We start from the raw sequence: 57,671 nt of genomic DNA on the forward strand, positions 1-57,671 counted from the left end.
GGCGGGGGGCGGGCGGCCGGGGGTGGTGGACGACTGGGGGGTGGGGGCGTCGGGCGCCCGCGGCGACGAGGTCGTCGCCGCGGCCCGGGAGCACCGGCCGGACGTCGCCCTGCTGGACATCGAGATGCCCGGGCTCGACGGGCTCGCGGCCGCGGCGGTGCTCGCCGCGCAGGTCCCGGACTGCCGCGTCGTCATGCTCACGACGTTCGGGCGCGCCGGCTACCTGCGCCGCGCGATGGACGCGGGTGCGGCCGGGTTCGTGGTGAAGGACGCCCCCGCCGACGTGCTGGCCGACGCGATCCGCCGCGTGCGGACCGGGGAGCGCGTGGTGGATCCGGCGCTGGCGGTGGCCACGCTGGCCGCGGGCGAGTCACCCCTCACCGCGCGCGAACGGGACGTCCTGATCACCGCCCGGACCGGCGCGACGGTCGCCGAGATCGCGTCCCGGCTGTATCTGTCCGAAGGCACGGTCCGCAACTACGTCTCCGCGGCGATCACCAAGACCGGCGCGCGCAACCGCGTCGAGGCGGTGCGGATCGCGGACGAACGCGGCTGGCTCTAGGCGTTCACGTCGAACGGGATCCCGCCCGGCTTCGCCTTGCCGAGGTTGCCCGCGAACTGGTCGTCCTTGATGCCGAAGGTGGCGCTGCCGAAGTTCGCCGCCACGAGCTTGTCGCGGATCCCGGACGGGTAGCCGTCCCAGCCGACGAGGGTCGGGTACTGCCAGGTGCCCTTGTGGTTCTCCGGCGGGTCGTCGTTGCCGTTGGCGGCGCGGAAGCAGTGCGTCGAACCGCCGTCCTTGTGGTAGACGACCTTCGCGTGCGTGCCCTCGAAACGCATGCTCGCGCGGTCGTGGATCGCGAAGCCGCCGTGCTGGGACGTCGCGACGTACTCGACCTGGTTGTCCTTGACCCAGACGACGACGTGCTCCCAGTCGTGGCGGTGCCCGGCGCTGCCCGGGCCGAGGGAGGCCTGGTCTTTTTCGAAGTACAGGGTGAACATCACGGCGCACCAGCCGTTGTTGCACTTCTGCCGCGAGTACGAGTTCGTGTTGTCGAGGTCCCAGGAGTCCCGGCAGTGGCCGTTGGTGTCACCGCCGAGGGAGAGTCCGGGCGCGATCGTGCCGTCCGGGCCGATGGCCGGGGTCGGGTAGCAGCCGTCCTTGTCGTAGTCGAAGGCCGGCTGGAAGGTCTTCTCGAAGTCGGTCGCGTTGCCGGGCAGGGCGCTCGGCGGATCGGCGGCGGCTGTTCCCGGGAAGCTCAGGGCCAGCGCGCAGGCGGCCGCCGCGGCGATCAGAGTTCGGTGCGCCATCGCGGCACTCCCTCGGGTCGGGTCCGGGATCCGTGCTCAGGCTCGCCGCGGGCCGCTCGGGCCCGCAACCGTGCTGCCGGGAGTGTGCCCGGAAAGGGCCGGGATGAGGAGACTTCCGCGCAGGTCTGTCCGGTGACCGGCACAGCGGACAGAACGGTCAGGACCCGAGCCGGGCCTCGGCCGCGTCCCAGTCGCCGGCGCCCGAGGGCTCGTAGCGGCGGACTTCCTGCGTCTCGCGCACCAACGCCCGCATAGCCGCCAGATCCGGGAGGTCCTCCTCCCCCAACGCACGGGCCTGCACCAGCACGTTCCCCAGCGCCGCCGCCTCGACCGGGCCCGCCAGCACCGGCACCCCGCACGCGTCCGCCGTCAGCTGGCACAACAACGAGTTCCGCGCGCCGCCGCCGACGATGTGGACCACGTCGATCGTGCGGCCGGTCAGCGAGGCCGCCTGGCGGAGCGTGCGGCGGTACGCCAGCGCCAGGCTGTCCAAGATGCACCGGACCACCTCGGCCCGCGTGCCGGGTGGGCGCTGGCCGGTCGCCCCACAGGCCGCGGCGAGCCGCGCCGGCATGTCGCCCGGTGGCAGGAACCCGGGCGCGTCGATGTCCACCACCGCCGCCAACGCGGGCGAGGCGGCCGCCGCCGTGAGCAGGCCGGAAAGGTCCGAAGTGGACCACGTCCGCAGCGTCTCGGACAGCACCCAGAGGCCCATCACGTTGCGCAGGAAGCGAATGGTGCCGTCGACACCGCCTTCGTTGGTGAAGTTCGCGGCCAGCGCCGCGTCGCTCAACTCCGGCGCGGGCAGTTCCAGGCCCGCCAGTGACCACGTCCCCGAGGAGATGTAGGCGAAGTTCGTCCCCGGCGACGCGGGCACGGCGACCACCGCGGAGGCCGTGTCGTGCGAGCCGACGGCGACCACGGGTACGCCGGACAGTTCGCGGGCCTGGCCCACGACCGTGCCCGGGTCCCGCAACGGCGGGAGCAGCCGGGGCGGGATCCCGACCCGCGACGCCAGCGAAAGAGCCCAGGTCCGCGCGCGCACGTCGTAGAGCTGCGTGGTCGACGCGTTCGTCCGCTCAGCCCCGATCTCGCCCGTGAGCCAGTAGTTCAGCAGGTCCGGAATGAGCAGCATGGTCGCCGCCGCGTCGAGCCGGTCGCCTTCGGCCACCAGCTGGTACAGCGTGTTGAACGGCAGCTGCTGCAACCCGGTGACGTCGTAGAGCTCCCGGTCGGGCACCGGCACGGTGATCCCGTCGGTCCGCGAGTCGCGGTAGTGGACGGGGTTGCCGAGCAGCGCGCCCCGCTCGTCCAGGAGCCCGTAGTCGACCGCCCACGAGTCGATCCCGACGCCGTCCACGCGACCGGCTTCGCGGATCCCGGCGAGGGTCTCGCGGTAGAGACCCAGGATGTCCCAGTACAGCACCGGCCCCGCCCGGACCCCGCCGTTGGCGAACCTCCGTACTTCGGACACCTCCAAGACCGACGGCCCGACGGTCCCGGCCATCACCCGCCCGCTGGACGCGCCGAGGTCGACGGCCGCGACTCGCCTCACGGACGCACCACGGTCAGGTCCAGCCCGAGCAGGTCCGCGACGGCCGTCAGCTCGGCGACCCGGTGGCCGGTGCCGAGCGCCCAGTGGTGGGCGATGCCGCTGGCCGACCACGCGTCGGTCCACTCCCCCGGGTCACACCCGAAGTCGACGCGGGACGTGGTGTTCCCGATCCGCAGCAGCGGCCCGGGCACGACCGTGCCCTCGGACGCGATGAGCGTGAACGTCCCGTCGCGCGCCTGCCCGAGCCCGCAGAGCGTCACCGGCCCGGGCTTGACGTCGAACTCCACCGACACGCCCCAGCCCCGCTTGCCGTGGTAGACGCCGAGGCCGCGCAGCAGCGGCTTGCGCGCGCTGATGCCGAGGTGGGCCGGCCCGTCGTGGCCCATCTCGACGACGTTGTCGCGGAAGTTCAGCGCCTGCAGCTCGGTGAACGAGCCGCCCGCGCCGAGCCGGTCCATGATCAGCATGGCCAGGGACGTCCGCAGCTCGTACTCGCCGACCGCCGGGACGCCGCGGGCGGTGAGCAGCGACGCGCCGAGGATGAACCCGGCGCCGACGCGCTCGTGTGTCTCGCCGTCGAGACCCCGGTGGTAGTAGGCCAGCGAGTCGAGCGAGAAGTCCTCCACCAGCCGGTCGAGCGCCACCGAAACCCGCGCGCCCCAGGCGAAGTCTTCGTCCACCACGGACTCGTCCACCGTGAAAACGTCACAGGCCAGGGCGACCCGGGCAGCGGTCTCGTCGTCGGTGACCTTCTCGACGCGCACCCGCAGGTCGTCGACCTCCAGGATCTCGACGTGCCCGCCGAGCTGGCCCGAGACGAGCGTCGGGTCGGTCGAGACGTCCATCATGCCCGGGTAGAGGTGCCCGAGCAGACCGTGCCGCCCGTGCCGCAGCGCCGCGCGGACGCCCGCCGCCTTGATCCACCGCTCGATCCGCGTCCACGCCCGCGGGTCCTCGAGGTAGCCGGACACCGACCGGAACTCGACGCCGACGCGGCGGAACGTGTTGGCCATCTCCGGCAGCGGGCAGGCCCCGCAGTAGGCCAGCCACGCGCCGGTGTCGAAGGACTCGTGGTCCATCGCCTCGGTCGGCTGCAGGTTGAGCAGCAGTACCGGCGCGCCCGAACGCTGCGCGACCGGCGCCAGCATGCTGGACGTCAGGTACGTCGTGAGGAACCCGACGATCAGGTCGCACCCGGCCACCCGCAGCTTCTCCGCCGCGGCCGCACCTTCGGTCGCGTCGGAGACGAACCCGGCGTCGACGACCTCGCAGTCCATTTCGGACAGTCGGTCGGCGACGCGCCGGGCCGAAGCTTCCAGCTGCGGCAGCAGCGAAGGGAACTGCGGCCAGTACGCGCCGAGCCCGCCCGAGACGAGCCCGACGCGGGTCTTGCGCGGCGTGATGCGGTCGAGGGTCATCGGAACTCCTTCAGCGCAGGAACGCGGCGGCCACCCCGGCGTCCACCGGCACGTGCAGGCCGGTGGTGTGGGTGAGGTCGCCGCCGGTCAGGGCGAACACGGCGGCCGCGACGTGCTCGGGCAGCACCTCGCGCTTGAGGATGGTCCGCTGGGCGTAGAACTCACCGAGCTTCGCCTCCTCCACGCCGTAGACGGCGGCCCGCTGGGCGCCCCAGCCGCCGGCGAAGATGCCGGAGCCCTGGACGACGCCGTCGGGGTTGACGCCGTTGACGCGGATGCCGTGGGCGCCCAGTTCGGCGGCCAGCAGCCGGACCTGGTGGGCCTGGTCGGCCTTGGCCGCGCCGTAGGCGACGTTGTTCGGACCGGCGAACACCGAGTTCTTCGACGAGATGTACACGATGTCGCCGCCGATGCCTTGGTCGATCATCGCCTTCGCCGCGGCGCGCGCGACCAGGAACGAGCCCTTGGCCATCACGTCGTGCTGCAGGTCCCAGTCGCGTTCGGTCGTCTCCAGGAGCGGCTTCGAGATGGACAGCCCGGCGTTGTTGACGACCAGGTCGATCCCGCCGAAGGCGAGCACGGTGGCGTCCACCGCGGCCTGCACGGCGGCCGCGTCGGTGACGTCGGCGGTCACCGCGACACCGCCGATCTCCGCGGCGACTTCACCCGCGGCGTCGCCGTTCAGGTCGGCGATCGCGACGCAGGCACCCTCGGCGGCGAGCCGCACCGCGATGGCCTTGCCGATGCCCGACCCCGCCCCGGTCACCAGCGCGATCCGCCCGGCGAGGGGCTTCGGCTTCGGCATCCGCTGCAGCTTCGCCTCTTCCAGCGCCCAGTACTCGATCCGGAATTTTTCACTTTCCGGGATCGGCGCATAAGAAGACACCGCTTCGGCGCCCCGCATCACGTTGATGGCGTTGACGTAGAACTCTCCCGCCACGCGCGCGGTCTGCTTGTCCTTGCCGAAGGAGAACATCCCGACGCCGGGGACGAGCACGATCGCCGGGTCGGCACCGCGCATCGCGGGCGAATCCGGCGTCGCGTGCCGCTCGTAGTAGGCGCGGTACTCGTCGCGGTACTCGGCGTGCAGCTCCTTCAGCCGCGCGACGACGTCGTCCAGGGGCGCGGTCGCCGGGAGGTCCACGACCAGGGGCCGGACCTTGGTGCGCAGGAAGTGGTCCGGGCACGACGTCCCCAGCGCGGCCAGAGGCTGCAGCTTCTCCCGCGAGAGGAACTCCAGCACGACATCGCTGTCGGTGTAGTGGCCGACCTGACGCTGATCGGTCGAGGCCAGCCCGCGGATCACCGGCGCCAGGGCCGCCGCACGCGCGTGCCGCTCGCCGTCCGGGAGCGCTTCGAAGCCGGGGACGACCGGCCCGAACGGCTCGGCGGCCCCACGGTCGGCCAGGAACCGCTCGGCCGTGCGGATGATCTCCAGGGAGTTCCGCTCGCACTCTTCCGAGGTCGCGCCCCACGCCGTGATGCCGTGGCCGCCGAGGATCACGCCGATGGCCTGCGGGTTCGCGGCCTTGACCGCGGCGATGTCGAGGCCGAGCTGGAAGCCGGGCCGCCGCCAGTCCACCCAAGCGACGCGGTCGCCGAAGCACTCCTTCGTCAGCGCGGCACCGTCGGCCGCGGTGGCCAGGGCGATGCCGGAGTCCGGGTGCAGGTGGTCCACGTGCGGGGCCTCGACCAGGCCGTGCATGGCGGTGTCGATCGACGGCGCCGCGCCGCCGCGTCCGTGCAGGCAGTAGTCGAACGCCGCGACCATCTCGTCCTCGCGCTCGACACCCGGGTAGACGTCCACCAGCGAGCGCAGCCGGTCGAGCCGCAGCACGGCGAGCCCGGACTCCTTGAGCGTGCCGAGGTCGCCGCCGGATCCCTTGACCCACAGCACCTCCGTCGGCGCGCCGGTCACCGGGTCGGTCACCGAACCCTTGGCCGAGGTGTTGCCGCCGGCGTAGTTGGTGTTGCGCGGGTCGGCCCCGAGCGCGTTGCTGCGCGCGATGAGCTGCTCCGGCACCGTCATGCTCATGCTCCCCATCCGGCCTGCGTGCCGCCGGCGCGCTCGGCCACGATCTGCTCCTGGTACCCGCTGCGGTGGTATGCCGCGACGGGGTCCGGGTCGAGCCCGGAGTCCTCGCGCAGCTCGGCCAGCAGCGGCCGGACGTCGGTGTTGTAGGCGTCCATCAGCACGGCGTTGGCCGCGAGGACGTCACCCGCCTGCTGGGCGGTGCGCAGCGCCGGGCGGTCGACGAGCAGTGCCTTGGCCGTCGCCTCCTGGACGTTCATCACCGACCGGATGATCGCCGGGATCTTGGCCTCGATGTTGTGGCACTGGTCGAGCATGAACGCGATCCCGTACGCCGGGTCGAGGGCGCCGCCGCGGACGATCTCGTACATGATCCGGAACAGCTGGAACGGGTCCGCCGCCCCGACCATCAGGTCGTCGTCGGCGTAGAAGCGCGAGTTGAAGTCGAACGCGCCGAGCTTCCCCGCACGCAGCAGGAACGCCACGATGAACTCGATGTTCGTGCCGGGGGCGTGGTGGCCGGTGTCGATGCACACCGTCGCCTTCTCCCCCAGCTCGATGCAGTGCGCGTAGGACGTGCCCCAGTCCGGGACGTCGGTGGCGTAGAAGGCGGGCTCGAAGAGCTTGTACTCCAGCAGCATCCGCTGGTGGTCGCCCAGCCGGTCGTAGGTCTCCTTCAACGCCTCGGCCAGCCGGTCCTGCCGGTCGCGGATGTCGTCCTGGCCCGGGTAGTTGATGCCGTCGGAGAACCACAGCTTGAGGTCCCGCGAGCCCGTCGCGTCCATGATGGAGATGGCCTCGAGGAGGTGGTCGGTCGCCTTGCGGCGGATCCCGGCGTCAGGGTTGGTGACCGAGCCGAGCTTGTAGTCCTCGTCCTGGAAGACGTTGGTGTTGATCGCGCCGATCTCGACACCGGCGTCCCGCGCGTAGGCCGTCAGTGCGCCGTAGTCGTCGACGCGGTCCCACGGGATGTGCAGCGCGACGACCGGGGCGACCCCGGTGAACCGGTGCACGGTCGCGGCGTCGGCGATCTTCTCTTCGGGTGTCCGCGGGACACCGGGTTGCGGGAACACCTTGAACCGGGTGCCCGAGTTCGCGTACGCCCACGACGGCGTTTCGATGCGCTGGGCCCGCAGGGCCTGTTTCACGGCCGTCAAGTCGCCCACGGCGATCACTGTCCTTCCGCGACGGTGGGTGGTTCGAGGTGGAAGACCTCTTCGAGGAGCTGAAAGCCTTCGTCGGGCGGGCCGCCATCGAGGCCGGTGAAGAACTCCGCCATCTCCGCCTGCCAGCGGGTGTTGACCTCGGTCTTCGCCATCGCGGCCTGCGCGGCGTCGAGGTCGTCGGCTTCGACGTAGCCGATCAGCAGGCCGTCTTCGCGCAGGAAGAGCGAGTAGTTGCGCCAGCCGGTGTCGAGCAGGGCCTGCCGCATCTCGGGCCACACCGCCCGGTGCCGCTGCGCGTACTCGGCCTTCCGGTCCGGCTTCACCCGCAGGCAGAAGCAGTATCGGGGCACTGTCCGTCCTTAGTGGACTCCGTGGCCGGACCGGGGCGGCGATCCGGTCCGGCCGCGGAAAACCGTCAGAAGTTGAACTTGTCGATGTTGTTCGCGTCGAACGTCGTCGGCGGGCCGAGGACGATCTCACCGCTCGCGCCGATCTTGTAGTCGCCGAGCTTGCCCGCCTTGAACGTTTCACCTTCCTTGCCGCTGATCTGGCCCGACTTGAGGGCGACACCCGCGTAGGCGGCGAGGTAGCCGATGTCGGCCGGGTTCCACAGCGCGAACTGCTTGACGGTGCCGTCCTTGACGAAGGCGCGCATCTGGTTCGGCGTGCCGAGCCCGGTCACCGCGACCTTGCCCTTGTAGCTGGACGAGCTGACGTAGCGCGCCGCGGCCGCGATGCCCACCGTCGTCGGCGAGACGATCACCTTGAGGTTCGGGAACGACTGCAGCAGGCCCTGGGCCTCCTGGAACGACTTCTGGTCGTCGTCGTTGCCGTAGGCGACCTTGTCCAGCTTGATGTTCGCGTACTCCGGCTTGGCCAGTTCCTTCTTCAGAACCTCGATCCACGCGTTCTGGTTGGTCGCGTTCGGCGTCGCGGACAGGACCGCGATCTCGCCGGAGCCGCCGGAGAGGTCCTTGGCCTGCTTGGCCAGTGCCTCGCCGATGCCCTGGGTGGTGGCCTGGTTGATGAAGACGTCGCGGCAGTCCTTGGCGGCGTCGGAGTCGAACGCGACGACCTTGATGCCGGCGCTGCGGGCCTGGTTGAGCGACGGGCACACGGCGTTCGGGTCGTTCGCGGCGATGCCGATGACGTCCTGCTGCTGCTGGATCAGCGTGTTGATGTAGCTGACCTGCGACGACGCGCTCGCGTCGTTCGGCCCGACGAGCTTGTACTCGCCCTTCAGCTCACCGAGGGCCGCCTTGCCGCCGCTGACCTCGATGTCGCTGTAGGGGTTGTTGAGCTGCTTGGGCAGGAAGGCCATCTTGACGCCTTCCTTGGCCGCGGCGCCGGGGTTCGCCGTGGCCGTGGACTGCTGCGCGCCGGAGCCGCCGCTGTCGTCCTTGGTGGTGCCGCCGCAGGCGGCCAGCACGAGCACCAGCCCGGCCGACACTGCGCCGGTGAGGAACCGTCGGGACATCTTCGTCACCTTTCTGGGGATACCGGAGCAGTCGCTCGACTCCGGCGCCGGAGCGCCGTACGGGCCGAGGACACGATGTTGGGCAGCAGGACCGACACGATGAGGAGCACGCCGGTCACGATGTTGAGCGCCTCGTTCGAGACGTCCTGCAGGCGCAGGGCGTTCTGCAGGGACGCCAGCAGGACCACTCCGGCGAGCACGCCGGGCAGCGTGCCCTTGCCGCCGAAGATGGACACGCCGCCGAGCAGCACGGCGGCCACGACGGCCAGCTCGAGGCCGAAGCCGTTGTCGGCGCGGGCGCTGGAGTAGCGCAGGGTCCACAGGATCCCGGCGAGCCCGGCGACGGCGCCGCTCACGACGTACAGCCAGAACTTGAGCCGTCCGGTGCGGATCCCGGCGAACCGGGCCGCCTGCTCGCCCGCGCCGGCCGCGAAGACGCCGCGCCCGATCGGGGTCGCGTGCAGCACGACCCCGAAGATCAGGGCCACCACGAGCAGCGGGACGAGCACGTTCGGGATCGGGCCGTCGCCGATCGTGCCGGTGACCCAGCCGGTGTAGGCCCGCGGGAAGTCGGCGACCGCGCCGTCGCCGAGCACGACGAACGCGAGCCCGCGGTACAGCGCGAGCGTGCCGATCGTGACGGCCAGCGACGGCAGCTTCAACACGGTGACGAAGAAGCCGTTCAGCGCGCCGAGGACCGCGCCGAGCGCGATGCAGAGCGGGATGATCGTCTCGATCGAGAGGCCCGCGTCCCACAGCGAGCCCATCACCGCCGACGTCAGCCCGAGCGTGCTCGCCACCGACAGGTCGATTTCGCCGGTCACGATGATGAACGTCATCGGCAGCGCGACCAGGGCGATCGGCAGCAGGTCGAGCAGCAGGAACGTGAAGTTGCGGCTGGTGCCGAAGTTCTCGACGGCACCCGAGGCGACGATCAGCACGATGACCGTCACCAGGACGACGGCGGCGTCCCAGCTGAGCAGCCGGCCGAACCGGCTCCCTTGGTCAGACATGGGAATCCCTCTTCTTCAGTGCTTTCGCGACCCGGACCGCGACCAGCCGGTCGGCCCCGATGGCCAGCAGGATCAGCGCGCCGACGATCGCCTGCTGCCAGAACTGGTTGATGTCGAGCACGGCCAGTGCGCTGCCGATGACCGTCAGCAGCAAGGCGCCGAGGCCCGCGCCCCAGACCGAGCCGCTGCCGCCGAACACCGCGACGCCGCCGACGACGGCCGCGGCGACCACGTTCAGCTCGTAGCCGGTGCCGGCGGCCGCGTCCACGGTGCCGAACCGGGCGGCGAACAGGACCCCGGCCAGGCCGGCCAGCGCACCGCTGACCAGGAACGCCGCGGTGGTGTTGCGGCCGACCCGGATGCCGGCCAGCTGCGCCGCCTGCGGGCTCGACCCCATCGCGTACAGCTCGCGCCCGGCCGGGTAGCTCCGCAGCACGATCCCGGCGACGACCAGGACCAGCAGCGCGATGAGCACCAGCCACGGCACGCCGAGCACCGACGCGGTGCCGAAGTCCAGGAAGGACGCCGGCAGCTTGTCGGCATTGATCTGCTGGCCACCCGCCCAGAAGAAGCTGACGCCGCGGAAGGCGTAGAGCGTGCCCAACGTGACGACCAGCGCGGGCACCTGGCCGAAGCGCACCAGCGAGCCGTTCACCAGCCCGCAGACCGCGCCGACGCCGAGGCCGACCAGCAGCGCGACGATCACCGGCAGGCCCGGGTTGTCGCGCATCAGCGAGCCGACGGCGAAGGCGGAGAGGCCGAGCACCGAGCCGACGGAGAGGTCGATGTTGCGGGTGATCATCACGATCGCCTGCCCGACGGCGAGCACCGCCAGGATCGCGGTCCCCAGCAGGATGTCGCGGATGCTCTGCCCGGACAGGAACCGGGAGTTCTGCGTCGCGGTGAACGCCACCAGGACGATCAGGGCGAGGACGATGCCGGACTCGCGGGCCTTGAACGCGTTCGCGGCCCACGACTGTCGCGTGTGGACGGCCGGTTCCCCGGTCACGGGGGCCTCCTTGGTGACGGTCATGCGGCGGCTCCCTGGCCCATCGCGGCGAACATGACGGCGTCTTCGGTCGCGTCGGCGCGCGGGAGCTCGGCGACGAGCCGGCCCTCGCGCATCACGAGCACCCGGTCGGCCATGCCGAGCACCTCCGGCAGCTCGGAGGAGACCATGACGATCGCGACGCCTTCGGCCGCGAGCGCCGACATCAGCCGGTGCACCTCGGCCTTCGTGCCGACGTCGATCCCGCGCGTCGGCTCGTCCACGATCAGCACCTTCGGCGCCATCGCGAGCCACTTGGCCAGCACGACCTTCTGCTGGTTGCCGCCCGAGAGCGTGCCGACGGGATCGCCGAGCCGGCGGTACTTGGTGCGCAGGCGCTCGGTCCAGTGCCGGGCCTCCTGCCGCTCGCTCGCCCCGGTCAGGAAGCCGAGCTTGGACAGGGCGCGGGACCGCGGCAGCGTCACGTTGCGCTCGATCGAGAGGTCCATGATCAGGCCCTGCTGACGCCGGTCTTCGGGGACCAGCGCCATCCCGGCGGCCATCGCGGCCCGCGACGAGTGCGCCTTGAGCTTCTTGCCGCCGATCTTCACGACCCCGGCGTCCCGTTCGTCCACTCCGAACACGGCTTGGACCACTTCGGAACGTCCGGACCCGACGAGCCCGGCGAACGCGACGATCTCCCCCGCGCGCACCGAGAAGGAGATGTCGCGGAAGACGCCTTCGCGGGCCAGGCCCTCCACCTCGAGGACGACCGCGCCGGGCTCGACGTCCTGTTTGGGGAACAGCGCGTCGAGGTCGCGCCCGACCATGCGCTTGACCATGTCGTCGACCGTGACGTCTTCGACGAGGTCGGTGGAGACGTGCTTGCCGTCGCGCATGATCGTGACGCGCTGGCAGAGCTCGGTGATCTCCTCGAAGCGGTGCGAGATGAACATGATCGCCGCGCCTTCTTCGCGCAACGCCCGTGCGACGCCGAACAGCCGGTCGACCTCGACGCGGCTCAGCGCGGCGGTCGGCTCGTCCATCACCAGCACGCGGGCGTCGGCGCTGAGCGCCTTGGCGATCTCCACGATCTGCTGGTCGGCGATCGACAGCCCGCGGGCCGGGCGGGCCGGGTCGATCCGGACGCCGAGGCGGGCGAAGAGCCGCTCGGCCTCGGCGCGGATCGCGGCCCGGTCGATGCGGCCGAGTCCCTTGCGCGGGTGGCGGCCCATCACGATGTTCTCCGCGACCGAAAGGTCCGGGAACAGCGTCGGTTCCTGGTAGATCACCGCGATGCCGGCGGCCTTCGCGTCGGCCGGCGAGCCGAACTCGACCGGCCGCCCGTCGAGCAGCAGCGTGCCGTCGTCAGGCTTGTGGACCCCGGCGAGCATCTTCACGATCGTCGACTTGCCGGCGCCGTTCTCGCCGACGAGGGCGTGGGCTTCGCCGGGGTACAGGCCGAAGCTCACCCCGGCGACCGCCGCGACCGCGCCGAACGACTTCGTCACGCCGCGCACCTCCAGCAGAGGCGGTCGGTCCGAGTCCTGCCGCGTCATCGCGACCTCCGGATTGAAAGGTTTCACAAATCTGGTGCGGTGACGCTACTATGCGAGCGAAGACCAAGTCAATGAATCCACCGAACCGTGGCCGAACGTCGTCAAGGCCGGACTGGTGGTGGCGATGTTACGTTTCAATGAGGGGGTTCCATGACGGTCCAGGAGTCCGGTGCCGAGCCGAAGTCGGCGGGCATGAAGGACGTCGCCGCGGCCGCGGGCGTCTCCCTCGGCACGGTGTCCAACGTGCTCAACCGGCCCGACCGCGTCAGCCCCGCCACCCGCGCGAAGGTCGAGACCGCGATGGCCGAGCTGCGGTTCGTCCGCAACGAGTCCGCGCGGCAGCTGCGGGCCGGGCGCAGCCGCGTGCTGGCGTACGTGATGCTCGACGGCAGCAACCCGTTCTTCACCGACGTCGCGGCCGGCATGGAAGACGCCGCGGACGCGGGCGACCTCTCGCTGTTCCTCTGCAACAGCGCCCACCAGCCCGCGCGCGAAGCGGCCTACCTCGGCCGCCTCGAACAGCAGCGGGTGCAGGGCATCCTCATCACGCCGGTCGACCCGGACGCCCCGCTGCTCGGCGAGATCGCGCACCGCGGGACGCCGGTGGTGGTCGTCGACCGGACCCCGGGCGGCACGACGCACTGCTCGGTCGCGGTCGACGACGTCTACGGCGGCGAGATCGCCGTGCGGCACCTGATCGAGCAGGGCCACGACCGCATCGCGTTCATCGGCAACCACACGACGGTCGGCCAGGTCCGCGACCGCCGGCTGGGCGCGTTGAAGGCGCTGCACGAGGCCGGGCTCGGCCCGGACCACCTGGTCGACCTGACGACGACGGCCCTGACGGTGGCGGACGGCCGCGGTGCGGGCGAACGCCTGGCGGGCCTCCCGGCGTCGATCCGCCCGACGGCGGCGTTCTGCGCCAACGACCTGGTGGCCCTGGGCCTGTTGCAGACGTGCGCGAACCTCCGCATGCGCGTCCCGGAGGACATGGCGATCGTGGGGTACGACGACATCGAGTTCGCGGCGGCGGCCGCGGTCCCGCTGACCTCGGTCCGCCAGCCCCGGCGCCGGCTCGGCCGGACGGCGGCCGAGCTGCTGCTGGCGGAGTCCGAACCGGACCACGAGCACCGGCAGGTCGTGTTCACCCCGGAGCTGGTGGTGCGCGCCTCGACTCTGCGCTGAGAGCCAACCAGCGCAGGTCGCCGCGAAGAATCAGGGAGCCAACGACTCCCCCGCGCCGCGCAGGGCCTGTTCGGCGCGCGCGAGCGCGCTCTCCGCGTCACGCAATGCGTTCAGCACCGCCGCGCTGTCTTGGTCGAGCGTCGCGAGGACCTCCCGTTCGAAGCGCTCGGCGTGGGGGTCACGCCAGGTCGCCATGAGCGAGCGCGCCGAGGCCCGGAACGTCCGGTGGTCGCGTTCGACCGCCGTGATCACCGCGGCCAGGAAGTTCACGGTTCCTCCGCCACATCGGCGGGCAGGACGTCGAGTCCCGCCTGCTTGGCCAGCCAGATGCGGTGGTACCCGTTGCGGACGGTGTACCGCCCGTCCGCGCTCCGGGAGAGCTTCACCGACGTGTCGCCGAAGAACGCTTCGTACACCCGCACGTAGGACGCCGGCGCACCGCCGAGGCCGGTGCGCACGTCCCGTTCGCGCATCGCCTCGAGACCCTCCCCGCCCCGCACCGCCGGGATGATCTCGGTCTGGAGCCGCAGCAAGCCGTCGCGCATCACCCGCATGCTCACCTTCTGGAAGTCGGCCGCGCTCCGCACCGACGAGTCGGAGTCGTCGATCAGGTCGAGGGGGACGAGCACGTGCCCGCCCGGGCCGAGCGGCGGCAGTGTGGCCGTGCGAGGAGGGGCCACGCCCCGCATCGCCGGACCGGAAACCCCGCCGGCGGCGGCCGGCACGCCGATCGGAGCCGGTGTCCGGCCGAGACACCGCGACACCGCCGTGTCGAACGCGGAGACCGCCCGGTCGACGGCCTGCCAGAACACCAGCAGCCGCGATCGTCCCTGCTCGGTGGTGCGTACCGCCGCGAGCAACCGGGGACCGGACCGCGCGCGCAGGTCCGCGACCGTCTGCTCGATCCGGCGACGCTGCTCCAGGCCGGTGTCGCGGTTCGTGGTCGCCTCCTCGACCTCACGCTGGGCCGCCGCCAGGGCGGCACCGTCCTCGGGATCGACCGCGGCGAGCCGGGCCCGGGCCGCCCGCAGTTTCCCCTCGAGCCGCGACACCGCGGCGTCGGCCGCTCGCGAGAGGTCGGCGCAGGCACGGTCGACGGCGTTCCGGTTCCGACCCAGCTCGCCGCCGTAGCGAAGCAGCGCGGCGGCGACCGGCGGCAACTCATCGGGATCCCCTTCGAACCGCATGGTCACCGATTCAGCAGGCGAGCCTGCGCCGCGAGCGTCTTCAGCGCCTGCGCGAGCTGTTCCAGCTCACGAGCGTCCTGGTCCAGTCGTTTGGCGATCTGGTCCGCCGCCGCCCGCGCCTTGTCGGCGGCACTTCCGTGGAACCGGTTGATGTTCCGCAGGGAGCTTCGGACCCGGTTGGCCTCCTGCTGGACGTGCTCGCGCGACTGGCCGAGCAGGTGCGCCGCGCGGTCGACTTCGTCCGGGTCGAACCCCTGGTAGCTCATCGGGTCTCCGTCCGCGCGGCCGCGGCGTCGGCCGCCGCCGCACGCCAGGTCTCGTCGGGTCGCGGGAACAGCCGCAGCGTTTCGGTCCGGTCGTCGTCCGGCTCGTGCAGGATCACGTAGTGCTCGCCGAGCTTCCCGGCCGCTCCGGTGCCCACCAGCCGCTGGGACGCGTCGACCGAACACTGGCCGACGACCCGGGCGCCGAACTGGCCCAGCCCGGCGTGCCCCAGGCGCCGGTCGACCGCCTCCACCGACTCGGTCAGCACAACCGTGTGTATTCCGTAGTCCGGGCCCTCCGCGAGGATGGTCAGCAAGTTCTCGCGAGGCGAACCCTCTTCGCTGTAGGTGTTCTCGTCCCCGAGAACCCGCGCCCGCTGCAGCGCGTTGAGCACGACGATGGTCCGCTCACCGCTGCGCTCTTCCTCGAGCCGCCGCCGCACCTCGGCCGCCAGGTCGGCCAGCGCGCCGGCGATCTTCCCGTGGCCCACGCACGTCGCGTTGTCCCCGATCTCGAGCACGTGCCGCAGCTTCTCGTGCTCCTCGTCGTCCTGACCGAGGCTCTCCAACCCGACGATCCGCAACGGATCGGCGGTGGACAGTCGCGCGGTGGCCAGGGCCACGGCCAGCGCGCCGACCGCGTGGCCCGCGTCCCGGTGCACGATCAGCAGGTTCGCCCCGCCCGCACGTCGCAGCCCGACCCCACCCGACCCCTTGATCGCCACGGGGAGGCCGAGGTGCAGCCAGAGCCGCTTCCCGTCGACCCGCGCCGTGCCGTCGACCAAGCTCTTGACCTGCTCGTCCTGGCTCACCTCCACCGGCTTGGTGCCGTCGAAGACCCGGGGCGTCCTGGTGAAGCCGTCGCGGATCGCCGCCACCCGGGCCTCGGCGATGGCCGCATCCCGCGCCGCGTCCTCCGTGTGCGCGACCTGGAACTCGACGTTGCTCTCGGGCCGGCCGCCGCCGTCGTTGAAGATCGCCTGACCCGGCCGGGTCAGGCGCGCCCCGGCCGCGTTCTCGTCGCTGAGGAACAAGCGCGAGTCCGTCTCGCTGGTCTTGAGCACGATCCGGACGGCGATCTGGTCGAGGGTTCCGCGCAGCAAGCCCATCGCGCCGTGCCCGCGCAGGGTCTGCGTGCCCAGGACCGTGTGCACGCCGAACGCGCGTCCCTGCCGCACGACGTGGTCGAGCAGCTGCGCGCATTCGTGGGCGATCCGGTCGTCCTCGGCGAACAGCACCTGGAACTCGTCGACCACGACGACGATCCGCGGCAACGGCTTTCCCGTGCGTTCGCGGTATTCGGTGAGACCGTCGGAGCCGGCGCCCTGCGGGCCCCTCAGCAGTTCGGCGCGCCGATCGATCTCGGCGCGCAGGTCGCGCAGGACCGACAGGCCGAAGTCGCGCTCGCTCTGGACGGCGACGACGCGCGCGTGCGGTAGCGCACCGTCGGCGTAGGGCTGGAATTCGACACCCTGCTTGAAGTCCAGCAGGTACAACTCGAGCTCGCGCGGGTCGTACCGGCGGATCGCGTTGACGATCAGTGTGTGGAACAACGTCGACTTGCCCGACCCCGGCAGGCCGCCGACCAGCACGTTCTGGGAGAGCTTGTGGCCGAGCCGCAGGTCGAGGACCTCGCGGCGGCCCTGCAGGCCCAGCGGGATGTCGACGCTCTTGGTCGTCTCGGCGCCGGTGCCCGGCTCGACCAGCGTGGCCGCGTCGATCTTGACCTCGGCCGCCGATTCGGTGGCCGCCGCGTAGCCTGCGACGATAGCGTTGGCCGCCTCGGGCGTGAACGACAGGGGAACGCACGGCACGCAGCGCACCGTCTCCCCGAGTTCCAAGGTCGCGTGCATCCGTCCTTCACCGCCCAGGACGAAAGCGTGCGGCCGGAGGGGCTGTGCGTTCATCCACGGCGCCGACGCCGGCGCGCCGCCCCGGTTCATCATCACCGGGTAGTGCCCGGGACCGTTGTCGAGCCAATAGCTGCCGGACTGCGCCTCGTCGGTGACCACGAGCACGGCGATGCCGAGGCGGGCGCCGCCCTCCACGATCTGGCGCAGCCGCTGGGCGGAGTCCTCGGAGAACGCCTGCGGGTAACCGGTCACCACGACCACGTGGTTCGGTTCGGCCAGCTGACCCGCCGCGGCGTTGTAGGCGTCGAGATCGGGAAACGTGTCCTTGAGCGCCCGCTGTTCCAGCTGCGCCATCCGGTCGCTGACCCGGCGCAGCGCGGCGGCGATGTCATCCGGCTCGGACCAGACGGCGTCACCGATGAGCTGCTTGCCGGTCTCGAGCAGTGACAGCAACGGCCCGGCGCTCTGGCCGCGGCCACGCGGATCGATCCAGGTCAGTGTCAGCCGCCCCGGGAGCGCCCTCGACATCTGGTCGAGCACGATCCCCGTCACGGCGCGGCAGGCTTGCTCGTACGGCATGTCCTTCTGGTCCGCCAGGAACACGATGCTCTGGTACACGTGGTCGACGTACGGCAGCCGGGCCCAGGCCTCGTCCGGCAACGGGTCGAACGTCCAGAGGTGGTGCGGAACGCGACGATCACCCAGTTCGGCGGCCACGACCGGGTCCGTCCGCCGGTAGGTGTCGAACTGCCGGACCGCTTCGGGCCACAACGCCGAGTGCCGGGCGACCGGGGACGTGAACGGACGGGCGAGTGGCCGCAGGGCACCGACCTCGTCCGTCCGCACGCTTTTCGCACGCTCTACGGCGATTCGCGCCGCCTCGACGTGTTCGTCCCAATGCCTCACCAACGACTCGGCTTCCTCCGCGATCAGCGAGGCGGGGTTGCCGATGATGAGCTTCTTCCACAGTGGACTGCGATGGTAATCGTTCCGGATGAGGATCAGGCTCTGCATCCCCTCAGTGCTGATTCCCAGCGAGGACAGCAGGCCCCCACTGCGGCCGAGCGAACCCTGCGGGAGTTCTTCACGCAAGATCGCCGCCCCCTCGCGCAGCTGCCGGTGGTTCGTCTCGGCCCGGCTGACCGCCGCCGCGAGCTCGTCCTCGGTCTGCGCGATCGCCACGAGAACGGAGTTGGGATCGGCGCCGTTGATGTCGCGGCCACCTTGGCTGCCTGCCCGCTTCTCGAGCAGCGGCCACACCGCATCGGGCGCGTTCAGCGCGATCGCCGACAGCAGCAACGAAAGCAGGTCGCCCACGTAGGTCCCGGTTTCCCGAGCCTGGCCGAGTTCGACGACGAACGGGCCGAGCTGCTCCGACGCCTCCAGCACCGACGGGGCTACTTCACGAACCCCGACCTCGGCCAGTTCCCGGCGGAGTCCGTCCGTCGAATCCGCTTCCGGCGTCCCCCGCAGATGCGGACTCACCCTGATCAAAAAGCACAACGCGAGGAGCAGAAACGAATTCCGATCGTCAAGCAGACCCTCGGACGACGCCAAACGAAGACGGAACTGGCGCGAAAGTCGTTCTTCGTCGTTGTCGCCCACCGACCGCAGCCGAGTGATCGCTCCGGCCAGTTCGTCGAGGACGAGCTCGGTCGTTTCCTCGGGCAGGAACGGAGAAACCCCCTGAGGCACGGCTGGGTCGCCGGAGCCGGTTCCGACACGGGCGATCGTGCTGATTTCCACGGGCAGAACCCCTCGACGCTCGACGGTGAATCACTCTGCCCAGACTGTTCGCACGATCACCGACCGGTGTTACGGATTCACCCGGGATAGTTGTTTTCCACGAAACCGGGACCGAGGAAAACGACCAACCCCGGGGATTTGCTGCAACATTTCTCGCGACGGATCCGATAGTGACACCGCGCGACCGGGTCCGGTCGCCGTGAGGCGAGGTGTGCGATGCAGTTCTGTTCCCGTTGTCACCGCCGGACTTCCGGCGTCGCGTGTTCGTGTTCGGAATCGAACGTGGCGGGAACCGCTGTCACGCGAGTACGGCCGCGGACCTCGGATGTCGCGCAACGAGCCGCTGCGCGGCGGTCCAACCGGACCGTCGCGTTGGTGGGAGTCTCGGTCGCCGCGGTGGTCGGGCTCGTGATCGCCGTTTCGGTGTCGGCGAACCCCGGACGCGGCAGCTCCTCGTCCGGTTACAACGCGGCCAGCGCGGGCAGCGCCGGGCGCGCCGGCTCCGGCTCGGGCGGCTACCAGCCGACCTACCAGACCTACGCTGGCTCGCCGACCACGGAAACCTCAGTGGCTCCGACCTTCTCGGGCGACGCACTGGAGCAGCTCCGGCAGTATGCGAACGCGGACCTCTCGTCGGTCCGGGCCACGTTGGAGGACCACTGGGTCGCGCAGCTGAGCTCCAAGAAGGTCGGGATGCCGGCGGACGGGATCGTCTACGACGCGCCCGCGATCCTGCAGGATCACCTCACCCTCAGGAACCGCTACGCCTCGGTCCGGCTCATCTGGACCCAGGATTGGCGGAGCTTCAAATACCCGGACTTCTGGGTCACCGTGCAGGACCAGGCGTTCGCGACCGCCGACGACGCGAACGCGTGGTGTGACGGCCAGGGCCTGCCGAAGGACGATTGCTACGCGAAGCGGCTGCGGTCCACCGGCGGCTACGAGGGGAACACGAAGGTCCGATGACGCGGACCAGGCTCCTGCTCGCGGCCGCGGTCGTGGGCGGACTTTTCGCGGCCGCCATCTCCGACCCTGCGGCCGGTCCGGACTCCGGCGGCGGGGCCTCGGCGCCGGAAGCCGCCGGCGCGGGCAAGACCAGAACGTGCGAAGCGGTCGTGGCCGCACTCCCGGTGCGTCGTCTGCTCGCGCAGTTGCTTGTCGTCGGGGTGGACGCCGGCGATGTCGAGACCACCGCTCGGCTGGTGCGCACCGAGCAGGTCGGGGGGATCTTCCTCGGCGGCAACGCCACGGCGATGCTCCGCGACGACGCCGTGGCCCGGATCCAAGCCGGCGCGGAGCTGCCGGTCTCGGTCGCCGTCGACGACGAAGGGGGCCGCGTCCAGCGAATCGACGCGCTCGACGGCGAGCTGCCGAGTGCGCGAGCCGTCGCCGCGACCTCGACCCCGCGCCAGGTCCACGACCTCGGCGTCCGGCGGGCCCACGCGCTGCGGGCACGAGGTGTGACCGTCGACTACGCACCGGTGCTCGACGTCAGTGAACAACCGGATCACGCCGTCATCGGTGACCGGTCCTACAGCGCCGACCCGAGAACCGTTACCACCTACGCCTACGCGTTCGCGGCGGGCTTGCGCGAGGGTGGGGTGACGCCGGTCTTCAAGCACTTCCCGGGACACGGTCACGCTCGCGGCGATTCGCACCGGGTGCTGCCGGAGACCCCGCCGCTCGACCGGCTCACGACCACCGACCTGGTCCCCTACGACGGCCTCGCGGCGTTCGGCGCCGCCGGCGTCATGGTCGGTCACCTGTCGGTCCCGGGACTCACCGCCGGAAGACCCGCTTCGCTCAGCCCCGAGGCCTACCGGCTGCTCCGGACCACTTACCACTTCGCCGGTCCGGCGGTCACCGACGACCTCGGTGCCATGCGGGCGATCACCGTCGACCATCCCTTGCCCGAGGCGGCACTGCTGGCGCTCCAAGCGGGTGCCGACCAGGTCCTGTGGTCGTCCGGCGGGCACGTCGAGGACGTCCTGAACCGGCTGCGGGCCGCGCTGGGATCCGGTGAGCTGAGCGCCGGCCGCGTGCGGGAAGCCGCACTCCGGGTGCTTCCGGCCAAAGGGGCATGTCGAGCCTGACGCGGACCGCGAAACGCTCCCGGGTGGTGCGCGCCTCGACTCTGCGCTGAGAGCCAACCCTTTGATCGCTTGTGACGTCTAAGCCGTGAGAAGCGATTACCGAGGTGGGACACCGAGCACGGAGGTCGTCGATGGCCGAGGCCAAGCCGCGTCTGACGCGGCGCGGGTTCCTCGCCGCGGGCGGGGCCGCGCTGCTCGGGGTGGCCGCCGTCGGGACCGTGGCCGGGTCGGCCGGGCTCGGTGAGCCGGACCCGGATGCCGTGCGGCTGGGCGATTTCTGGTTGTTCGGGCGGTATGAGGACGGCTGCGCGGACCTCGAGTTCGACGAGATCGACCTCTCGCCGGTGCAGCTCCCCCACTGCGTGACGCCGCTTTCGTGGACCGGCTGGCAGCCGCCGTCGTGGCAGGACCGGTGGATCTACCGCAAGCACTTCACCGTGACCGCGGCGATGACCGCCGAACGCGTACGGGCCCGCTTCGACGGCGTCATGACGAACGCGGACGTTTACCTCAACGGCGGGCTCGTCGCGACCCACGAAGGCGGTTACCTGCCCTTCGAGGTCGAGCTGCCGCAGGTCATCGTGGGCGACAACGTCCTCGCCGTGGTCGTCGACGGGCGCTGGCAGCTCGACGTCCCGCCCAACCTGCCCGGCTCCGGCCCGTCGGCGATCGACTTCTACCAGCCGGCCGGCATCTACCGGCCCGCCTCGATCGGCACCGTGCCGCGGACGCGGCTGGCCGACGTCTTCGCCCGCCCGGTCGACGTCCTGGGTCCCGGCCGGTCCCTGCACCTGACGTGCGAACTGGACACGACGGTCGCGCTCGGCGAGCCGCTGCAGGTGACGGCGTCGGTGCGGCAGGCCGGCCGGGAGCTCGCCCGCGGCGGGACCACCGCCGCGCCGATGCCGGTCGGCACCAGGACCGTCGAGTTCGACGTCGGCGGCCTCGGCGCGGTCCGGCTGTGGGACGTCGAGGACCCGGCGCTCTGCGACGTCGTCGTCAGCGTCCGGTCCGGGCCGCGGGCGCTCGACCAGCAGGTCGTGCGGGTCGGGTTCCGCGAAGCGAAGTTCACCCCGGACGGCTTCTTCCTCAACGGGCGGCGGCTCAAGCTGGTCGGCCTCAACCGCCACCAGTGGTACCCCTTCGCGGGCGGGGCGATGCCGGACCGCGTCCAACGCCGGGACGCCGAGATCCTGCGTCGCGAGCTGAACTGCACGATGGTCCGCTGCTCGCACTACCCGCAGTCGAGCGCGTTCCTCGACGCGTGCGACGAGCTGGGCCTGCTGGTCTGGGAGGAGATCCCCGGCTGGGGCCGGATCGGGGACGCCGCCTGGCAGCAGCAGAACTTCCGGGACGTCTCGGGGATGATCATCCGGGACCGCAACCACCCGAGCATCATCGTGTGGGGCACCCGCGTGAACGAGGCCAACGGCACGACGGTGATGTACGACCGGACCGGGAAGCTCGCGCGGAAGCTCGACCCGTCGCGGCCCACGAGCGGCGCGCTGGCCACCACCACCGGCGCCCGGTACGCCGGCAGCGACGTCGAGATCCTGGCGTACAACGACTACACGGCTCGTCGCGGCGCGCCCTTTCAGCTGCGCCCGCCGCGCGCCGGGGTCCCGTACCTGGTCACGGAGACGATCGGCACCATCGCCGGGGTTCGCGCGTACCGCCGGATCGACCCGCCGGCGACCCAGCAGCTGCAGGCCGAGCTGCACGCGAAGGCCCACGACCTGGCCGCCGCCGACGACCGCTACTGCGGGCTGCTCGCGTGGTGCGCGTTCGACTACCCGTCGGGCTGGCAGCGCTCGGTCGGCGGATCGAAGTACGCCGGGGTGTCCGACTTCTTCCGGATCCCCAAGCCCGCGGCGGCGTTCTACGCGTCGCAGGGTGACCCGCGGGTGCGGGCCGTCGTCGAGCCGGGGTTCGCCTGGGACTTCACCGCGTCGCCGGCCGGACCGGGACGGGCCGTGACGATCTGGTCGAACTGCGACCGGCTCCTGCTGTTCCTCGACGATCAGCCCGCCGGTGAGGCGCGGAGCCGTCGCGCGGAGCTCCCGCACCTGAAGCACCCGCCGTTCGCCGTCGACCTGACGGTGCCGCGCGGGCGGCGACCCCAGCTGCGCATCGACGGTTACGTGGGCGACCGGCTGGTGGTGTCGCGCCGCTTCAGCGGCGACCGGACCCGCGACGTGCTGGGCTGCGTCCCGGACGACACCCAGCTGCGCGCCGACGGCGGCGACGCGACCCGGGTCGTGGTGTCCGCTTTGGACCGTTTCGGCACGCTGCGCGCGGGGGCGACCGGCAAGGTGACGCTGACGCTGACCGGCCCGGGCGAGCTGGTGGGCGACCCCACGTTGGACCTGGGAGCGACGGGCGGCGCGGCGGCGGTGTGGCTGCGCCCGTTCGCGGGCCCACCGGGAACGCTGACGCTGACCGCCCGCCACGACACGCTGGGCACGGCGACCGCGACGGTGACCACGACCGCCAGCGGCTCCGAAGGCGGCGCGCGGTCGTGACGGGCCATGTTCGCGGGGTGGTGGTTTCGATCTTCGCCAGCTCGCCGACCCCGCCCGCGACGTCACCCCTCGCCGGTGAGAACTTCCGCCAAGACGGCCGCCTGGCTGATCGCCGGGAACCCGCTCGCCGTCAGCAGCGTGACCGGTCCCCCGGCCGCCAGCTCGCGCAGCCGCGCCAGGGCCGCCGCGCGGTCGGGCTCGCGCAGCTCTGCCCGGTAGCGCTCGGCGAACTCCGCGAACCGCGAAGGATCGTGGCCGTACCACGTGCGCAGCTCGTCGGATGGCGCCAGGCCGCGGTACCAGCCGTCCAGGACCACGGCCGTGCGGGCGGTACCGCGCGGCCAGAGCCGCTCCACGAGCACGCGGACGCCGTCGGCGGGCCCGGCCGGGTCGGCCACGCGCGCCACCCGGACGACCGTCGGCTGCATGCGCGCATTCTGCGGTGCGTCCGCGCGGGCCGCCACTCCGGAAAGCGAGGCCGCCGGTGCGCAACCGCGTGACCCCCGCCGGCGACCTCGTCGACATCCCGCTGCGCGGCGCCTGGACCGGCAACCGGGGCGTCCTGCACCGCGGCCACGAGATCGTCCGCTTCCACGGCGGCGACCTGTGGATCACCTGCGCACTCACGTTCAAGAACCGGTGGCGCGAGCAGTGGCTCCCCCACCACTACACCCACCTGTACTTCCACGACGAGGCCGTCTCGTTCGCCGCCGGGCACCGGCCCTGCGGCGAGTGCCGCCGGCCCGCCTATGACGCTTACCGTGACGCCTGGCCCGGCACGCCTTCGGCGACCGCGATGAACCGGCGGCTGCACTCCGAGCGACTGGTCCGCGGCACCCACGCGAGACGCCTCCACGAACGGGACTGGGCCGATCTCCCGGACGGCGTCTTCGTGCTGCGCGGCGAGCACCCCGAACTCAAGGTCGACGGGCACCTCACCGCCTGGACGACGGCGGGTTACGGCCGGAAACAGCAGCTGCCCACGGCAGGAACCGTCCCGGTGCTGACCCCGCCCGCCACGATCGCCGTCCTGCGCGCCGGCTACCCCGTGCAGATCGACGACAGCGCCCGCTGAGCGGTCTGCCGTGGCTTGCGCACCGCCGTGGTGCGGCCGAGACTGCCGGGATGGATCAGCACCTCGTCGACCGCGCCCGGCAGCACTCGCTCGGCGATCTGCTTCGCCGGACCGCCTTGCGGCTGCCGGACAAGCTCGCCGTCGTCGACGGGAGCGCGAAGCTCACCTTCGCCGAGTTCGAGGCCGCCGCCAACCGCTGTGCCCACGCCCTCGCCGCCCGCGGCCTGCGCAAGGGTGACCGGCTCGCGCTGCTGAGCCACAACTGCTTCCAGTACGGCGTTCTCGCGTTCGCCACCGCCAAGCTCGGCGTCCTCCTCGTGCCGGTCAACTTCATGCTCGGCGCCGACGAGATCGCCTACATCCTCCGCCACGCCGAGGTCACGGCGTTCGTCGCCGAAGACGCTCTCGAACCGACCGCCGCCAAGGCCCTCGAGCTGGCGGACCTGGGCGACGTCGTCCGCGGCCGCATCCCGAAGAGCGGCGGCGGTGCGTGGGAGGACATCAGCCCCTGGCTGTCCGAAGGGGACGACACCGCACCTGACGTCCTCGTCGCCGACGACGACCCGCTGCGGATCATGTACACCTCGGGCACCGAGTCGCGGCCCAAGGGTGTGCTCCTGTCGAGCCGGTCGCTCATCGCGCAGTACGTCTCGTGCGTCATCGACGGCGGCATGAGCGCCGACGACGTCGAGGTGCACTCGCTGCCGCTCTACCACTGCGCCCAGCTGGACTGCTTCTTCTCCGTCGACGTCTACCTCGGCGCGACCAGCGTGATCCTGCCCGGTCCGGAGCCCGCCGCGCTGCTCGCCGCCGTCGAGCGCGAGCGCGCGACGAAGCTGTTCGCGCCGCCGACGGTGTGGATCTCCCTGCTGCGCCACGAAAACTTCGACCGCACCGACCTGTCCAGCCTGCGCAAGGGGTACTACGGCGCGTCCGCGATGCCGGTCGAGGTCCTGCGCGAGCTGCGCCGCCGCCTGCCCGGCGTCGAGCTGTGGAACTTCTACGGCCAGACGGAGATGGCGCCGCTGGCCACAATCCTGCGCCCGCACGAACAGCTCGACCGCGCCGGCTCGGCGGGACGGCCCTCGCTCAACGTCGAGACGCGCATCGTCGACGACGAGGACAACCCCGTGGCGCCGGGCGAGATCGGCGAGATCGTGCACCGCGGTCCGCACGCGACCCTCGGCTACTACCGCGACGACGCCAAGACAGCCGAGGCATTCCGCGCCGGCTGGTTCCACTCGGGCGACCTCGGCGTCGTCGACGACGACGGTTACCTGTCCGTCGTGGACCGCAAGAAGGACATGATCAAGACCGGAGGCGAGAACGTCGCGAGCCGCGAGGTCGAAGAAGCGTTGTACCTGCTCGACGGCGTCGCCGAGGTCGCCGTCTTCGGGATCGGCCATCCACACTGGATCGAAGCGGTGACGGCGGCCGTCGTGCCCCGCGAAGGCGTCGTTCTCGACGCTGCGCAAGTGATCGACCACGCAAAGGCACACCTCGCCGGTTACAAATGTCCCAAGTACGTCGTGTTCACGGACCGGCTTCCCAAGAATCCCAGCGGAAAGATCGTGAAGCGCGAATTGCGGGAACGACACAAAGGACTCGCGACCGAGGCCTGAGCCACCGAAAACTCCTTGCGTGGCACGGAGGACCACGGATACCGTCGGCTCACCGCCACCGCTTTCCGAGGAACGCGGGACGTGCGTCCCACCAGGGCCGACCGGCCCGGAAACGAGTTGGCCAAAAGCCATGGCGCGGCGCGTCCGTCGGGTCTAGTAATGAGGCCGTTCCTCGTTCCCGAACCCCGAAAGGATCCTCTCGTGTCCGTTTTCCTCGCCGTTCTGCTCGCCCTGGGCGCCGGGCTGTTCGTCGGCAGCCGCGTCCACAGCGCCCGCGAGGCCCGCGCCAACTACTCCGCCTACCGGGCCCGCACCGCCAAGGGGTTCGGGGAGATGATCCGGTCCGGGGTTTCGGCCCTGCTCGCGGTGGCCGGCGCGCTCGTGCTCCTCTTCATCCTCCTCAACGTGCTCCAGCAGGCCTGACGCGGAACCCGACTCATGGCGGGTTGTTGCCGCCCCGGTGGCGGCGGAAGCTTTCTCCTGGCCCCGACGGGCGGGGCCGGGAAAGGACTCCCCCCATGAGATCGAGGGTGCTTTCTGCTGCGCTCAGTGTGGCCGTGGGCCTGCTGGGCACAGTCGTCGCCGCCGCGCCGGCCGAGGCCGCCGCGGTCTGCGGTGACCAGGTCGTCGGCAACGGCGGGTTCGAGAGCGGTACCGCCCCGTGGACCCAGACCAGTGGCGTGATCTCCGCCGCCACCACGGCGGAGCCCGCGCACGGCGGGACGATGGACGCCTGGCTGGACGGCTACGGCAGCACGCACACCGACACCCTGTCCCAGGCGCTGGCCCTCCCGGCCGGCTGCGCTTCGGCGTCGCTGTCGTGGTGGGCGCACGTCGACACCAAGGAGACGACGACCTCCACCGCCTACGACAAGCTGACGGTGCAGGCGGGTTCCGACACCCTCGCGAGCTACTCGAACCTCGACAAGAACACCGGGTACGTCCAGCGCACCGTCGACGTGTCGCGCTACCTGGGCCAGACCGTCACCCTCAAGATCACCGGCGCCGAGGACTCGAGCCTCGCGACCAACTTCCTCCTCGACGACTTCTCGCTGACCACGACGGGCACGAGCAACCCGCAGTCGCCGGTCGTGACCTCGCCGGGCGCCCAGTCCAGCGCCGTCGGCCAGGCCGTGTCGGTGCAGGTCCAGGCCACCGACCCGCAGAACGACGCCCTGACCTACACCGCGACCGGGCTGCCCGCCGGGCTGGCGATCGGCGCGAGCACGGGCAAGATCACCGGCACCCCGACCACCGCCGGGACGTCGTCGGTGACCGTGACGGCCAAGGACCCGGCCGGCAACAGCGGCAGCGCCACGTTCGCCTGGACGATCACGACGGCGCCCGCGGACTCGACGCGCACGCCGATCAACCCCGCCTACACGGTGAACCTGACGTCGGACAGCGCCGGCACCACGTGGACCGGCCACCAGAGCGTGAGCTTCACCAACGGCTCGGCGTCCACGCTGCCCGAGGTCTACCTGCGGCTGTGGGACAACTACCACGGCAGCTGCCCGACGACGCCGATCACGGTCACGAACGTCACCGGCGGCACGGCGTCGGCGCTGAGCGTCAACTGCACCGCCATGAAGGTCACGCTGCCGAGCCCGCTGGCCCAGGGCCAGTCGGCGACCATCGGCTTCGACCTGAGCATCGTCGTGCCCAGCGGCGCCGACCGGTTCGGCCACGACGGCGCGTACAACATGATCGGCAACGCGCTGCCGGTGCTCGCGGTCCGCGACGGCGCGGGCTGGCACCTCGACCCCTACACCAACAACGGCGAGTCGTTCTACACCGTGATCGGCGACTTCGACGTCACGCTCGTGCACCCGACGTCGCTGCTGACCCCGGCCACCGGCTCGTCGACCGAGACGACCAGCGGCACCACGACCACCACGCACGCGACCGCGTCGAAGGTGCGTGACTTCGCGTGGGCTTCGGGGCCGTTCGCGAAGATCACCACGACGTCCGGCAAGGGCGTGCGGGTCAACGTGTACTCGGTCAGCGGGATCTCCACCAGCAGCGCCAACCAGATGCTGAGCCTGGCCGCCGACTCCATCGACGTCCACTCGGGCCGCTTCGGCGACTACCCGTACGGCGAGGTGGACGTGGTGCTGGACAACAACTTCTGGTTCGGCGGCATGGAGTACCCGGGCTTCGTGCTCGACCTCGTGTCGACCACGGCGCTCCCGCACGAGCTGGCGCACCAGTGGTTCTACGGGATCGTCGGCGACGACGAGTACAACTCACCGTGGCTCGACGAGAGCTTCACCGACTACGCCACCGACCTCTACCGCGGGATCACCGGCAGCGGCTGCGGCATCACCTGGCAGTCGAGCGCGGAGAAGCTGACCAACTCGATGGCCTACTGGGACGCGCATTCGTCCCGGTACTCGACGGTCGTCTACAACTACGGCAAGTGCACGCTGCACGACCTGCGGCGGACGATCGGCGACACGGCGATGGCGAACCTGCTGAAGTCGTACGCGCAGTCGCACTGGTACGGCGTGTCGACGACAGCCGAGTTCAAGGCGGCGGCGCAGGCGGCGGCCGGGTCGACCGACCTGACCTCGTTCTGGGCCTCGCACCGGGTCGAGGGCTAAACCGGTTGGTTCCCCGCCCCTGCGTCCGGCACGCTGGGCGCATGGGCGGGGAACGACTCTTCTGCGACATCGCGCTGGCCGCGCGGATCGAACGTGCCGAAGCGCGGCTGACGGCGGAAAGCAGCGACGCCGCGCGGAAGCGCCGCGGTGACACGGTGGGTTTCGCGCGGCCGCTCGCCGGGGGTGTCGCCAGCTTCGCCGAAGCAGACTCGCCGTTCAACAAGATCATCGGGCTCGGCTTCGACGGCCTGCCGGACGCACTCGACGAGGTCGAAGCCGCGTTCGCCGAGCTGGGCGCGCCGGTGCAGGTCGAGCTGTGCGAGCTGGCCGACTCCGCGCTGGGCGTGTTCTTCACCGAGCGCGGCTACCGGCTGGAGTCGTTCGAGAACGTGCTGGGCCGGCGGCCGGGCGGCTCCGACGTCCCCGGCGACGTCCGGCTCAGCCGCGACGACGAGCTGGAGCGGTGGCTGTCCGAGGTCGCCGACGCCGTCGCGGTGGCCGACACCGAAGGCCTGCCGTCGCACGAGGAGTTCCCGCGCGAGACCGTCGTCAACGCGATGCGGGACATGGCCGGGGTGACCCGGTACGCCGCGTGGCGCGGCGGCGAGTTCGCCGGCGGCGCGAGCTTCCGCGTCACCGACGGGATCGCGCAGTTCACCGGCGCGGCGACCGTGCCGGCCCACCGCCGTCGCGGGGTGCAGACGGCGCTCCTGCGCGCCCGGCTCGCGGCGGCGGCCGAGGCCGGCTGCGACGTCGCCGTCGTCACGACGCAACCGGGCTCGAAGTCGCACGAGAACGTGCAGCGGCAGGGCTTCGACCTGCTCTACGCGCGGGCGATCCTGGTGAAGGGGACCTCGGCGACCAGCTCCTCCGGGGCGGAGAGCCGCCAGGCCTCGTAGATCAGCTCGGCGACCTCGTCGGGCTCGACGCCGTCGAGGTACACGACGACCCAGCCGAAGCCGCCCGCGGTGAACTGCACCTCGAAGACGTCGGGGCGTTCGGAGACCAGGGCGAGCTGCTCGGAGATCGTCTGCTTCAGGCCGAGGGTCCGCGTCCGCGGCCAGTAGTACCCGAACCGCTTGCCGCGCACGCTGAACGACGAGTAGTCGCGGGCCTCGGACCGTTCGACGTCCGCCAGCTCGCCGAGCACCCGTTCGAAGTCCTGCACCGGCCCACCGTAGCGCGCCGGTAGCGTGCGGGACATGACCGTGCCCATGGCCCGCCTCACCGGGCACTCCGTCACCGAGTGGCGTCCGATGGCCGGAGATCTCCGCGAAGCCGTGCTCGACGACGGCCGCGTGGTCGTGGTCAAGCGCGGGCACGGACCGGGCGCGATCGCGGCCGAGGCGGCGGGCCTGCGCTGGCTGGCTTCGGCCAAGGCGGTTCCGGTGCCGTCGGTGGCCGGCCACGACGAGAACCTGCTGGTCGTCGAGCGCGTCACGGCGGGCCGGTCTTCGGCGCCGGCGGCCGAACGGCTCGGGCGCGGCTTGGCTCGGCTGCACGCGGCCGGGGCGCCGGCGTTCGGCGCCGCTCCCCCGGGCGGGCCCGCCGACGCGTGGATCGGCCGGGCGCCGATGGCGAACGTGCCCGGCGAGGACTGGGCGTCCTGGTACGCGGCGCACCGCGTGCTGCCCTACGTCCGGCGGGCGTTCGACGCGGGGACCTTCGACACGGACGACGTGACGCTGTTCGAGCGCGCGTGCGAGCGCATCCCGGCCTCGGCCGAGCCCCCGGCGCGGCTGCACGGCGACCTGTGGACCGGCAACGTCCTGTGGGACGGCCGCGAGGCGTGGCTGATCGACCCGGCCGCCCACGGCGGGCACCGCGAGACGGACCTGGCCATGCTGCACCTGTTCGGCTGCCCGCACCTCGGCAGCGTGCTGGGCGCGTACGAGGAGGTCACGCCCCTGGCCGACGGCTGGGCCGGGCGGATCGGGCTGCACCAGCTGTTCCCGCTGCTCGTGCACACCGTCCTGTTCGGACGGTCGTACGCCGGGCAGGCGGTGGCCGCGGCGAGCACGTTCTAGCAGTGCTGGAGCATGCTTTCCAGCGCCGTCTTCTCCGGGACGGTGATCGTGAGGCCGTAGTTGCTCTTGACCACGATCCAGTCGGTGGCGTAGGTGCACCAGTAGGAGACCAGCGGCGGCTTCCACTGGTCCGGGGCCTTGTCGCTCTTCTGCTCGTTGAGGTTGTCGGTGACCGCGTGCAGCTGCGGGCGGATCAGGTCGTTCGCGAACTGCTCGCGGCGCTCCTGGGTCCAGGACTTCGCGCCGCTCACCCAGGCCTGGCCGAGGGGCACCATGTGGTCGATGTCCACATCGGACGCCTTCGTCCAGGTCTCGCCGTCGTAGGCGCTGACCCAGGTCCCGGACTTGGCGGCGCACTGCGCGTCGGTCTTGACGTCCTTGCCGTCGCGCTTGAGGACCTGCTCGCGGGTGTCGCAGGCACCGTCGACCTTGTCCCAGTGCGGGAACTTCTCGCGGCTGTAGCCGTCCATGGTGCCGCGCACGGCGACCTTGAGCTGCCCCAGCTGCGTCCGCGCTTCGGCGGGCGCGATCGGCGGTGCGGCGGCGGTCCCGGTCCCGGCGGGCTGGGTGCCCGACGCCAGTCCGTCGGGCACCTTGCAGCCGGTGAGGGACGCGCCCGCGAGGACGGCCAGCAGGACGAGCGCTCGGGTGCGCGGCATCGTGAACCCCTTTCACGTCTGCCGGGAGGTGCCCAGGAGATGCGGCCGCGAAACGGTGCAGATGGCCTAGTTGGCGCGAAATTCACGAGCCATGGAAGACCTGCGCCACGAAAACGGCGGCGATCACGCCCACGGTGACGAGCAGGGTCAGCACGAAGACCAGGCCCCAGGGCACCTGCCGGATCGGTCGCTGACGCGGGAAGACGGAATGGCCACGCGGAGCGGGGATCCTCGGCCCGGCCTCATCCTCGACGACGGCCGGCGCCGGCTCGGGCGGCGGCGGCAGCGGCAGGACGGCGGGCAGCTGGGGCACTCGCTCCCGCGCCACGACGCGGGCGGGAAAGCCATCGGCGAGCAGCGCGGCCCGCGGCGGAGCGAGGTGGGCGAGGGAGAGGGCGTAGCAGGCGTCGAGGACGTCGTCGGCCGACCAGACGGTCCGCCACCGGTTGTGCTGGCCGATGATCCGCCGGAGGCCGCGAGGGTCGGCGAGGACGACGGCCACCCCGGGGACGGAGTCGGTGCCGAGCCAGGGTGGGGCCGGCGGGCCGGGGATCGGTTCGTGCCCGGCTCGACGCCGGTCGGGCCCGCTCGTGTTCGGCTCGTCCAGGTCACCCGGTTGCGCCCCACGCCAGTCCGCGTCTCCCTCCGGCAAACGCTGCTCCGGCACCGTGATCGCCCCCGGCCGCGACGAACCCTCCGCCGGATCATCCCCCGCCGGCTCCGCCAGCCGATCCCGCGTCTCCGCCACCGACGGCACCACCGCGACCAGCCCCGTCACATACCGCCCACCGTCGTGCGCGGCCAATGCTCCCTTCGCCGCCTCCACTCCGGCCCCCGCTCGCTCGCCGGGGTCCCAGGCGCTCTCCGCCCCCGGTGAGTGGGCCGCGATCACCACCACCCCCGTCCGGGTGAACACCAGCGCGTCCACGAAGCGGGGGCCCAGCCGGCTCGGGACGGTGATGCCGGTCAGTGCCAGACCCGTCAGGTGGTCCGGCCCCGGACCCCAGGAACGCAGCAGCCCCACGAGGTGCGTCGCCGCCGCGGGCAGGCGCCACTCCTCGCCGGTGCGCTGGAAAGCCACGAGCACCGCCGGTCACTCCTCCCACGAGTAGAGCTCCCTCGACGGTAGGAGCCGGACCGGCCGACCCCCAGCAGCCGAACGAGTGGTCGAACGCCACCCTGCGTAGCCGGGGCATGCTGGAGCGGCATCCACATCGCACGAGGGAGACCCCGATGCCCCCAGCCGCCTACCAGGGCCGCGCGCTCGACGTCGACCGGCCGTTCTACCGGCGCCTCGCCGAGGACGACGCCCGCGAGCTCGTCGACGCGTTCGAGGTCCCGATCCGCTCGGGCCGCGCCTGGCGGGTGCCGAAAGGCCACCTCTGCCGGCTCGTCACCGTCGAAGGCCCGCAGGTCGGCGACCTCAACCTGTGGAACGCCGCGGACCCCCGCGAACGCTTCTGGGCCGCGCGCACCCGGCAGCTCCAGCGCGCCCACGTCAGCACCTTCGACCGGCTCTGGTCGACGCTGCCCTTCCTCCGCCCGCTCGCGACGATCACCGCCGACACCCTCGAAGACCACGGCGAAGACGCGGACGGCGGCCGCGTGCACGACCTGCTCGGCACCCGCTGCGACCCGTACGTCAACCGGATGCTCACCGGCGACGACTTCGACTTCCACTGCCACTCGAACCTCGTGCGCGCGGTCGCGCCGTTCGGTCTCACCGAGTTCGACGTGCACGACGTCCTGAACGTCTTCCAGTGCACCGGGCTCAACGACGAGGACCGCTACTTCATGAAGACCTGTCCCGCGCGCCCGGGCGACCACTTCGAGTTCTTCGCCGAGCTGGACCTGCTGTGCGCACTGTCCACCTGCCCGGGCGGCGACCTCTCGATCCCGCTGTGGGGGCCGGGCGCCCGCGACCCGATCGACGTCTGCCACCCGATCGGCGTCGAGGTGTACAAACCCCGCTCCGAACTGCTGGAAGGCTGGCGCGAGCCGGAGCGCGCGGCCTACCGGGGCCTGCACGGCGCGCGGCTGCCGGAGTGGGCCGACCTACCCGATCGGACGGGTCGGACCGCCGGGACCGCGAGGTAGCCTGGCCGGAAGTCAACGCCGACGCGTCATCGGGAGTGCCCGTGGTCCTCACTCGCCGGCCCTCGCCCTCCCGGGTGGCCGACGACGGCGCCTGGCCGGACACCGGGCTGACCCAGCCGGCCGGGTGCTCCGACATCCCGCCCGCGGACCTCACCATCGCCAAGTTCCACGCACCGGAGATCATGTTCGGCGACGCGACGGAGTCCATCACGTTGTAGTCCTTGGGGTTGGACTCGACCTGGTCGTGGAGCACCGGGTCGAGGCCGTGGTACTTCAGCGACTCGAAGATGCGCGCCCGGGCCCGGCAGCGCCCGCGGCATCGGGTGGAACTCCTTGAGCGGGAACGGCTTGATCAGTTCGTCGACCTGCATGCGGTGTCCCTTCACGAACGGGCGAGGTGTGCGGCCGACGGTATTTCCCTTGTCACAAAAGCGAAACAGCTCACCTCGGAAACCGCCCGGACGGGCCGGGCGGCCACCTGCCCGATCGGAGAGGTTCTCCCCGCGCCCGGTCCGTGTGATGATGGAAGGCCGGGGACGCCGAGCGGCTCGACGAGGAGTGCGAGTGGACCTGCGGACCGAGATCGCGCAGTCGTGGCGGCGGGCGGAGCTTTCCGGGCTCTCGCCTGCCTCGTCCGTCGAGCGGCTGAACGTCGCCGACGTCGACCGCCGCAGCCGGCTGCTGCGGGCGGCGTCCCCGGTGCTCGACGAGCTGGCCCGGCAGCTGGCCGGCACCCGGTTCTGCGTCGTGCTCGCCGACGACGAGTGCCGGATCGTGGCCCGGCGGTTCTCCGAGCGGTCGGTCGAGCTGGCGCTGGAGAACATCAGTGCGGTCCCCGGCTGCCAGTTCCTGGAGGAGCGGACCGGGACGAACTCGCTCGCGACGCCCTTCGAGACCCGCCGCGGCGTCTCCGTCGACGGTGACGAGCACTTCCTCGAAGCCATGAAGCAGTTCACCTGCTACGGCCATCCGGTGGTGCACCCGACGACCCGGCGGATCGCCGGCGTCCTCGACATCACCGGGCCCGCCGGTGACGGCAACCCGTTGCTCGGGCCGTTCCTGCGCCGCGCGGTCGCCGACATCGAACGGCGGCTGCTCGACGGCGCGAAGCTCGCCGAGCAGCAGCTGCTGGCCGCGTTCCAGTCCGTGCAGCACCGGGCGTGCGCGGTGCTGGCGCTCGGCCAGGACGTCGTGCTCGCGAACACCGCGGCGACCGAGCTGGTCGACACCGCCGACCACCGGCTCCTGCGCGAGCTGGGCCGCACGCACCGCGGTCTCGGCCGTCTCCGGCTTTCGTCGGGCACGCCGGTCGAGGTGCGCGTCGAAGCGGTGTCGGCGAGCGCCGGGCTGCTGTTCGAGCTGGCGCCGGTGCGGACTTCGAGCCCGGTCGTGTCGCGGCCACCGGCCGAGCGCGGGCTCTTCCCCGCCCAGATCGACGAGCGGCTGCGCGGGGCGGGGCGGGCCCGGCGGCGGGTGCTGATCTCGGGCGAACCGGGGTCCGGCCGGACGACGGCGGCCCGCGTCGTGGCCGGCGACCAGCCGGTGCACGAGTTCGACGCGTCCGACGTCGTCGCCGGCGAAGCCGAGTGGTGCACGCGGGTGGCCGCGGCGGCTTCACGGCCCGGCCTGCTGGTGATCGACGGCATCCAGTTGCTGCCCCCGCTGGCGGCGGTCCGCCTGGCCCGGCTGCTGGACACGACGACGGCGTGGTTCGCGCTGCTCAGCGGCCCGCCGTCGGAGCTGCACGGCGAACAGGCGACCCTGGCGGCGCGCATGCACCGGCGGATCGAGCTGCCGCCGTTGCGCGAGCGCCGCGACGAGATCCCGGCGCTCGCCCGCACCCTCCTGCGCGGCTTCGGCGACTCGCTCCGGCTGACCCCGGGGGCGCTCGAGCTGCTGGGGTCCCAGCAGTGGCCGGGCAACCTGCGCGAGCTGGCCGGAGTCCTGGCCGGTGCGGCCGACCGCCGCTCGGCGGGCGACCTCACGGCCGAGGACGTGGCCCCGGGCTGCACGGAGACCGCCCCGGGCGCGGCGCTGAGCGGCTGGGAGCAGGCCGAGTACGACGTGATCGTCCGGACGCTGCGCGCATGCGAAGGCAACAAGGTGCGGGCGGCCAAGCAGCTCGGCATCAGCCGCTCGACGCTCTACAACCGGATGCGGGCGCTACGGGTCCGCTGACCCCGGTGTCCGGGATTTGGACACTCCACAGACGCCCGGTCTCCACACAATCGAGGCACGAAGGTGCACCGCCGCACGTGGAGGAGATGGCCGTGAAGACCAAGGCAGCCGTACTGTTCGATGCCGGGAAGCCGTTCGAGATCATGGAGCTGGACCTCGACGGCCCGGGCCCCGGCGAGGTGCTCATCAAGTACACCGCCGCCGGGTTGTGCCACTCGGACCTGCACCTCATCGACAACGACCTCGTGCCGCGCTTCCCGATCATCGGCGGCCACGAAGGCGCCGGAGTCATCGAGGACGTCGGCCCGGGCGTGACCAAGGTCCAGCCCGGTGACCACGTCGTCTGCAGCTTCATCCCCAACTGCGGTACCTGCCGCTACTGCTCCACCGGCCGCCAGAACCTCTGCGACATGGGTGCCACCATCCTCGACGGCCACATGCCGGACGGCACCTTCCGCTTCCACGGCGGCGGGCAGGACTTCGGCGCGATGTGCATGCTCGGCACGTTCTCCGAGCGCGCCACCATTTCGCAGCACTCGGTCGTCAAGGTCGACGACTGGCTGCCGCTGGAGACGGCCGTGCTCGTCGGCTGCGGCGTCCCGACCGGGTGGGCCACGGCCAACTACGCCGGCGGCGTCCGCGCCGGGGACACCACCGTCGTCTACGGCATCGGCGGCATCGGCATCAACGCCGTGCAGGGCGCCGCGCACGCCGGCGCGAAGTACGTCGTCGCCGTCGACCCCGTGGAGTTCAAGCGCGAGGCCGCGCTCAAGTTCGGGGCCACCCACGCCTTCGCCACCGCCGCCGAAGCCGCGGAGAAGGTCAACGAGCTGACCTGGGGCCAGCTGGCCGACCAGGCGCTGATCACCGTCGGCACCGTCGAAGAAGACGTCGTCAGCGAGGCGTTCAACGTCGTCGGCAAGGGCGGCACGGTCGTCATCACCGGCCTCGCCAACCCCGAGAAGCTCACCGTGCACGTCTCGGGCGGCGTGATGACGCTGTTCGAGAAGACGATCAAGGGCACGCTCTTCGGCTCGGCGAACCCGCAGTACGACATCGTCCGGCTGCTGCGGCTCTACGACGCCGGCAAGCTCAAGCTCGACGAGCTGGTGACGCGCAAGTACACCCTGGAGCAGGTCAACGAGGGGTACCAGGACCTGCGCGACGGCAAGAACATCCGCGGCGTCATCGTCCACGGGTGACCCCGGCACGGGCGTCCACAGTGGACCTCGACGCGCCGTACCGGCTCAACCCGCTGGTGCCGCTGCGGCTCGACGAGATCGCCCACCACTGCGAACGCCGGGAGACGTGTCTCCTCGGCTCCCCGGACGTCGTGCGGGTCGTGCGCACCCTGGCCATGCACGCCTCGGTCCGCGACGCGCTCGACGCCGCGGAGCTGAGCGAAACCTGCCGGGCGCGGATGGTGGCGGCGCTCGACCACCTGGCCGCCACCGGGGTCATCGTCGCCGACCCGTGACTCCGGCGGGTGGTCACCACAACGACGTGGTGACCACCCCCGGTCACGGCCGCGGCGCGTTGCGCAGGTTGGTGCGCGCCAGGTCGACCATCTTGCCGACACCGCCGTTCAGCACGGTCTTCGTGGCGCCCAGGGCGAAGCCGCGCACCATCTCACCGGTGATCCGCGGCGGGATCGACAGCGCGTTCGGGTCGGTCACCACCTCGACGACCGCCGGGCCCGCGTGGGCGAACGCCTTCTCCAGCGCGCCGCGGACGTCGGCCGGGTCCTCGACGCGCTCGGCGAAGATCCCGCACGCGGCCGCGATCGCGGCGAAGTTCACCGGCGCGTGGTCGGTGCCGAAAGCCGGCAGGCCGTCGACGAGCATCTCCAGCTTCACCATGCCGAGCGTGGCGTTGTTGAACACCACGACCTTCACCGGGACGTCGTAGGCGGGCAGCGTCAGCAGGTCGCCCATCAGCATCGCGAGCCCGCCGTCGCCCGAGAGCGACACGACCTGGCGGCCCGGCTGGGCGAGCTGCGCGCCGATCGCGTGCGGCAACGCGTTCGCCATGCTGCCGTGCCGGAACGAGCCGATGACCCGGCGGCGGCCGTTCGGCGTCAGGTACCGCGCGGCCCAGACGTTGCCCATGCCGGTGTCCACCGTGAACACCGCGTCGTCGGCGGCGACCTCGTCGAGCACCGAAGCGACGTACTCCGGGTGGATCGGCCGGCGCTGCTCGATCTTCCCCGTGTACGCGCCGACGACCTTCTCCAGCTTCCGCACGTGCTCGCGCAGCATCCGGTCGAGGAACACGCGCTCCGTGCGCGGCCGCAGCAACGGGAGCAACGCGCGCAGTGTCTCGCGCACGTCACCGTGCACCGCCAGCTCCAGCGGCGTCCGCCGGCCGAGGCGGGAAGCGTCGTGGTCCAGCTGGATCGTGCGGGCCTGCGGGAGGAACTTGTCGTACGGGAAGTCCGTGCCCAGCAACAGGATCCGGTCGGCCTCGTGCATCGCGTCGTAGCAGGCGCCGTAGCCGAGCAGGCCGCTCATGCCGACGTCGAACGGGTTGTCGTACTGGATCCACTCCTTGCCGCCGAGCGAGTGCCCGACCGGCGCGGCGAGCTTCTCCGCGACCGCCATGACCTCGTCGTGCGCGCCGCGCGTTCCCGCGCCGGCGAAGAGCATCACCTTCTCGCCGGAGTTCAGCAGGTCCGCCAGTTCCCGGACAGTCTCCGGGGCGGGCACCACGGGCGACGGCGTGACCAGCGGGAGGCGCTCGGACAGCGGGCCGGTGGCCTTGCGGTCGGCGAGGTCGCCCGGGATGGTCAGCACCGCCACGCCGCCCTTGCCGACGGCGGCCTGGGTGGCGATGCGCAGCAACCGCGGCAGCTGGGCCGGATCGGCCACGACCTCGCTGAAGTGGCTGCATTCGGCGAAGAGCCGGTCCGGGTGGGTCTCCTGGAAGAAGCCGGTGCCGATCTGGTTCGACGGGATGTGCGACGCGATCGCGAGCACCGGCGCGCCCGAGCGGTGCGCGTCGAACAGGCCGTTGATCAGGTGCAGGTTGCCGGGCCCGCAGCTGCCCGCGCACACCGCGAGCTTGCCGGTGACCTGCGCTTCGGCCGCCGCGGCGAAGGCCGCGGTCTCCTCGTGGCGGACGTGCACCCACTCGATGCCGTCGGTGCGGCGGACCGCGTCGACGATCGGGTTGAGACTGTCGCCGACGATGCCGTAGATGCGTTCGACGCCCGCGTCCCGCAGGGTCCTGACCAGCTGTTCTGCCACGGTTGCCATACCTCAAGGGTGGCCCGTCGCGACCGATGCGTCCAATGCCTGATTGGATGAAATTCCATACACTGACGGCATGGACGTCCAGACGCTGCGGCTCTTCCGCGAGGTCGCCGGCGGCGCGACCGTCACGGAGACCGCGGCCGGCGCGCACCTGACGCAGCCCGCGCTCTCCCGCGCCCTGCGCCGGCTGGAGCACGACGCCGGCGCCCAGCTGTTCCGCCGGTCCGGGCGCCTGCTGCGGCTCACCCCGGCCGGGCACGCGTTCAAGCGGCACGTCGACGCCGTGCTCGACCAGCTCGACCAGGGCCTGCGCGAGGTCGGCGAGATCGTCGCACCGGGCACCGGCGTCGTCCCGCTGGCCTTCCTCCACACGTTCGGCACGTGGCTGGTGCCGTCGGTGCTGAGCGGGTTCCTGCGCGAGCACCCCGGCGCCCGGTTCGCGCTGCGGCAGCACGGCGAGGCCGGGCTCGAGGCGGAGCTGCTCGAGGGCACCGCGGACCTCGTCCTCACCAGCGGCGACCGCGGGCACCCGCAGCTGCACTGGGAACGCCTGCTCGTCGAGCCGCTGCGGCTCGCGGTCCCGCCGCGCCACCGGCTCGCCGGGCGGCGGCGGGTCCGCCTCGCCGAGTTCGCGGACGAGACGTTCATCCTGCTGCGCCCGGGTTACGCGCTGCGCGAAACCACCGAGCGCCTGTGCGCCGAGGCCGGCTTCACGCCGCGGATCGGGTTCGAGGGCGACGAGGTCGAGACGCTGCGCGGGCTCGTCACCGCCGGGCTCGGCGTGTCCGTGCTGCCGTTGCCGCGCACGGCCACGTTTCCCGCGCCCCACCTCGAACTGACCGATGTGGACGCCGCGCGCGACATCGGCCTCGCGTGGGCGGCCGGGCGGACTCTCCCGCCGCTGAGCGAAACCTTCCGGCGGCACGTCCTCGCCGCCGGGCCCGCCGACCTCGACCGTCCACAAGGGACGATGTGAGAATCGCCGTACGACCACGCGGTGTGACCGCCGGTGTGACAGGGTGGAGGCATGGCCGCGCTGAGATCCTTCCTGACGTCCTGGACCTCCGTCACCCCCGTGCTCGGCCTGGTCGTGCTGGCGCTCGCGTGGGGCCGCGACCTCGGCCCGGTCTTCGTGGCGATTGTCGCGATCGCGCTGGGGGCGACCGTGCTGGCGGCGGTGCACCACGCGGAGGTCGTCGCGCACCGCGTCGGCGAGCCGTTCGGGTCGCTCGTGCTCGCGGTCGCGGTCACCGTCATCGAGGTCGCGCTGATCGTCACGATGATGGTCTCGGGCGGCCCGGAAGCCGGGTCGCTCGCGCGGGACACCGTGTTCGCCGCGGTGATGATCACGACCAACGGCATCGTCGGCATCTCGCTGCTCGTCGGTGCGCGCCGCTACGGCGTCACCTTGTTCAATTCGGAAGGCAGCGGCGCCGCGCTGGCCACGGTCGCGACCCTGGCCACGCTGAGCCTGGTGCTGCCGACGTTCACCTCGAGCACTCCCGGCCCGGCGTTTTCGACCGCGCAGCTGACCTTCGCCGCCGTCGCGTCGCTGGCCCTGTACGCGACGTTCGTGCTGACGCAGACCATGCGCCACCGCGACTTCTTCCTCCCGGTGGCGGCCGACGGCGAGGTCAAGGAGGACGACCACGCCGAACCGCCGACGAACCGGGCCGCGCTGGGCAGCCTCGCGCTCCTGCTGGTGGCGCTGGTCGCGGTGGTCGGGCTCGCGAAGGTGGAATCTCCGGCGATCGAGGCGGGCGTGCGCGCGGCCGGGTTCCCGCAGTCGTTCGTCGGCGTCGTGATCGCGCTGCTGGTGCTGCTGCCGGAGACCCTGGCGGCGACCCGCGCGGCCCAGCGCGACCGGATGCAGATCAGTCTCAACCTCGCCTACGGTTCGGCGATCGCGAGCATCGGCCTGACCATCCCGGCCATCGCGCTCGCGTCGATCTGGCTGCCCAGCGAACTCCTGCTCGGCCTCGGCTCGACGCAGATCGTGCTGCTGGCACTGACCGTGGTGGTGAGCGTCCTGACGGTGGTGCCCGGCCGGGCCACCCGCCTCCAGGGCGGCGTGCACCTGGTCCTGCTCGCCGGATTCCTGGTACTGGCCGTCAACCCCTGAGGCCGTGTCGACCCTTCAATCACGCGTGCTGACCCTCTGATCACGGCTGATGCCCGGTTCGGTCGGGCATTACCTGTGATTGGGGAGGCATCACGTGTGACTGAAGGGGCATCACGCGTGATTCAGGGGTCGACACGGCCGGGCGGTTACCGTGGGCCGATGCGGATCGTCTCCCTGCTGCCCGCGGCGACCGACCTGGTCGCGGTGCTGGGCGAGTTGCCCGGCCTCGTCGGCCGGACGCACGAGTGCGACTGGCCGCCGGGGCGCGTCGAGCACGTCCCGGTGGTCACGCGGGCGGAGTTCGATCCCGACGCGCTGTCCAGCCGGGAGATCTCCGCAGCCACCCATCGCGGGTCCGGGCTCTACACGCTCGACAGCGCGCGGCTCGCCGGCCTCGCTCCCGACGTCGTGTTCACCCAGGACCTGTGCGAGGTCTGCGCCGTGTCCTACCGCCAGGTGTCCGAAGCGGTGCGCACCCTCGACACCGGACCGCTGGTCGTGAGCCTGGAACCGGCCACCCTCGACGGTGTCCTCGACTGCCTCCGCCAGGTCGGCGACGTGCTCGGGGTGCCGGACCACGCGGCGGCCGAGATCGCCACCCTGCGCACGCGCCTGGACGCGCTGCCCCGCCCCGGCACGCGGCCGCGGGTCGTCGCACTGGAGTGGCTGGACCCGGTCTGGCCCGCCGGCCACTGGGTGCCCGAGCAGATCGCCTCGGCGGGCGGCGAACCGCTGCTGGCTTCGACCGGCGAGCACACCCGGCCGGTGCCGTGGGACGCCGTCGTCGAGGCCCGGCCCGACGTGCTCCTGCTCATGCCGTGCGGGTTCGCGCCCGGCCGCACGCTCGCCGAGGCGCCGTCGCTCGCGGACCGGCCCGGCTGGGCGGACCTGCCTGCCGTGCGCGCCGGGCAGGTCTGGGTGCTCGACGGCCCGGCGTACTTCAACCGCCCGGGCCCGCGGGTGGTGCGCGGTGCCGAGATCTTGGCGGAGATCTTCGGCGGCGGGAATCCGCCGCCGTCCGAAGCGCGGCGGTTCACCGTCCCCCGGTGACCTCGATCCCCACCACGCACGTGTCGTCGTCGGTGTCGGCCGTGCTGTACGTCAGCAGGGTGTCCAGCTGGTTCTCCAGCCCGCCGTCGTGGCCCTTCACCAACGTCACCAGGCGCGACACCGTCTCCTGGACCGGGCGGTCGCGGCGCTCGACCAGCCCGTCGGTGTAGATCAGCAGGATGTCGCCCTCGTCGAGCTGGAGCTCTTCTTCCTGGTACGTCACGTCCCGGACCGCGCCCAGCAGTGGACCGCGCAGCAGCGGCAACGTCGTCGCGTCGCCGCCGCGGTGGCGGACGATCGGCGGCAGGTGCCCCGCGCGCGCCCAGCGGAGCTTGCGGGTCGCCGGGTCGTAGACCGCCGCGACCGCCGTCGCCGTCACGTGGTCGGTCAGGTGGTAGGCCACCAGGTTCAGCCACGTGAGCAGCTGGGCCGGCCCGGCGCCGGTCGCCGCCAGGCCGCGCAGGGCGTTGCGCAGGCTGACCATCCCGGTGGCCGCGTCGATGCCGTGCCCGGCGACGTCGCCGACGCACAGCAGCACCTCGCCGGTCGGCAACGCGACCGCGTCGTACCAGTCGCCGCCGACCAGGTGCTCCTTCTCGGCCGGCCGGTAGCGGACCGCGGCGCGCAGGCCCGGCATGTCGATCGGGCCCTTGGCCGGCGGCATGATCGCGTGCTGCAGCTGCAGCGCGAGCCGGTTGCGCTCGATCGCCTCCTGCTCGGTCTCGGCCAGCCTGTCCCGCGTCGCGGCCAGCGCCACCTCGGTCCAGTGCTGCGACGACACGTCCTGGTAGGCCCCGCGGACCGCGACGAGCTCGCCCCGGGCGTCCACGACCGGCTCGGCGACCACCCGGATGTGCCGGGCGACGCCGTCGGAGCGCTGCAGGCGGAACGCCGTCGACGACGGGCGCCGGTGGTGCATCACCGCGCGCAGGAACCGGCCGATCGCCTGCGCGTCGTCGGAGTGGGCGTGCGCGGCCAGCTCGTTCAGCGACAGCGGCGTCGCGGTCGGCGGCAGGCCGTACAACGCGAACAGCTCGGTGTTCCAGGTGATCGCCCCGGTCACCACGTTCTCTTCGAAGCCGCCGATGCGGCCGAGCCGCTGGGCGTGCTGCAGCAGCACGGCGAGCTTCGCCGCGTCGTCCTGGATGCGCAGGATGAGCAGCACGTTGCCGGCGAACCGCGTCACGCTGATGTCGGTGAGGACGGTCAGCGGCACCTGGTCGACGAGCGTGGTCACCGCCATGCTGTCGGCGCGGAACGGCTCGCCGGTGGCGTAGACCCGCTGGATCTTGTCCAGCAGCCCGCTCTCCTCGGCGGCGAGCGGGTAGGTCTCCAGCAGCCGCGTCCCGACGAGCCGGCTGCGCGGCCGCCCGCCGGGGTCGGTGAACCGGACGTTGGCGTGGTGGATGCGGAAGTCGGTCAGCCGGCCGCCGTCGAGGCACGGCGACAGCAGCACGGCCGGGTCGTGCAGCCCGTCGACGAAGTCCACCAGCTCGCCGAGGAAGTCCCCCGAACCGTCGGCGGCCACCGGGGCGACCACGCCGTCCCAGGTGTCGAGGGTGTGCGCGCACAGCTCCGCCAGTGCCTCGAGCTGCTTGCGCTGGCGCCCGGGCTCGGCGGGCAGCGCGTCCGGCCAGCACATCTCGACGACGCCGATGATCCGGCCGCCGGTGCCGGTGGGCACCGCGACGCGGCCGCCCTCGGCCAGGGTGTGCTGCCCGATCGACGGCAGCCCGCCGCCGGACAGCGTCGGGTACCAGACCGTGTCGCGCCCGAGCAGCGCGTTGCGGGCCGGCGTCGCGACGCCCGGCGGGACGTAGCGCCAGCGCGCCGCCTCCTCGGCCGAGAACCCGGCCGACCCGGCGAGCGTCAGCGACCCGTCCGGACCGGCGAGCCACACCGCGACCGCCGTGGCGCCCAGCGGCCGCAGCGCGTGCTCCAGGATGGACTCCGCGACGCGCTGGGTGTCCCCGGCCGCGAGCACGCCGCTTTCGGCGGTGCGCAGGCGCACCGCGACCGACTCCTCGCCTTCGGCGCGGGCCAGGAACTCCTGCGTCACCTCGGTGATCCGGTCTTCGGCCGCTTCGCCGACGACGTCCGCGGCGAACTCCAGCGGCGTCAGCCCGGCTCGCTCCGCCAGCGTCTCCAGCTGCCGGGCGGCATCGGCGGGCGTGCAGTGCAGGCGTTCCATCAGGACGCCCTTGGCCAGCTCGATCAGCGCGCGGCCGTCGGCGACGGCGTGGGCGTGATCGACCTCGCCGCGCAGCCGGGCGACGGTGTCGGCGAGCCGGGCGAGGTTGGCGGACACCTGTGCGGCCGGCGCCGGGACGACCTGCTCGTCGACGAGCGGCCGTTCGTCTCCGATCACGCGGTCACGTGCCGCTTGATGCGGGCGACGAGGTCGTCCGCGTCCACCGGCTTGGTCACGTAGTCGGTGGCGCCCGAAGCGAGGCTCTTCTCGCGGTCGCCGGGCATCGCCTTCGCCGTCACGGCGATGATCGGGATACCGGCGTGCTCGGGCATCGCGCGGATCTTCGCCGTGGCGGTGTAGCCGTCCATCTCCGGCATCATCACGTCCATCAGGATCAGGTCGATGCCGGGGTGCGCGGCGACGGTCTCGACGCCCTTGCGGCCGTCCTCGGCGTGCAGCACCTGCATGCCGTGCAGCTCCAGGATCCCGGTCAGCGCGAAGACGTTGCGCGGGTCGTCGTCGACGATGAGCACGGTGCGCCCGGCCAGCGTCGTGTCGACGTCGGCCGCCGGCACCTGCGCGGCCGGCTCGTCCTGGCGGACCAGCGGCAGCACCGCACCGGGCTCCTCCGCCGACAGGTGCAGGGCGATCCGCTCGCGCAGCTCGTCGAGACCGGAGAGCACCTCCAGCGACTGGACGTCCGCGCGGGACTGGACCAGCTGCTCCAGCTCGCCGTCGAGCCGTCGGCTGTTGTGCGCGAGCACCGGCACCATCCGCAGCGCGCTGTCGCCCTGCATCGCGTCGAGGAACCCGAACGCGGTGCGCTCCGGCAGGTCCAGGTCCAGCACGACACAGTGGTAGGCGTCGGTGGCGAGCGCGGCCGCCGCCTCCTGCGTGCCGACCGCCGTCACGACCTCGACCTCGGCCGGCGAGATCCCGATGTCGCGGCTGTCGGCCAGGTCGGCCGCGGCGCTCTCGGCGACGAGCGTCAGCAGCCCGTGCTGACGCTCCTCCACGACCAGCAGCCGCCGGTGGGCGCGCGGCACCGAGGCCGTCAGCGCGGCACCGGCGTCGCCGATCGCGAGCGCCGTGCCGGGGTGCTCGCCCGCGGGCAGCGTCGCGAAGTCCGGCCGCGCGACCGGCAGGGAGAACGTGAACGAGCTGCCCTCGCCGAGCGTGCTCTCGGCGGTGATGAAGCCGCCGAGCAGCTGGGCGATCTCGCGGCTGATCGACAGCCCCAGCCCGGTGCCGCCGTACTTGCGGCTGGTGGTGCCGTCGGCCTGCTGGAACGCGCCGAAGATCGACTCCAGCTGGTGCTCGGCGATGCCGATGCCGGTGTCGGTGACCCGGAACGCCACGGCGGGGCCGTGCGCGCGCAGCGGCCGGGGCAGCTTGTCCGGCTCCACCGGCTCGATGTGCAGCTCGATCCCGCCGACCTCGGTGAACTTGACCGCGTTGGACAGCAGGTTGCGCAGCACCTGCCGCAGCCGGGAGTCGTCGGTGAGCAGCTCGACGGGCGAGCCGGGGGCGACGGTGATCCGGAACTCGAGGTTGCGCTGCGACGTCATCGGCCGGAACGTCGCTTCCACGTAGTCCAGCAGGCCGCGCAGCGACACCTGCTCCGGCGTGACGTCCATCTTCCCGGCTTCGACCTTCGACAGGTCGAGGATGTCGTTGATCAGCTGCAGCAGGTCCGAGCCCGCGGAGTGGATGATGCCCGCGTACTCGACCTGCTTCGCGGTGAGGTTGCGGGTCGGGTTCTGCGCGAGCAGCTGGGCGAGGATCAGCAGGCTGTTGAGCGGGGTCCGCAGCTCGTGGCTCATGTTGGCCAGGAACTCGGACTTGTACTTCGACGCGATCGTCAGCTGCTGGGCGCGCGCCTCCAGCTCCTGGCGCGCCTGCTCGATCTCGAGGTTCTTCGTCTCGATGTCGCGGTTCTGCGTGACGAGCAGGGCCGCCTTCTCCTCCAGCTCCGCGTTGGACGACTGGAGCTCCTCCTGGCGCGCCTGCAGCTCCTCGGACCGGGTCTGCAGCTCGGCGGTCAGCCGCTGCGACTCGCCGAGCAGCTCGTCGGTGCGGGCGTTGGCGACGATGCTGTTGACGTTGACGCCGATCTGCTCCATCAGCAGCTCGAGGAACGCCCGGTGCACCGCGGTGAAGCCGTGCACCGACGCCAGCTCCAGCACGCCGAGGACCTGGTCTTCGACGACGATCGGCAGCACGATCAGGCTGGCCGGCACGGTGCTGCCGAGCCCCGACGAGATCGTCGCGTAGCCGGGCGGGACGTCGTCGACCGCGATCGGACGGCGGCTGCGCGCGGCCTGCCCGACGAGGGACTGGCCGATCCGGAAGCGCACCACCGGGCCCTCGCCGTCGGGGTGGCCGTACGCGCCGACCAGCCGCAGCTCGGGGACCTCGGCGGTGTCGTCGGCCAGGTAGAACGCGCCGAACTGGGCGTTGACCAGCGGGACGAGCTCGTCCATCACCGCGGCCGCGACGACCGCGAGGTCGCGGCGGCCCTGCATCAGCCCGGTGATGGTGGCCAGGTTGGACTTGAGCCAGTCCTGCTCCTGGTTCGCCCGCGTGGTCTCGCGCAGCGACTCGACCATCGAGTTGATGTTGTCCTTCAGCTCGGCGACCTCGCCGGAGGCGTCCACGGTGATCGAGCGGGTCAGGTCGCCCTCGGCGACCGCGCTGGTGACCTCGGCGATCGCCCGGACCTGGCGGGTGAGGTTCCCGGCCAGCTCGTTGACGTTCTCGGTCAGCCGCTTCCAGGTGCCGGACACGCCCTCGACCTCGGCCTGGCCGCCGAGGCGGCCTTCGCTGCCGACTTCGCGCGCCACGCGCGTGACCTCCGCGGCGAACGCCGAGAGCTGGTCGACCATCGTGTTGATCGTCGTCTTGAGCTCCAGGATCTCGCCGCGCGCGTCGACGTCGATCTTGCGGGTCAGGTCGCCCTGCGCGACGGCGGTGGTCACCTGGGCGATGTTGCGGACCTGCCCGGTGAGGTTGTTCGCCATCGAGTTGACGTTGTCGGTGAGGTCCTTCCACGTGCCCGCGACGTTCGGCACGCGTGCCTGGCCGCCGAGCATGCCCTCGGTGCCCACCTCGCGCGCCACGCGGGTGACCTCGTCCGCGAACGCCGACAGCGTGTCGACCATCGTGTTGATGACGTCGGCGAGCGCCGCGACCTCGCCCTTGGCCTCGACGGTGATCTTGCCGGACAGGTCGCCGCGCGCGACCGCCGTGGCGACCTGCGCGATCGACCGGACCTGGCCGGTCAGGTTGGACGCCATGACGTTGACGTTGTCGGTGAGGTTCTTCCAGGTCCCGGACACGCCGCGGACGGTCGCCTGGCCGCCCAGGTTGCCCTCGGTGCCGACCTCGCGGGCCACGCGGGTGACCTCGTCCGCGAACGCGGACAGTTGGTCCACCATCGTGTTGATGGTGTCCTTCAGCTCGAGGATCTCGCCGCGGGCGTCGACCCGGATCTTCTGCGAGAGGTCACCGCGCGCGACGGCGGTGGTGACCTGGGCGATCGAGCGGACCTGCGCGGTGAGGTTGTCGGCCATGACGTTGACCGACTCGGTGAGGTCCTTCCACGTCCCGGAGACGCCCTTGACGTCGGCTTGGCCGCCGAGGCTGCCCTCAGTGCCGACCTCGCGGGCCACGCGGGTGACCTCATCCGCGAACGCGGACAGCTGGTCCACCATCGTGTTCAGCGTGTCCTTGAGCTCCAGGACCTCGCCGCGGGCGGTCACGTTGATCTTCTGCGACAGGTCGCCCTTGGCCACCGCGGTGGCGACCTGGGCGATGTTGCGGACCTGGTCGGTCAGGTTGCCCGCCATGAAGTTCACCGAGTCGGTGAGGTCGCGCCAGGTGCCGGAGACGCCCTTGACGTCGGCCTGCCCGCCGAGCCGGCCTTCCGTGCCGACCTCGCGCGCCACGCGGGTGACCTCGTCCGCGAACGACGACAGCTGGTCCACCATCGTGTTGATCGTGCTCTTGAGCTCCAGGATCTCGCCGCGGGCGTCGACGGTGATCTTCTGCGACAGGTCGCCCTTCGCGACCGCCGTCGTCACCTGGGCGACGTTGCGGACCTGGTCGGTCAGGTTCCCGGCCATGAAGTTCACCGAGTCGGTGAGGTCGCGCCACACGCCGCCGACGCCGGGTACCTGCGCCTGGCCGCCGAGCCGGCCTTCGCTGCCCACCTCGCGCGCCACCCGGGTGACCTCGTCCGCGAACGACGACAGCTGGTCCACCATCGTGTTGACGGTGTCCTTGAGTTCGAGGATTTCGCCGCGGGCGTCGACGTCGATCTTCTGCGACAGGTCGCCCTTCGCGACGGCCGTCGCCACCTGGGCGATGTCCCGGACCTGGGTGGTGAGGTTGCCGGCCATGGCGTTCACCGAGTCGGTGAGGTCCTTCCACGTGCCGGACACGCCGGGGACCTTCGCCTGCCCGCCGAGCTGCCCCTCGCTGCCGACCTCCCGCGCGACGCGGGTGACCTCGGAGGTGAACAGCGACAGCTGGTCGGCCATGCCGTTGAACACGGTGGCGATCTCGCCGAGCAGGCCGTCGGCCCCGCCGGGCAGCCGGATGCCGAAGTCGCCGTCGCGGACCGCGGTCAGGCCGGCCAGCAGGCGGCGCAGCTCCTGCTCGCCCGCTTCGCCCACGCCTGCGACTGCGCCTTTGGCACCCGGGCGCGTCCCCTCGACCATTGCCCCACCCATCCGCCACCCGTTCCTTCGCTTGTCGGCGCCCGGCGCCGTCCCGGTGTGCCCACCGGGATGGCTCAGCATAGTGCAGCTGCACTATGCTGAGCGGCAACGGTTGAGCAACCAGCCGCACCCGTGTCCGCGCGTGCTTTCCCAGGCGGTGCTCCCGAGCTTTCCTTTTCCCCCAGGCCATCCGGCCGCGTTGACCCGTTCGGCTGAACGCCGTCCCGGGGACCGGTGACGTGCGCTCCGGCGCGGCGCCGGAGCTTCGTCGTGCCCTTTTGAGGTCCACAGTGGACGCTCCACAGTGGACTGGGTGTGCCGTCGCGCCGGGCGGGTACCCACCCGGCATGAACCCCCACAGTCTCGTCGTCGTCGGCAGCGGACCGGCCGGCGTGTCGGCGGCTCGCGCCTACCGGGAAGCGGGCGGAGCGGGTCCCGTCCGCCTGCTCACCGCGGACACCGACCCGCCTTACGAACGCCCACCGCTGTCGAAGGAATTCTTGCGTGGCGAGGCCGATCTCCCGGTGCTGGACCACGACTTGCCGGCGACGCACGACATCGACGTCGCACTCGGCGATCCGGTCACCGAGCTGGGCGAGGGCCGGGTCCGCACCGCCTCCGGCACGGTCCACCGGTTCACCACCTGCGTACTCGCCACCGGCGCGGAGCCGGTCCGGCCGGGAATCCCCGGCGCCCGCCACCCGGACGTGCGGACCCTCCGGTCGGCCGCCGACTCCCGCGCGCTGCGCGCGGCCGCGTCCGGGGTGCGCAGCGCGATCGTCGCCGGCGCCGGGTTCATCGGCTGCGAAGCCGCGGTTTCCCTCTCCCGCCTCGGCCTCCAGGTGACCGTCGTCTGCCCCGACGACGTCCCGCAGGAGAAACGGCTCGGCCGGGAAGCCGGCGAATTCCTCCTGCACTGGCTCAAATCCGAAGGCGTGAGCGTGCTTCGCGGCACGAAGCTGCTGTCGATCGAGGGCGGCTACCGGGTCCGCACCGACCTGGTGCCGATCCTCGACACGGGCCTCGTCGTGCTCGCGACCGGCGTCCGGCCCCGGATCGAGCTGGCCGAAGCGGCCGGGCTCGCCATCGAACAAGGCCGGATCCGCACCGACGAGCACCTGCGCACGAGCGCGCCCGGCGTGCTCGCGGCGGGCGACGTCGCGCTCGCCCACAACCCGGCGGCCGGCCGCGCGCTGGCCGTCGAGCACTGGGGCGAGGGCCTGGCGATGGGCGAGGTGGCCGGGCGGACCGCGGCCGGCGAAGACGCCGCGTGGGACGAGGTGCCCGGGTTCTGGTCGGTGATCGGCGACCGGGTGCTGCAGTACGCCGCGTGGGGCGACGGCTTCGACCGCGCGTACCCGCGGCCGCACGACGACGGCGGGTTCACCGTCTGGTACGCAAAGGACGGCAAAACGGTCGGCGTCCTCACCCACGAAGCCGACGAGGACTACGAGCGAGGTCAGGAGCTGGTCCGGCGCGGCGCCCCGGTGCCGGGGTCATAGCCAGTCCCTCTTCTTGAAGAGCGCGTACAGCCCGATGGAAAGCACGACCATCACGACCGTCGAGACCCAGAACCCGGACGTCGTGCCGTTGCCCGGGTAGGCGACGTTCTGGCCGTAGAAGCCGGTCACCGCGGTGGGCACCGCGATCACCGCGGCCCACCCGGTGACCTTCTTCATGATCAGGTTCAGGCGGTCGCTCTGCAGGTTCAGCTGGGTCTCCCGGACCGTCGCGAGGCGTTCTCGCAACGCCTCGGTGTGCTCGGCGGCCTGCCGCGCGTGGTCGTGGACGTCCTCGAAGTACGGCCCCATCGTGTCGTCGGCCAGCCGCAGGTCCCGCCGCATCAACGAGCCCAGGACGTCGGGCACGGGTCCCACGACCCGCCGCACCACGGTCAGGTTCTTGCGCAGCTCGAACGACCGGCGTTGCAGCTCGGAGGTGTCCGGGCGGTCGTCGAACACCAGGTCCTCCAGCTCCTCGACCTGGTCGTCGAGCGCTTGGACGGCGTCGAAGTGGCCGTCGACGACGTGGTCGAGCAGGCCGTGCAGGAGGAACGGCACACCGGACTTCGCCAGGTCCGGCTCCAGGTCCCAGCGGCGCGTGACGGCGTCGACGTCGAAGCCGTCGTCCTTGCGGACGGTCACCAGTGCGCGCGGAGTGATGAACACGGCGAGCTCGTAGGTCGTCGTGCGGCCGCTCGCGGGGTCGAAACGGACGGCGTAGGCGGTCAGGAAGGCGTGCCCGTCGTAGCGGTCGAGCTTGGGCCGCTGGTGCTCCTGGACGGCGTCTTCCACGGCGAGCCGGTGCAGGCCCAGCTCGCCGGCGAGATCCGTCAGGTCCGCCTCGGACGGTTCGCAGAGGTCGACCCAGACGGCGGTGTCCGGTTCGGCGAGGAAGTCGGACACCTCCTCGACCGGGAAGCCGTCCTTGTACAGCACGCCGTCGCGGTACGCGCGGGTTCTGGTCATACCTTCGGGGGTGCCCGGCCGGGAGAGCCTTCACACACGCGTAACCCGGTGTGAAGCGGGTACCCGTCGATCTTGTGAACGTCTTGCTGGCGGAGACCCCGCCGAAACCCCTGCCGTCCCCGCGCACGAGCGCGTCGGTCGGCGCCGAGCTGCGCTCGCTGCACGCCGCGGGTGAGCTCGACCTGCCGCTGCCCGGGGGCGAGCGGACCGCGGCCCGGTGGGCGGCGCTGGCCGCGTTCGGCCGCCGCGACCTCGCGCTGGCCCGGCTCGCCGAGGGGCACGCCGACGCCGTCGCGATCCTCGCCGAGGCGGGCCGCTCCCCCGCCGCGGGGGCGCTCTACGGCGTGTGGGCCGCGAAGTCCGGCGGCACCGGTGCGGTCCTGGAGGACGGCGCGCTCACCGGGACGGTCCGGTTCTGCTCCGGGCTCTCCCTGCTGGAACGCGCGCTGGTCGCGGCGGGTGACCGGCTGGTCGAGGTGGACCTCGCCGATCCCCGCGTCCGGCGGCACCCGGACGCGTGGCAGGCCGTCGGGATGGACGCCTCCGACAGCGGTGACGTGGTCTTCGACCGCGTGCCCGGCACGCTCGTCGGGCCGCCCGGCTGGTACGTGGCCCGGCCCGGGTTCGCCCGGGGTGGGGCGGGCGTCGCGGCCGTCTGGCTGGGCGGCGCCGCCGGTGTCTTCGATGGTGTCCTCGCGTACCTGCGCGACCGGGGTACCGCGGACGAGCACCAGCTCGCCCACGTCGGCGCGATGCACACCGCGCTGAGCTGCGCGGAAGCCGTGCTCGCGGGCGCGGCCACCGAAGACGTGGACGCTCTCGTCGCGGGCACCTGCCGGGCGGCGGTGGAACGTACCGCCGTCGAGGTCCTCGAACGCGCGCTGAAGGTGACCGGGCCGACGCCGGCGTGCCGGGACCGGCGCTTCGCCCAGCGGGTCGCCGACCTGCCGGTCTACGTCCGGCAGCACCACGCGGAGCGCGATCTCGCCGCCCTCGGCCGGACCGTTCTGGGTGCGGCATGACCGCGAGTTCGCTGCCCGCCTGGCCGGAAGAACCGTTCGAACGTGCCCTCGTCGTCGCCGCGCACCCCGACGACGAGACGCTCGGGGCGAGCGGCCTCCTGCAGCGCCTGCACGCGGCCGGCACCGCGGTGACGCTCGTCGTGGCGACCGACGGCGAAGCGGCCTTTCCCGCCGCCGGCGCCGCGGAACGCCGGGAGCTGGCCCGGACCCGCCGGCGCGAGCTGGCGGATTCCCTGCGGGCGCAAGGGCTTTCCGCCGTCGAGCCGGTGTGGGCCGGGCTGCCGGACTCCGGGCTGGCCGCGCACGAGGACGAGCTGACCGAAGTCCTGCGCGGGCACGCCGACGGGCACGACCTGTGCCTGCTGCCCTGGCCGGACGACCCGCACCCCGACCACCGGGCGGCCGCCCGGGCCGCGCTCGCCGCGGCGCCGGTGCCCGCGCAGTGCTGGTCGTACCCGATCTGGCTCTGGCACCGGCTGCGTCCCGACGACCCGGCCATCCCGTGGTCCCGGGCGCGCGCACTGCGGCTCACGAGAGCCGAGCAGGACGCCAAGGCGGCCGCGATCGCCACGTTCACCTCGCAGCTCAAGCCCGGCCCGCGGGGCGAGGACCCGATCCTGCCGGACGAGGTCCTGGCGCACTTCGCCGGCGATGCGGAGGTGTTCTTCCGCGAACCGCCGCGGACGTCGGCGCCGGTGAGCCGGTTCGCCTCGCTCTACGCCGCCGCGGAAGACCCGTGGTCGGTGGGGACGAAGTGGTACGAGCGGCGGAAGCGGGCGATGGTGCTGGCCTGCCTGCCCGACGAGCACTACGGCACGGTCGTCGAGCCCGCGTGCGGCGTGGGCGCGCTGACCCGTGACCTCGCGGCACGCGCCGACCGGGTCATCGCGTTCGACCCGGTGCCCGCGGCGGTGGAGCGCACCCGCGCGGCCGTCGCGGATCTGTCCGATGTGGACGTCCACATCGGAGCGGTGCCGTCCGCGATTCCGGAAGGGCCCGTGGACCTGCTGGTGTACGGGGAGATCCTGTACTACTTGGACGATGACGCGCTCGACGCGACGATCGAGGCGTCGGCGGCGGCGCTGCGCGAGGGTGGACACCTGCTGGCCGTGCACTGGCTCCCGTGGGCGCCCGAAGCGCCCCGCGACGGCCGGGACGCGCACGCGCGCCTGCTCGCGCACCCCGCGTTCGAGCCCTTGGTCGAGCACACCGACGAGCAGTTCCTCCTGCACGTGCTGAGGCGCCGGTGATCACGGCGGTCGGCGTCGTCGTACCAGCGCGGGACGAAGCTTCGCTCGTCGGTGCGTGCGTACGCGCCTTGGATCTCTCGCTGCGGCGGCTGCCCGCCGGAGTCGCGCGCGCGGTCTGCGTCGTCGCGGACCGCTGCGGTGACGCGACGGCGGCCGAGGCGTGCGCGGCGTTCGGCGAGGTGCCCGGCGTGGTCGTGGTCGCCCGGTCGGCCCGGACGGTCGGCGAGGTGCGGGACCTCGGCGTGGCGCGGGTCCGCGCGGCCCTCGGCTCCCCCGCGCCGGCGCGGACGTTGCTCTTGAGCACGGACGCCGACTCGCGCGTGACGCCGGGCTGGGCGCGGGCGCACCTGGCCCGGGCGCGCCAGGGATACCACGCGATCGCGGGGACGGCGGAGCTGTCGGACCCGTTCAGCACGTCGGCCCGGGCGCTTTCGCGGTACGACGACGTCCTCGACCGCGCGCGCACGACGGAGGGGCACGGCTCGGTGTACGGCGCGAACCTGGGCGTGCGGGCGGACGCGTTCGACGTGGTGGGCGGCTTCGGGCCCCGGGCGACGGGCGAGGACCACGACCTGTGGCGCCGGCTCGGCCAGGCCGGCTTCCGCCGCTGCTACGAGTCCGGGGCCCCGGTCGTGACGAGCGCGCGGCTGCACGGCCGGGCCCCCGACGGCCTGGCGGCCCTGCTCCGCGGCCTGGCCGAGGACACCGTCGCCTGACCTCGCCCCTCCCGGCGTGAGCGGAGAGGCAGCACGCGTGTCCGAGCAGGCTTCCCGCGTGACTGCACGGGCATCACGCGTGATTGAGCGGGCATCACCCGTGATTGAGCGGGCATCACCGCGATGCCCCTCCAATCACGCGAGATGCCCCTCCAAACACAGGTGATGCCCCTCCGATCACGGGTGATGCCCGTTTGTGGAGGTCGTTCGTAGAGGTTGTCGCTGTCGCGCCCGGCCGCGCGGCGCCAAGATCGGCTTTTGCCGCCACTCCCGATGAGAAGGGCACCGGTGAGAGCCGCCTGGAGGATCCTGCTCGCCGCGCTCGTCGCGGCGTCCCTGCTCACCGCGGTGCCCGCCGCGGCCGCGGAAGCGCGGACGCACGTCGTTCTCGTGGAGCGGGTCCGCGACACCGTCACCCTCGTCTGCGCGCGTCACGGCGGCATGGTCAGCTGCGTCCCCGCGCATCGGGCCCGGCCCTACGTGACGCCCGTGGTCACAACCGGTCCAGCTCCGCTCGCACCACGGCCGCGCGCTCCTCACCGCCGTACTCCCGCAGCAGCTCCAGCGCGTCCGTGAGCACCTCGCGCGCCCGGCCGCGGTCCCCCCGGCCCAGGTGCGCGCGGCCCAGCTCGGCCAGCGTCAGCGCCTCGTACAGCCGGACCCCGGCCTCGCGCCAGAGGTACACGCTCCGGCCCAGCTCCTCGACCGCGAGGTCGAACCGGCCCAGCTCCCGGTGCACGATCCCGATCCGCATCCGGCCGTACGCCATCCCGCGCACGTCGCCGGTTTCCTCGCCGACGGCCACCGCTTCGCTCGCGTACGCCAGTTCGCGCGCGCGGTCGCCCTGGCGCCCGTACAACACCGCGAGATTGACCAGGTTCAGCGTCTCGACGTACCGCAGCCCGAGCGACCGGTTGAGCGCCAGGCTCCGTTCGCCGAAGACGATGGCCTCGTCGACGTCGTCCCCGAGGCCGTACACGAAGCACAGGTTGTTGAGGGTGCCCGCCAGCTGACGCTCGTCGCCGATCGCTTCCCAGTCGGCGAGGCTGCGGCGGAGGAAGGCGTGCGACCGGCGGAACCCGGCCGCTTCGCCGCCGGATGCGAGCTCGGCCTCGGCGACCCCGAGGTCGTTGCGCAGCGTCGCGGCGGCGACCGGGTCGACGCCGTCGACCAGCTGCAACGCCACCTCGTCGACCTGGATCGCGTCCCGCCAGCGGGCTCGCGCGCGGTGGTATTCGTACAGCCCGAGCCCGACGGCGGCGATCGCCTCGGGCGGCACCCCGGGTGTCGCGGCGGCCTGCCGGACGACCGTGACGAGGTGCGCCTGGTGCCGGTCGAGCCAGGCGAACACCTCGTCGGCGGACGCCGGCCCGGCCGACGCCCACCGTCCGGCCGCCCAGTCGTGGCGGTGCGAAGCCGCCGAGACGAGCGCCATGCTCTGCCACGCCATCGCCGCGCACAGCTCGACGACGCGTGTGATCGCCGCGGCCCGCTCGCCCGCCGGTGCCTGCTCCCGGGCGTAGAGCCGGAGCAGGTCGTGCAGCCGGTACCACCCGGGGGCGGGCGTGGTCAGGAGGTGCTCGTCGGTGAGCCGCTCCAGCAGCGCCTCCGTCTCCCGCTCGGGCGCGTCGAGCAGTCGGCTCGCGACGGGCACCGACAGCTCGGGGACGTCGAGCAGCGACAGGAGCGGGTACGCGCGGGCCGCGGACTCGTCGAGCGCGCCGACGGCGAGCGCGAAGCTGGTCCGGACGCCGGTTTCGTCGAGCCGGCGACGTTCGTCGTCGAGCCGGTGCGCGAGGTGGGCGACGGGCCAGCGTGGCCGCGTCGCCAGCCGCGCGCCGACCAGGTGCAGGGCCAGCGGCAGGTAGCCGCACAGGCGCGCGACCGTGCGGGCCGCGGTGGGTTCGGCCGCGACGCGCTCGGCGCCGACCTCGGCCGCGAGCAGGCGCAGCGCGTCGGCCTCGGGCAGGACGTTGAGCAGCACCTGGTGCGCTTGGGGCAGGTCGGTCAGCGCGACGCGGCTGGTGACGATCGCCGCCGAGCCCCCGGCGCCGGGGAGCAGCGGCGCGACGTGGGCGGCGTCGCGGGCGTTGTCGAGCAGGAGCAGGACGCGCTTCGGGGCGAGCAGCGTCCGGAAGCGGGCGGACGCGGAATCGAGCGACAACGGCGTCGGCGGCTCACCCCCGAGTTCCCGGATGAGCCGGTCGAGCAGGTCGAGGGGATCCGGCGGGTCGGCGGCGTGGCCGCGCAGGTCGAGGTGCAGCGAGCCGTCGGGGAAGCGCCGGGCGAGCCGGTGGCCGGCTTCGAGGGCGAGCGCGGTCTTGCCGACGCCCGCCATCCCGGCGACGGCGACCACGCCGCCCTGACGGGATTCGCCGAGCAGGCCCAGGACGCGATCCAGCTCGGCTTCGCGACCGGTGAACGCGGCGACCCCGCCGGGCAGTTCACGCGGGACGACAGCGGCGCCCGCCGGACTGCCGGGCCGCGCGGCCGCGGCGGCGAACTCGGCGCGGTCGTCGCCGGTGAGGCCGAGGGCGTCGGCGAGCCGGTCGAGGGTTTCGCGGTGCGGGTAGCGGCGGTCGCCCCGTTCGAGCGCGCCGATGGCCTGGCCGCTGAGCCCGGACTTCTCGGCGAGCGCCTCCTGGGTCAGCTCCGCGGCGCGCCGAAGGCGGCGCAGCCGAGTACCGAACGACTCCATCCCCGCTCCCCTCCCCGCACGAGGATCACATGCCGGGGAGGGAGGGCGCCAGGACAGGTTGGGGGTTCCGTCGCGCTGGTGACTCGCCGACCCCCGTGCCCGGGCGGCGGAAGTTCCCACCGCGCAGACGACCGGCCAACCTCCGGGAGCCCTGGTCAGCGGATCTCGCCGCCCACGGCGGCCCGAACCATCCGGCCGCGCGGTGCGCCGGTCAGCGGCACCCGGCCGACTCACCCCACGTCGGCCACCTCCCGCCGTCAAGCATTGTCGGCGAAGATCGTATCGCTTATCGTATACGACACTGCTCCCCTCTCAATGCAGCGAGGTGACCCCGTGCCCGCCCCCACGACCCTCATCGCCCGTGACTTCACCGAATTCCGCACCGCGGTTTCGCAGTCGTTCGTCCCCTTGCACGTCACTGCCGGTGGGGACGGCTTCCGCGGCCGGATCCGCTCCTCGGGCGCCGACGAGGTGCAGGTCTCCGAAGTCACCGCCTCGCCCCACGTCGTCGAGCGCACGCCCGAGCTGATCGCGCGCGGTGACCGCCGCTACT

General features: G+C 72.3%; 47 protein-coding genes (1 of these 47 running past the window's edge). 24 read left to right on the plus strand and 23 right to left on the minus strand.

The annotated features are described in order from the left end of the window. On the plus strand, nt 1-562 hold a 562-nt coding region (locus tag ABZ342_RS17715; protein ID WP_360473997.1), incomplete at its 5' end, for a response regulator transcription factor. On the opposite strand, the gene ABZ342_RS17720 is transcribed toward ABZ342_RS17715, so the two are convergent. The 10 genes from ABZ342_RS17720 to ABZ342_RS17765 all read right to left on the minus strand — a co-directional run bounded on the left by ABZ342_RS17720 (nt 559) and on the right by ABZ342_RS17765 (nt 12,519). Then, nucleotides 559-1,311 carry an NPP1 family protein gene (locus ABZ342_RS17720; RefSeq protein ID WP_360473999.1) on the minus strand — a complete coding sequence of 251 codons (753 nt, stop codon included), beginning with the start codon at nt 1,309-1,311 and terminating at the stop codon, nt 559-561. The genes ABZ342_RS17715 and ABZ342_RS17720 overlap by 4 nt on opposite strands. A 157-nt stretch (nt 1,312-1,468) precedes the next feature. Continuing rightward, complete coding sequence (locus ABZ342_RS17725; protein ID WP_360474237.1) at nt 1,469-2,818, minus strand: rhamnulokinase family protein; 1,350 nt, start codon at nt 2,816-2,818, stop codon at nt 1,469-1,471. A gap of 44 nt (nt 2,819-2,862) precedes the next feature. Next, a complete protein-coding gene (locus tag ABZ342_RS17730) occupies nt 2,863-4,284 on the minus strand; it encodes an L-fucose/L-arabinose isomerase family protein (protein WP_360474001.1) in 1,422 nt (473 codons plus the stop codon). A 10-nt stretch (nt 4,285-4,294) separates the two neighbouring features. Next, nucleotides 4,295-6,313 (minus strand): bifunctional aldolase/short-chain dehydrogenase, encoded by a 2,019-nt coding sequence (locus ABZ342_RS17735; protein WP_360474003.1) that lies wholly within the window; start codon nt 6,311-6,313, stop codon nt 4,295-4,297. Nucleotides 6,314-6,315: 2 nt separating this feature from the next. Continuing rightward, a complete protein-coding gene (gene rhaI / locus ABZ342_RS17740; RefSeq protein ID WP_360474005.1) occupies nt 6,316-7,491 on the minus strand; it encodes an L-rhamnose isomerase in 1,176 nt (391 codons plus the stop codon). Continuing rightward, on the minus strand, nt 7,488-7,832 hold the full coding sequence (locus tag ABZ342_RS17745) for an L-rhamnose mutarotase (protein WP_360474007.1): 345 nt from the start codon (nt 7,830-7,832) through the stop codon (nt 7,488-7,490). Before ABZ342_RS17745 ends, rhaI begins: the two co-directional genes overlap by 4 nt. Before the next feature lie 65 nt (nt 7,833-7,897). Beyond that, on the minus strand, nt 7,898-8,959 hold the full coding sequence (gene rhaS, locus ABZ342_RS17750; RefSeq protein ID WP_360474009.1) for a rhamnose ABC transporter substrate-binding protein: 1,062 nt from the start codon (nt 8,957-8,959) through the stop codon (nt 7,898-7,900). A gap of 5 nt (nt 8,960-8,964) precedes the next feature. Next, nucleotides 8,965-9,972, minus strand: a complete 1,008-nt coding sequence (locus ABZ342_RS17755; protein WP_360474011.1) for an ABC transporter permease — start codon at nt 9,970-9,972, stop codon at nt 8,965-8,967. Further along, on the minus strand, nt 9,965-11,005 hold the full coding sequence (locus ABZ342_RS17760; RefSeq protein ID WP_360474013.1) for an ABC transporter permease: 1,041 nt from the start codon (nt 11,003-11,005) through the stop codon (nt 9,965-9,967). Before ABZ342_RS17760 ends, ABZ342_RS17755 begins: the two co-directional genes overlap by 8 nt. Next, nucleotides 11,002-12,519, minus strand: a complete 1,518-nt coding sequence (locus tag ABZ342_RS17765; protein ID WP_155543874.1) for a sugar ABC transporter ATP-binding protein — start codon at nt 12,517-12,519, stop codon at nt 11,002-11,004. The genes ABZ342_RS17760 and ABZ342_RS17765 overlap by 4 nt, the downstream gene beginning before the upstream one ends. 150 nt (nt 12,520-12,669) lie before the next feature. Here ABZ342_RS17765 and ABZ342_RS17770 point away from each other — a divergent pair, with 150 nt between their 5' ends. Further along, nucleotides 12,670-13,704, plus strand: a complete 1,035-nt coding sequence (locus tag ABZ342_RS17770) for a LacI family DNA-binding transcriptional regulator (RefSeq protein ID WP_360474015.1) — start codon at nt 12,670-12,672, stop codon at nt 13,702-13,704. Nucleotides 13,705-13,734: 30 nt separating this feature from the next. Here the strand turns inward: ABZ342_RS17770 and ABZ342_RS17775 are convergent, their stop codons facing one another. From ABZ342_RS17775 to ABZ342_RS17790, 4 genes are read right to left on the minus strand one after another with little or no spacing between them, the layout of a single operon-like run. Further along, nucleotides 13,735-13,974, minus strand: a complete 240-nt coding sequence (locus ABZ342_RS17775) for a hypothetical protein (RefSeq protein ID WP_155543872.1) — start codon at nt 13,972-13,974, stop codon at nt 13,735-13,737. Then, complete coding sequence (locus tag ABZ342_RS17780; RefSeq protein ID WP_360474017.1) at nt 13,971-14,891, minus strand: hypothetical protein; 921 nt, start codon at nt 14,889-14,891, stop codon at nt 13,971-13,973. Before ABZ342_RS17780 ends, ABZ342_RS17775 begins: the two co-directional genes overlap by 4 nt. Nucleotides 14,892-14,893: 2 nt before the next feature. Then, complete coding sequence (locus ABZ342_RS17785; RefSeq protein WP_360474019.1) at nt 14,894-15,157, minus strand: WXG100 family type VII secretion target; 264 nt, start codon at nt 15,155-15,157, stop codon at nt 14,894-14,896. Further along, nucleotides 15,154-18,492 (minus strand): FtsK/SpoIIIE domain-containing protein, encoded by a 3,339-nt coding sequence (locus ABZ342_RS17790; protein WP_360474021.1) that lies wholly within the window; start codon nt 18,490-18,492, stop codon nt 15,154-15,156. The genes ABZ342_RS17785 and ABZ342_RS17790 overlap by 4 nt, the downstream gene beginning before the upstream one ends. A 636-nt stretch (nt 18,493-19,128) precedes the next feature. Here ABZ342_RS17790 and ABZ342_RS17795 point away from each other — a divergent pair. From ABZ342_RS17795 to ABZ342_RS17805, 3 genes are all read left to right on the plus strand, one after another. After that, the gene (locus tag ABZ342_RS17795) at nt 19,129-19,719 is read left to right on the plus strand and encodes a hypothetical protein (RefSeq protein WP_360474023.1); all 591 of its coding nucleotides are present in this window, start codon (nt 19,129-19,131) and stop codon (nt 19,717-19,719) included. Then, nucleotides 19,716-20,846 carry a glycoside hydrolase family 3 N-terminal domain-containing protein gene (locus tag ABZ342_RS17800; RefSeq protein ID WP_360474025.1) on the plus strand — a complete coding sequence of 377 codons (1,131 nt, stop codon included), beginning with the start codon at nt 19,716-19,718 and terminating at the stop codon, nt 20,844-20,846. Before ABZ342_RS17795 ends, ABZ342_RS17800 begins: the two co-directional genes overlap by 4 nt. Before the next feature lie 131 nt (nt 20,847-20,977). Next, entirely contained in the window at nt 20,978-23,368 is a 2,391-nt protein-coding gene (locus ABZ342_RS17805; RefSeq protein WP_360474027.1) for a glycoside hydrolase family 2 TIM barrel-domain containing protein, read from the plus strand. Nucleotides 23,369-23,430: 62 nt separating this feature from the next. Here ABZ342_RS17805 and ABZ342_RS17810 read toward each other — a convergent pair whose 3' ends face one another. After that, nucleotides 23,431-23,796: a DUF488 family protein gene (locus ABZ342_RS17810; RefSeq protein WP_360474029.1), complete on the minus strand. Its 366-nt coding sequence runs from the start codon at nt 23,794-23,796 to the stop codon at nt 23,431-23,433. A gap of 56 nt (nt 23,797-23,852) precedes the next feature. On the opposite strand from ABZ342_RS17810, the gene ABZ342_RS17815 reads away from it, so the two are divergent. The 5 genes from ABZ342_RS17815 to ABZ342_RS17835 all read left to right on the plus strand — a co-directional run bounded on the left by ABZ342_RS17815 (nt 23,853) and on the right by ABZ342_RS17835 (nt 29,567). Next, on the plus strand, nt 23,853-24,443 hold the full coding sequence (locus ABZ342_RS17815) for a hypothetical protein (protein WP_360474031.1): 591 nt from the start codon (nt 23,853-23,855) through the stop codon (nt 24,441-24,443). Nucleotides 24,444-24,493: 50 nt separating this feature from the next. Continuing rightward, the gene (locus tag ABZ342_RS17820; protein ID WP_360474033.1) at nt 24,494-26,065 is read left to right on the plus strand and encodes an acyl-CoA synthetase; all 1,572 of its coding nucleotides are present in this window, start codon (nt 24,494-24,496) and stop codon (nt 26,063-26,065) included. Between the two features lie 201 nt (nt 26,066-26,266). Further along, nucleotides 26,267-26,488 carry a hypothetical protein gene (locus ABZ342_RS17825; RefSeq protein ID WP_155543862.1) on the plus strand — a complete coding sequence of 74 codons (222 nt, stop codon included), beginning with the start codon at nt 26,267-26,269 and terminating at the stop codon, nt 26,486-26,488. A 107-nt stretch (nt 26,489-26,595) separates the two neighbouring features. Next, the gene (locus tag ABZ342_RS17830; RefSeq protein ID WP_360474239.1) at nt 26,596-28,668 is read left to right on the plus strand and encodes a putative Ig domain-containing protein; all 2,073 of its coding nucleotides are present in this window, start codon (nt 26,596-26,598) and stop codon (nt 28,666-28,668) included. A gap of 41 nt (nt 28,669-28,709) precedes the next feature. Then, the gene (locus ABZ342_RS17835) at nt 28,710-29,567 is read left to right on the plus strand and encodes a GNAT family N-acetyltransferase (protein WP_360474036.1); all 858 of its coding nucleotides are present in this window, start codon (nt 28,710-28,712) and stop codon (nt 29,565-29,567) included. On the opposite strand, the gene ABZ342_RS17840 is transcribed toward ABZ342_RS17835, so the two are convergent. Next, on the minus strand, nt 29,492-29,872 hold the full coding sequence (locus ABZ342_RS17840; RefSeq protein WP_155543860.1) for an MmcQ/YjbR family DNA-binding protein: 381 nt from the start codon (nt 29,870-29,872) through the stop codon (nt 29,492-29,494). The genes ABZ342_RS17835 and ABZ342_RS17840 overlap by 76 nt on opposite strands. Between ABZ342_RS17840 and ABZ342_RS17845 the strand changes: the two genes are divergently transcribed. Continuing rightward, a complete protein-coding gene (locus ABZ342_RS17845; RefSeq protein ID WP_360474038.1) occupies nt 29,871-30,695 on the plus strand; it encodes a fructosamine kinase family protein in 825 nt (274 codons plus the stop codon). The genes ABZ342_RS17840 and ABZ342_RS17845 overlap by 2 nt on opposite strands. On the opposite strand, the gene ABZ342_RS17850 is transcribed toward ABZ342_RS17845, so the two are convergent. Both ABZ342_RS17850 and ABZ342_RS17855 read right to left on the minus strand, forming a co-directional pair. Further along, on the minus strand, nt 30,692-31,354 hold the full coding sequence (locus tag ABZ342_RS17850; RefSeq protein ID WP_155543858.1) for an HNH endonuclease family protein: 663 nt from the start codon (nt 31,352-31,354) through the stop codon (nt 30,692-30,694). The two genes, ABZ342_RS17845 and ABZ342_RS17850, sit on opposite strands and share 4 nt — an antisense overlap. 82 nt (nt 31,355-31,436) lie before the next feature. After that, entirely contained in the window at nt 31,437-32,441 is a 1,005-nt protein-coding gene (locus ABZ342_RS17855; protein WP_360474041.1) for a hypothetical protein, read from the minus strand. A gap of 146 nt (nt 32,442-32,587) precedes the next feature. Between ABZ342_RS17855 and ABZ342_RS17860 the strand changes: the two genes are divergently transcribed. The 5 genes from ABZ342_RS17860 (at nt 32,588) to mftB (ending at nt 37,106) form a co-directional block, all read left to right on the plus strand. Then, nucleotides 32,588-33,451: an urea carboxylase-associated family protein gene (locus ABZ342_RS17860; protein WP_360474043.1), complete on the plus strand. Its 864-nt coding sequence runs from the start codon at nt 32,588-32,590 to the stop codon at nt 33,449-33,451. A 41-nt stretch (nt 33,452-33,492) separates the two neighbouring features. After that, nucleotides 33,493-33,669, plus strand: a complete 177-nt coding sequence (locus ABZ342_RS17865) for a hypothetical protein (RefSeq protein WP_360474045.1) — start codon at nt 33,493-33,495, stop codon at nt 33,667-33,669. A 346-nt stretch (nt 33,670-34,015) separates the two neighbouring features. Then, nucleotides 34,016-35,629, plus strand: a complete 1,614-nt coding sequence (locus ABZ342_RS17870; RefSeq protein WP_360474047.1) for a helix-turn-helix domain-containing protein — start codon at nt 34,016-34,018, stop codon at nt 35,627-35,629. Between the two features lie 92 nt (nt 35,630-35,721). Further along, complete coding sequence (locus ABZ342_RS17875) at nt 35,722-36,831, plus strand: NDMA-dependent alcohol dehydrogenase (RefSeq protein ID WP_155543856.1); 1,110 nt, start codon at nt 35,722-35,724, stop codon at nt 36,829-36,831. Then, the gene (gene mftB, locus ABZ342_RS17880; RefSeq protein ID WP_155543855.1) at nt 36,828-37,106 is read left to right on the plus strand and encodes a mycofactocin biosynthesis chaperone MftB; all 279 of its coding nucleotides are present in this window, start codon (nt 36,828-36,830) and stop codon (nt 37,104-37,106) included. The genes ABZ342_RS17875 and mftB overlap by 4 nt, the downstream gene beginning before the upstream one ends. A 43-nt stretch (nt 37,107-37,149) precedes the next feature. Here the strand turns inward: mftB and ABZ342_RS17885 are convergent, their stop codons facing one another. Continuing rightward, nucleotides 37,150-38,883 carry a pyruvate dehydrogenase gene (locus ABZ342_RS17885; RefSeq protein WP_360474050.1) on the minus strand — a complete coding sequence of 578 codons (1,734 nt, stop codon included), beginning with the start codon at nt 38,881-38,883 and terminating at the stop codon, nt 37,150-37,152. 70 nt (nt 38,884-38,953) lie between these two features. Here ABZ342_RS17885 and ABZ342_RS17890 point away from each other — a divergent pair, with 70 nt between their 5' ends. The 3 genes from ABZ342_RS17890 (at nt 38,954) to ABZ342_RS17900 (ending at nt 42,052) form a co-directional block, all read left to right on the plus strand. Next, nucleotides 38,954-39,856, plus strand: coding sequence for a LysR family transcriptional regulator (locus tag ABZ342_RS17890; RefSeq protein WP_360474052.1), 903 nt, complete (start codon nt 38,954-38,956; stop codon nt 39,854-39,856). A gap of 51 nt (nt 39,857-39,907) precedes the next feature. After that, nucleotides 39,908-41,002 (plus strand): ionic transporter y4hA, encoded by a 1,095-nt coding sequence (locus tag ABZ342_RS17895; protein WP_360474054.1) that lies wholly within the window; start codon nt 39,908-39,910, stop codon nt 41,000-41,002. 159 nt (nt 41,003-41,161) lie between these two features. Next, nucleotides 41,162-42,052, plus strand: a complete 891-nt coding sequence (locus ABZ342_RS17900; protein WP_360474056.1) for a cobalamin-binding protein — start codon at nt 41,162-41,164, stop codon at nt 42,050-42,052. On the opposite strand, the gene ABZ342_RS17905 is transcribed toward ABZ342_RS17900, so the two are convergent. Further along, entirely contained in the window at nt 42,036-44,420 is a 2,385-nt protein-coding gene (locus ABZ342_RS17905) for a SpoIIE family protein phosphatase (protein ID WP_360474058.1), read from the minus strand. The genes ABZ342_RS17900 and ABZ342_RS17905 overlap by 17 nt on opposite strands. After that, nucleotides 44,417-48,964 carry a HAMP domain-containing protein gene (locus tag ABZ342_RS17910; RefSeq protein WP_360474060.1) on the minus strand — a complete coding sequence of 1,516 codons (4,548 nt, stop codon included), beginning with the start codon at nt 48,962-48,964 and terminating at the stop codon, nt 44,417-44,419. Before ABZ342_RS17910 ends, ABZ342_RS17905 begins: the two co-directional genes overlap by 4 nt. 347 nt (nt 48,965-49,311) lie before the next feature. On the opposite strand from ABZ342_RS17910, the gene ABZ342_RS17915 reads away from it, so the two are divergent. Beyond that, entirely contained in the window at nt 49,312-50,466 is a 1,155-nt protein-coding gene (locus ABZ342_RS17915; protein ID WP_360474062.1) for an FAD-dependent oxidoreductase, read from the plus strand. Here the strand turns inward: ABZ342_RS17915 and ABZ342_RS17920 are convergent. Next, a complete protein-coding gene (locus ABZ342_RS17920) occupies nt 50,461-51,432 on the minus strand; it encodes a magnesium transporter CorA family protein (RefSeq protein WP_360474064.1) in 972 nt (323 codons plus the stop codon). The genes ABZ342_RS17915 and ABZ342_RS17920 overlap by 6 nt on opposite strands. Before the next feature lie 74 nt (nt 51,433-51,506). On the opposite strand from ABZ342_RS17920, the gene ABZ342_RS17925 reads away from it, so the two are divergent. From ABZ342_RS17925 to ABZ342_RS17935, 3 genes are read left to right on the plus strand one after another with little or no spacing between them, the layout of a single operon-like run. Beyond that, nucleotides 51,507-52,454, plus strand: a complete 948-nt coding sequence (locus tag ABZ342_RS17925) for an acyl-CoA dehydrogenase family protein (protein ID WP_360474066.1) — start codon at nt 51,507-51,509, stop codon at nt 52,452-52,454. After that, on the plus strand, nt 52,451-53,704 hold the full coding sequence (locus ABZ342_RS17930; protein ID WP_360474068.1) for a bifunctional PIG-L family deacetylase/class I SAM-dependent methyltransferase: 1,254 nt from the start codon (nt 52,451-52,453) through the stop codon (nt 53,702-53,704). Before ABZ342_RS17925 ends, ABZ342_RS17930 begins: the two co-directional genes overlap by 4 nt. Next, entirely contained in the window at nt 53,701-54,420 is a 720-nt protein-coding gene (locus tag ABZ342_RS17935) for a glycosyltransferase (protein ID WP_360474070.1), read from the plus strand. Before ABZ342_RS17930 ends, ABZ342_RS17935 begins: the two co-directional genes overlap by 4 nt. A 493-nt stretch (nt 54,421-54,913) precedes the next feature. Here ABZ342_RS17935 and ABZ342_RS17940 read toward each other — a convergent pair whose 3' ends face one another. Beyond that, entirely contained in the window at nt 54,914-57,118 is a 2,205-nt protein-coding gene (locus ABZ342_RS17940) for a helix-turn-helix domain-containing protein (protein WP_360474072.1), read from the minus strand. Between the two features lie 333 nt (nt 57,119-57,451). Between ABZ342_RS17940 and ABZ342_RS17945 the strand changes: the two genes are divergently transcribed. Next, a protein-coding gene (locus tag ABZ342_RS17945) for a helix-turn-helix domain-containing protein (RefSeq protein WP_360474074.1) crosses the window boundary here: on the plus strand, nt 57,452-57,671 show its beginning. 719 nt of this gene lie beyond the right edge of the window; 220 of the gene's 939 nt are visible here — the first part of the coding sequence; the start codon lies at nt 57,452-57,454; its stop codon lies beyond the right edge, outside the window.

The sequence above is a fragment of the Amycolatopsis sp. NPDC005961 genome, assembly GCF_040629235.1.
Taxonomy (GTDB): Bacteria; Actinomycetota; Actinomycetes; order Mycobacteriales; family Pseudonocardiaceae; genus Amycolatopsis; species Amycolatopsis camponoti.

Excerpts from the sequence above, each read along its gene's own strand:
- ABZ342_RS17720 (WP_360473999.1), bottom strand. The coding sequence starts at position 1,311 with ATGGCGCACCGAACTCTGATCGCCGCGGCGGCCGCCTGCGCGCTGGCC.
- ABZ342_RS17725 (WP_360474237.1), bottom strand. The coding sequence starts at position 2,818 with ATGGCCGGGACCGTCGGGCCGTCGGTCTTGGAGGTGTCCGAAGTACGG.
- ABZ342_RS17730 (WP_360474001.1), bottom strand. The coding sequence starts at position 4,284 with ATGACCCTCGACCGCATCACGCCGCGCAAGACCCGCGTCGGGCTCGTC.
- ABZ342_RS17735 (WP_360474003.1), bottom strand. The coding sequence starts at position 6,313 with ATGACGGTGCCGGAGCAGCTCATCGCGCGCAGCAACGCGCTCGGGGCC.
- rhaS (WP_360474009.1), bottom strand. The coding sequence starts at position 8,959 with ATGTCCCGACGGTTCCTCACCGGCGCAGTGTCGGCCGGGCTGGTGCTC.
- ABZ342_RS17755 (WP_360474011.1), bottom strand. The coding sequence starts at position 9,972 with ATGTCTGACCAAGGGAGCCGGTTCGGCCGGCTGCTCAGCTGGGACGCC.
- ABZ342_RS17760 (WP_360474013.1), bottom strand. The coding sequence starts at position 11,005 with ATGACCGTCACCAAGGAGGCCCCCGTGACCGGGGAACCGGCCGTCCAC.
- ABZ342_RS17765 (WP_155543874.1), bottom strand. The coding sequence starts at position 12,519 with ATGACGCGGCAGGACTCGGACCGACCGCCTCTGCTGGAGGTGCGCGGC.
- ABZ342_RS17770 (WP_360474015.1), top strand. The coding sequence starts at position 12,670 with ATGACGGTCCAGGAGTCCGGTGCCGAGCCGAAGTCGGCGGGCATGAAG.
- ABZ342_RS17780 (WP_360474017.1), bottom strand. The coding sequence starts at position 14,891 with ATGCGGTTCGAAGGGGATCCCGATGAGTTGCCGCCGGTCGCCGCCGCG.
- ABZ342_RS17785 (WP_360474019.1), bottom strand. The coding sequence starts at position 15,157 with ATGAGCTACCAGGGGTTCGACCCGGACGAAGTCGACCGCGCGGCGCAC.
- ABZ342_RS17800 (WP_360474025.1), top strand. The coding sequence starts at position 19,716 with ATGACGCGGACCAGGCTCCTGCTCGCGGCCGCGGTCGTGGGCGGACTT.
- ABZ342_RS17805 (WP_360474027.1), top strand. The coding sequence starts at position 20,978 with ATGGCCGAGGCCAAGCCGCGTCTGACGCGGCGCGGGTTCCTCGCCGCG.
- ABZ342_RS17810 (WP_360474029.1), bottom strand. The coding sequence starts at position 23,796 with ATGCAGCCGACGGTCGTCCGGGTGGCGCGCGTGGCCGACCCGGCCGGG.
- ABZ342_RS17820 (WP_360474033.1), top strand. The coding sequence starts at position 24,494 with ATGGATCAGCACCTCGTCGACCGCGCCCGGCAGCACTCGCTCGGCGAT.
- ABZ342_RS17835 (WP_360474036.1), top strand. The coding sequence starts at position 28,710 with ATGGGCGGGGAACGACTCTTCTGCGACATCGCGCTGGCCGCGCGGATC.
- ABZ342_RS17845 (WP_360474038.1), top strand. The coding sequence starts at position 29,871 with ATGACCGTGCCCATGGCCCGCCTCACCGGGCACTCCGTCACCGAGTGG.
- ABZ342_RS17840 (WP_155543860.1), bottom strand. The coding sequence starts at position 29,872 with ATGTCCCGCACGCTACCGGCGCGCTACGGTGGGCCGGTGCAGGACTTC.
- ABZ342_RS17850 (WP_155543858.1), bottom strand. The coding sequence starts at position 31,354 with ATGCCGCGCACCCGAGCGCTCGTCCTGCTGGCCGTCCTCGCGGGCGCG.
- ABZ342_RS17860 (WP_360474043.1), top strand. The coding sequence starts at position 32,588 with ATGCCCCCAGCCGCCTACCAGGGCCGCGCGCTCGACGTCGACCGGCCG.
- ABZ342_RS17885 (WP_360474050.1), bottom strand. The coding sequence starts at position 38,883 with ATGGCAACCGTGGCAGAACAGCTGGTCAGGACCCTGCGGGACGCGGGC.
- ABZ342_RS17890 (WP_360474052.1), top strand. The coding sequence starts at position 38,954 with ATGGACGTCCAGACGCTGCGGCTCTTCCGCGAGGTCGCCGGCGGCGCG.
- ABZ342_RS17895 (WP_360474054.1), top strand. The coding sequence starts at position 39,908 with ATGGCCGCGCTGAGATCCTTCCTGACGTCCTGGACCTCCGTCACCCCC.
- ABZ342_RS17900 (WP_360474056.1), top strand. The coding sequence starts at position 41,162 with ATGCGGATCGTCTCCCTGCTGCCCGCGGCGACCGACCTGGTCGCGGTG.
- ABZ342_RS17910 (WP_360474060.1), bottom strand. The coding sequence starts at position 48,964 with ATGGTCGAGGGGACGCGCCCGGGTGCCAAAGGCGCAGTCGCAGGCGTG.
- ABZ342_RS17915 (WP_360474062.1), top strand. The coding sequence starts at position 49,312 with ATGAACCCCCACAGTCTCGTCGTCGTCGGCAGCGGACCGGCCGGCGTG.
- ABZ342_RS17920 (WP_360474064.1), bottom strand. The coding sequence starts at position 51,432 with ATGACCAGAACCCGCGCGTACCGCGACGGCGTGCTGTACAAGGACGGC.
- ABZ342_RS17930 (WP_360474068.1), top strand. The coding sequence starts at position 52,451 with ATGACCGCGAGTTCGCTGCCCGCCTGGCCGGAAGAACCGTTCGAACGT.
- ABZ342_RS17940 (WP_360474072.1), bottom strand. The coding sequence starts at position 57,118 with ATGGAGTCGTTCGGTACTCGGCTGCGCCGCCTTCGGCGCGCCGCGGAG.